Origin of the sequence: Haloarcula mannanilytica, assembly GCF_005406125.1 — an archaeon.
In the GTDB taxonomy this organism is placed as follows: domain Archaea; phylum Halobacteriota; class Halobacteria; order Halobacteriales; family Haloarculaceae; genus Haloarcula; species Haloarcula mannanilytica.
Genome location: NZ_BIXZ01000001.1, coordinates 1,336,284 through 1,393,019, shown reverse-complemented (window position 1 = coordinate 1,393,019; position 56,736 = coordinate 1,336,284). Strand labels below are relative to the sequence as shown.

52 protein-coding genes and 1 other RNA gene (2 of these 53 running past the window's edge) are annotated in these 56,736 nt (G+C 64.9%); 32 read left to right on the top strand and 21 right to left on the bottom strand.

What is annotated here, in order from left to right; genetic code table 11:
• Positions 1-13, bottom strand: the beginning of a protein-coding gene (locus Harman_RS07110) for a DUF7119 family protein (protein ID WP_137683093.1). 665 nt of this gene lie to the left of the window's left edge; the window shows 13 of its 678 coding nt (coding positions 1-13); the start codon lies at positions 11-13; the stop codon falls past the left edge of the window.
• 125 nt (positions 14-138) lie between these two features.
• Positions 139-321: a hypothetical protein gene (locus Harman_RS07105; RefSeq protein ID WP_137683092.1), complete on the bottom strand. Its 183-nt coding sequence runs from the start codon at positions 319-321 to the stop codon at positions 139-141.
• Between the two features lie 236 nt (positions 322-557).
• Here Harman_RS07105 and Harman_RS07100 point away from each other — a divergent pair, with 236 nt between their 5' ends.
• The 17 genes from Harman_RS07100 (at position 558) to Harman_RS07020 (ending at position 16,341) form a co-directional block, all read left to right on the top strand.
• Positions 558-899, top strand: coding sequence for a hypothetical protein (locus Harman_RS07100; protein WP_137683091.1), 342 nt, complete (start codon positions 558-560; stop codon positions 897-899).
• Positions 900-991: 92 nt separating this feature from the next.
• Positions 992-2,755, top strand: coding sequence for a nitrite/sulfite reductase (locus tag Harman_RS07095; protein ID WP_137683090.1), 1,764 nt, complete (start codon positions 992-994; stop codon positions 2,753-2,755).
• Positions 2,756-3,092: 337 nt separating this feature from the next.
• An RNA gene (rnpB, locus tag Harman_RS07090) (RNase P RNA component) lies at positions 3,093-3,542 on the top strand.
• Between the two features lie 61 nt (positions 3,543-3,603).
• Positions 3,604-4,215: a rubrerythrin family protein gene (locus tag Harman_RS07085; protein WP_137683089.1), complete on the top strand. Its 612-nt coding sequence runs from the start codon at positions 3,604-3,606 to the stop codon at positions 4,213-4,215.
• 44 nt (positions 4,216-4,259) lie between these two features.
• Positions 4,260-6,320, top strand: coding sequence for an excinuclease ABC subunit UvrB (gene uvrB, locus Harman_RS07080; RefSeq protein WP_137683088.1), 2,061 nt, complete (start codon positions 4,260-4,262; stop codon positions 6,318-6,320).
• Positions 6,321-6,478: 158 nt separating this feature from the next.
• Positions 6,479-7,075, top strand: coding sequence for a precorrin-6Y C5,15-methyltransferase (decarboxylating) subunit CbiT (gene cbiT / locus Harman_RS07075; protein WP_137683087.1), 597 nt, complete (start codon positions 6,479-6,481; stop codon positions 7,073-7,075).
• Positions 7,072-7,869: a cobalt-factor II C(20)-methyltransferase gene (locus Harman_RS07070; RefSeq protein WP_137683086.1), complete on the top strand. Its 798-nt coding sequence runs from the start codon at positions 7,072-7,074 to the stop codon at positions 7,867-7,869. The genes cbiT and Harman_RS07070 overlap by 4 nt, the downstream gene beginning before the upstream one ends.
• Positions 7,862-8,740: a cobalt-precorrin-4/precorrin-4 C(11)-methyltransferase gene (locus Harman_RS07065; RefSeq protein WP_137683085.1), complete on the top strand. Its 879-nt coding sequence runs from the start codon at positions 7,862-7,864 to the stop codon at positions 8,738-8,740. Before Harman_RS07070 ends, Harman_RS07065 begins: the two co-directional genes overlap by 8 nt.
• Positions 8,740-9,711: a cobalt-precorrin 5A hydrolase gene (cbiG, locus tag Harman_RS07060; protein ID WP_137683084.1), complete on the top strand. Its 972-nt coding sequence runs from the start codon at positions 8,740-8,742 to the stop codon at positions 9,709-9,711. The genes Harman_RS07065 and cbiG overlap by 1 nt, the downstream gene beginning before the upstream one ends.
• On the top strand, positions 9,708-10,631 hold the full coding sequence (locus Harman_RS07055; RefSeq protein WP_137683083.1) for a precorrin-3B C(17)-methyltransferase: 924 nt from the start codon (positions 9,708-9,710) through the stop codon (positions 10,629-10,631). The genes cbiG and Harman_RS07055 overlap by 4 nt, the downstream gene beginning before the upstream one ends.
• Positions 10,632-10,633: 2 nt before the next feature.
• A complete protein-coding gene (gene cobJ / locus Harman_RS07050) occupies positions 10,634-11,701 on the top strand; it encodes a precorrin-3B C(17)-methyltransferase (RefSeq protein ID WP_137683082.1) in 1,068 nt (355 codons plus the stop codon).
• Positions 11,701-11,973 (top strand): ferredoxin, encoded by a 273-nt coding sequence (locus Harman_RS07045; protein ID WP_137683081.1) that lies wholly within the window; start codon positions 11,701-11,703, stop codon positions 11,971-11,973. The genes cobJ and Harman_RS07045 overlap by 1 nt, the downstream gene beginning before the upstream one ends.
• On the top strand, positions 11,970-12,629 hold the full coding sequence (locus tag Harman_RS07040; RefSeq protein ID WP_137683080.1) for a cobalamin biosynthesis protein: 660 nt from the start codon (positions 11,970-11,972) through the stop codon (positions 12,627-12,629). The genes Harman_RS07045 and Harman_RS07040 overlap by 4 nt, the downstream gene beginning before the upstream one ends.
• Positions 12,626-13,849, top strand: coding sequence for a CbiX/SirB N-terminal domain-containing protein (locus Harman_RS07035; protein WP_137683079.1), 1,224 nt, complete (start codon positions 12,626-12,628; stop codon positions 13,847-13,849). The genes Harman_RS07040 and Harman_RS07035 overlap by 4 nt, the downstream gene beginning before the upstream one ends.
• Before the next feature lie 28 nt (positions 13,850-13,877).
• Positions 13,878-14,249 carry a DUF3209 family protein gene (locus Harman_RS07030; protein WP_137683078.1) on the top strand — a complete coding sequence of 124 codons (372 nt, stop codon included), beginning with the start codon at positions 13,878-13,880 and terminating at the stop codon, positions 14,247-14,249.
• Positions 14,242-15,513: an outer membrane protein assembly factor BamB family protein gene (locus Harman_RS07025; RefSeq protein ID WP_137683077.1), complete on the top strand. Its 1,272-nt coding sequence runs from the start codon at positions 14,242-14,244 to the stop codon at positions 15,511-15,513. Before Harman_RS07030 ends, Harman_RS07025 begins: the two co-directional genes overlap by 8 nt.
• 147 nt (positions 15,514-15,660) lie before the next feature.
• Positions 15,661-16,341 (top strand): DUF3552 domain-containing protein, encoded by a 681-nt coding sequence (locus Harman_RS07020; RefSeq protein WP_137683076.1) that lies wholly within the window; start codon positions 15,661-15,663, stop codon positions 16,339-16,341.
• Positions 16,342-16,350: 9 nt separating this feature from the next.
• On the opposite strand, the gene Harman_RS07015 is transcribed toward Harman_RS07020, so the two are convergent.
• The 3 genes from Harman_RS07015 to Harman_RS07005 are packed head-to-tail and all read right to left on the bottom strand — an operon-like array spanning position 16,351 to position 19,477.
• Positions 16,351-17,061 (bottom strand): CbtA family protein, encoded by a 711-nt coding sequence (locus Harman_RS07015; protein WP_137683075.1) that lies wholly within the window; start codon positions 17,059-17,061, stop codon positions 16,351-16,353.
• Positions 17,061-17,267, bottom strand: coding sequence for a CbtB domain-containing protein (locus tag Harman_RS07010; RefSeq protein WP_004594116.1), 207 nt, complete (start codon positions 17,265-17,267; stop codon positions 17,061-17,063). The genes Harman_RS07015 and Harman_RS07010 overlap by 1 nt, the downstream gene beginning before the upstream one ends.
• Before the next feature lie 53 nt (positions 17,268-17,320).
• Positions 17,321-19,477, bottom strand: coding sequence for a VWA domain-containing protein (locus tag Harman_RS07005; RefSeq protein WP_137683074.1), 2,157 nt, complete (start codon positions 19,475-19,477; stop codon positions 17,321-17,323).
• Positions 19,478-19,512: 35 nt separating this feature from the next.
• Between Harman_RS07005 and Harman_RS07000 the strand changes: the two genes are divergently transcribed.
• From Harman_RS07000 to Harman_RS06990, 3 genes are read left to right on the top strand one after another with little or no spacing between them, the layout of a single operon-like run.
• Positions 19,513-23,466 (top strand): cobaltochelatase subunit CobN, encoded by a 3,954-nt coding sequence (locus Harman_RS07000; RefSeq protein WP_137683073.1) that lies wholly within the window; start codon positions 19,513-19,515, stop codon positions 23,464-23,466.
• On the top strand, positions 23,456-24,187 hold the full coding sequence (locus Harman_RS06995; RefSeq protein WP_137683072.1) for a precorrin-8X methylmutase: 732 nt from the start codon (positions 23,456-23,458) through the stop codon (positions 24,185-24,187). The genes Harman_RS07000 and Harman_RS06995 overlap by 11 nt, the downstream gene beginning before the upstream one ends.
• The gene (locus Harman_RS06990; RefSeq protein ID WP_137683071.1) at positions 24,180-24,941 is read left to right on the top strand and encodes a cobalt-precorrin-7 (C(5))-methyltransferase; all 762 of its coding nucleotides are present in this window, start codon (positions 24,180-24,182) and stop codon (positions 24,939-24,941) included. Before Harman_RS06995 ends, Harman_RS06990 begins: the two co-directional genes overlap by 8 nt.
• A 21-nt stretch (positions 24,942-24,962) precedes the next feature.
• Here the strand turns inward: Harman_RS06990 and Harman_RS06985 are convergent, their stop codons facing one another.
• Together Harman_RS06985 and Harman_RS06980 are read right to left on the bottom strand one after the other, a co-directional pair.
• Positions 24,963-25,424: a DUF2062 domain-containing protein gene (locus tag Harman_RS06985; RefSeq protein ID WP_137683070.1), complete on the bottom strand. Its 462-nt coding sequence runs from the start codon at positions 25,422-25,424 to the stop codon at positions 24,963-24,965.
• A gap of 53 nt (positions 25,425-25,477) precedes the next feature.
• Positions 25,478-26,251: a CbiX/SirB N-terminal domain-containing protein gene (locus tag Harman_RS06980; protein ID WP_137683069.1), complete on the bottom strand. Its 774-nt coding sequence runs from the start codon at positions 26,249-26,251 to the stop codon at positions 25,478-25,480.
• 265 nt (positions 26,252-26,516) lie between these two features.
• On the opposite strand from Harman_RS06980, the gene Harman_RS06975 reads away from it, so the two are divergent.
• Positions 26,517-27,005, top strand: coding sequence for a cation:proton antiporter regulatory subunit (locus tag Harman_RS06975; RefSeq protein WP_137683068.1), 489 nt, complete (start codon positions 26,517-26,519; stop codon positions 27,003-27,005).
• A gap of 32 nt (positions 27,006-27,037) precedes the next feature.
• Entirely contained in the window at positions 27,038-28,252 is a 1,215-nt protein-coding gene (locus tag Harman_RS06970) for a cation:proton antiporter (RefSeq protein WP_137683067.1), read from the top strand.
• Positions 28,253-28,268: 16 nt separating this feature from the next.
• On the opposite strand, the gene Harman_RS06965 is transcribed toward Harman_RS06970, so the two are convergent.
• Positions 28,269-29,309 carry a zinc-binding dehydrogenase gene (locus tag Harman_RS06965; protein WP_137683066.1) on the bottom strand — a complete coding sequence of 347 codons (1,041 nt, stop codon included), beginning with the start codon at positions 29,307-29,309 and terminating at the stop codon, positions 28,269-28,271.
• Between the two features lie 476 nt (positions 29,310-29,785).
• Between Harman_RS06965 and Harman_RS06960 the strand changes: the two genes are divergently transcribed.
• Entirely contained in the window at positions 29,786-29,980 is a 195-nt protein-coding gene (locus tag Harman_RS06960) for a XapX domain-containing protein (protein WP_137683065.1), read from the top strand.
• Between the two features lie 70 nt (positions 29,981-30,050).
• Here Harman_RS06960 and Harman_RS06955 read toward each other — a convergent pair whose 3' ends face one another.
• Both Harman_RS06955 and Harman_RS06950 read right to left on the bottom strand, forming a co-directional pair.
• A complete protein-coding gene (locus Harman_RS06955) occupies positions 30,051-30,782 on the bottom strand; it encodes a hypothetical protein (RefSeq protein WP_137683064.1) in 732 nt (243 codons plus the stop codon).
• Positions 30,779-34,237, bottom strand: coding sequence for a CehA/McbA family metallohydrolase (locus tag Harman_RS06950; RefSeq protein WP_137683063.1), 3,459 nt, complete (start codon positions 34,235-34,237; stop codon positions 30,779-30,781). Before Harman_RS06950 ends, Harman_RS06955 begins: the two co-directional genes overlap by 4 nt.
• A gap of 369 nt (positions 34,238-34,606) precedes the next feature.
• Between Harman_RS06950 and Harman_RS06945 the strand changes: the two genes are divergently transcribed.
• On the top strand, positions 34,607-35,533 hold the full coding sequence (locus Harman_RS06945; protein WP_137683062.1) for a nucleoside hydrolase: 927 nt from the start codon (positions 34,607-34,609) through the stop codon (positions 35,531-35,533).
• Positions 35,534-35,574: 41 nt separating this feature from the next.
• On the opposite strand, the gene Harman_RS06940 is transcribed toward Harman_RS06945, so the two are convergent.
• The 4 genes from Harman_RS06940 to xacF form a co-directional block, all read right to left on the bottom strand.
• Positions 35,575-36,750 (bottom strand): mandelate racemase family protein, encoded by a 1,176-nt coding sequence (locus Harman_RS06940; protein ID WP_137683061.1) that lies wholly within the window; start codon positions 36,748-36,750, stop codon positions 35,575-35,577.
• Positions 36,751-36,827: 77 nt separating this feature from the next.
• Positions 36,828-37,694 (bottom strand): MBL fold metallo-hydrolase, encoded by an 867-nt coding sequence (locus Harman_RS06935; protein ID WP_137683060.1) that lies wholly within the window; start codon positions 37,692-37,694, stop codon positions 36,828-36,830.
• A gap of 45 nt (positions 37,695-37,739) precedes the next feature.
• Positions 37,740-38,822: a D-xylose 1-dehydrogenase Gfo6 gene (gfo6, locus tag Harman_RS06930; protein ID WP_137683059.1), complete on the bottom strand. Its 1,083-nt coding sequence runs from the start codon at positions 38,820-38,822 to the stop codon at positions 37,740-37,742.
• Positions 38,823-39,547: 725 nt separating this feature from the next.
• A complete protein-coding gene (gene xacF / locus Harman_RS06925; RefSeq protein WP_137683058.1) occupies positions 39,548-40,999 on the bottom strand; it encodes a 2,5-dioxovalerate dehydrogenase in 1,452 nt (483 codons plus the stop codon).
• Positions 41,000-41,250: 251 nt separating this feature from the next.
• On the opposite strand from xacF, the gene Harman_RS06920 reads away from it, so the two are divergent.
• On the top strand, positions 41,251-42,015 hold the full coding sequence (locus Harman_RS06920; protein WP_137683057.1) for an IclR family transcriptional regulator: 765 nt from the start codon (positions 41,251-41,253) through the stop codon (positions 42,013-42,015).
• Between the two features lie 794 nt (positions 42,016-42,809).
• Here the strand turns inward: Harman_RS06920 and Harman_RS21450 are convergent.
• The 3 genes from Harman_RS21450 to Harman_RS06910 form a co-directional block, all read right to left on the bottom strand.
• Positions 42,810-42,986: a hypothetical protein gene (locus tag Harman_RS21450; RefSeq protein WP_200830839.1), complete on the bottom strand. Its 177-nt coding sequence runs from the start codon at positions 42,984-42,986 to the stop codon at positions 42,810-42,812.
• 94 nt (positions 42,987-43,080) lie between these two features.
• Positions 43,081-43,470 carry an ArsR/SmtB family transcription factor gene (locus Harman_RS06915; protein WP_137683056.1) on the bottom strand — a complete coding sequence of 130 codons (390 nt, stop codon included), beginning with the start codon at positions 43,468-43,470 and terminating at the stop codon, positions 43,081-43,083.
• Positions 43,471-43,698: 228 nt separating this feature from the next.
• Positions 43,699-44,643 carry a M48 family metallopeptidase gene (locus Harman_RS06910; protein WP_137683055.1) on the bottom strand — a complete coding sequence of 315 codons (945 nt, stop codon included), beginning with the start codon at positions 44,641-44,643 and terminating at the stop codon, positions 43,699-43,701.
• Positions 44,644-44,905: 262 nt separating this feature from the next.
• Between Harman_RS06910 and Harman_RS06905 the strand changes: the two genes are divergently transcribed.
• Positions 44,906-45,622 carry a fumarylacetoacetate hydrolase family protein gene (locus Harman_RS06905; protein WP_137683054.1) on the top strand — a complete coding sequence of 239 codons (717 nt, stop codon included), beginning with the start codon at positions 44,906-44,908 and terminating at the stop codon, positions 45,620-45,622.
• Between the two features lie 108 nt (positions 45,623-45,730).
• On the opposite strand, the gene Harman_RS06900 is transcribed toward Harman_RS06905, so the two are convergent.
• The gene (locus tag Harman_RS06900) at positions 45,731-47,476 is read right to left on the bottom strand and encodes an excinuclease ABC subunit C (protein WP_137683053.1); all 1,746 of its coding nucleotides are present in this window, start codon (positions 47,474-47,476) and stop codon (positions 45,731-45,733) included.
• Positions 47,477-47,509: 33 nt separating this feature from the next.
• Entirely contained in the window at positions 47,510-48,139 is a 630-nt protein-coding gene (locus Harman_RS06895) for a hypothetical protein (protein WP_137683052.1), read from the bottom strand.
• A 137-nt stretch (positions 48,140-48,276) separates the two neighbouring features.
• Here Harman_RS06895 and Harman_RS06890 point away from each other — a divergent pair, with 137 nt between their 5' ends.
• From Harman_RS06890 to ligA, 6 genes are all read left to right on the top strand, one after another.
• A complete protein-coding gene (locus tag Harman_RS06890; protein ID WP_137683143.1) occupies positions 48,277-48,756 on the top strand; it encodes a hypothetical protein in 480 nt (159 codons plus the stop codon).
• A gap of 343 nt (positions 48,757-49,099) precedes the next feature.
• Positions 49,100-50,203 carry a pyridoxal-phosphate-dependent aminotransferase family protein gene (locus Harman_RS06885; protein ID WP_137683051.1) on the top strand — a complete coding sequence of 368 codons (1,104 nt, stop codon included), beginning with the start codon at positions 49,100-49,102 and terminating at the stop codon, positions 50,201-50,203.
• A gap of 198 nt (positions 50,204-50,401) precedes the next feature.
• On the top strand, positions 50,402-50,671 hold the full coding sequence (locus Harman_RS06880) for a HalOD1 output domain-containing protein (RefSeq protein ID WP_137683050.1): 270 nt from the start codon (positions 50,402-50,404) through the stop codon (positions 50,669-50,671).
• 185 nt (positions 50,672-50,856) lie between these two features.
• Positions 50,857-52,458, top strand: a complete 1,602-nt coding sequence (locus Harman_RS06875; RefSeq protein ID WP_137683049.1) for a methyl-accepting chemotaxis protein — start codon at positions 50,857-50,859, stop codon at positions 52,456-52,458.
• Entirely contained in the window at positions 52,451-53,167 is a 717-nt protein-coding gene (locus Harman_RS06870) for a bacteriorhodopsin (protein ID WP_137683048.1), read from the top strand. The genes Harman_RS06875 and Harman_RS06870 overlap by 8 nt, the downstream gene beginning before the upstream one ends.
• Before the next feature lie 70 nt (positions 53,168-53,237).
• Positions 53,238-55,322, top strand: a complete 2,085-nt coding sequence (gene ligA, locus Harman_RS06865; protein ID WP_137683047.1) for an NAD-dependent DNA ligase LigA — start codon at positions 53,238-53,240, stop codon at positions 55,320-55,322.
• Here the strand turns inward: ligA and Harman_RS06860 are convergent.
• Positions 55,317-56,294: an ABC transporter permease subunit gene (locus tag Harman_RS06860; RefSeq protein WP_137683046.1), complete on the bottom strand. Its 978-nt coding sequence runs from the start codon at positions 56,292-56,294 to the stop codon at positions 55,317-55,319. The two genes, ligA and Harman_RS06860, sit on opposite strands and share 6 nt — an antisense overlap.
• Positions 56,291-56,736: the 3' portion of an ABC transporter ATP-binding protein gene (locus Harman_RS06855; RefSeq protein ID WP_137683045.1), read on the bottom strand. 487 nt of this gene lie beyond the right edge of the window; only the last 446 of its 933 coding nucleotides appear in the window; its start codon lies beyond the right edge, outside the window — the gene reads right to left on this strand; its stop codon occupies positions 56,291-56,293. The genes Harman_RS06860 and Harman_RS06855 overlap by 4 nt, the downstream gene beginning before the upstream one ends.

The following is a 56,736-nucleotide window of genomic DNA, read 5'->3' as shown; positions in this document are numbered from 1 at the left end:
GCCCCTCAGGCATCGAGATGTGCTTGGGGAGCGCCGCACAAAAGTATCCCGTACGGGGTGCCATACAGACTCTCATCTGTCATTTCTGACTGTCGCCGACCCGGTGTCGGCGGATATCGGGACACCGTTACGATAGTCTCAGTCGTCGGATGCGCTCTCGCGCTCTTCGCTCATGTGTTCCCAGATCTCTGTGCAACCGCAGCCATCCTCGACGTTGTCGAGGTGGTCTGTGGTCGGCTCTTCGCGTTCGGCGTCTTCGTCGTGGGTCTGTTGTGCGTTCGTCATCGTTTCTGTCACAGCGACGACCTGGACGGCCGCCACGTGGTGTCGTACTCCTTCGTAACGGCCCCACTATCTTAAACACGGACTCTCCTGTAAGCTTGGCCCGCACTGCGGCCTACAGGCAACATATGTGTGTATCTTGTACGCGACCCTATAAACTGCGGGTTATGATACCGTAACACACGCACCACACGACAGCAGCGGCTTCAACCAAGCTCCGGTGATACTTGCGACCGCCGACGCCCTCAGGTGTCTCGGGAATCTAATGAGATGTAATGACGACCGACGTTCACCAGCTTGACGACGGGGCCTGGATCTCCGTCAACGACTCGCGGGAAGTGAACGTCTCGGACCTGTGGTTGCTGGCGCGAAGCGACTTCTGTGGGTGTGAGACGACGGATTTCCTCGCCGAGGGGTTCGTGAAAGTGGGTGTGGATTACCCCGATATTCAGGCACGAATCGCCGGGCAGTGCATTTCTTGTGGCGAGAGCGGCGTTACCGACTGGCTGACGGTCGGTCGCGTCGTAGACCCCGATTCTGGCGAATTCCACGGTGTCGTCCACGAGAGCGTTCATTTCCCAGAGAAGCGAACCCGGCTCGCCAGCCCCGAAGAATAGGAAATATTCTCTTGTTTCGGGGAGTGGGGGAGACGGTTGACGGCAAGGCGTGGTGTATAAGTCTGTGTGACGTGTGCTAGGATACATTAGCTATGCCCAGTAAAGTTGAAGGATGGAAAGACGAGGTGTACGGTAACGAGATTCGGGAGCATTTGATGGAGTTCGCCGAAAAGGGCTGGGAGTCCATTCCCGAGGACGAACAGGATGCCTGGTTCGAGCGCTTCAAATGGTGGGGGCTGTACCACCAGCGCTCCGGCCAGGAGTCGTATTTCATGATGCGTATCGGGACGCCAAACGGCGTCATCAAGCCCGGACAGCTTGAAGTCATCGGCGAGGTTGCGAAAGAATACGCCTCCGGCCCCGCGCAGAACCCGGAGTTCGGCGACGCCTACTGTGACTGGACGACTCGCCAGAGCATCCAGCTCCACTGGATCAAGCTCGAGGACATCCCGGAAATCTTCGATAAGCTCGAAGCTGTCGGTCTGGGAACCCAGCAGGCCTGTGGTGACTCCTGGCGCAACATCGTCGGCTGCCCTGTCGCTGGCAAGGACAAGCACGAGCACGTCGACGCCTGGCCCGTTGCCGAGGACCTCCACGAGACGTTCAAGGGCAACGACGACTACGCGAACCTCCCGCGCAAGTGGAAGGTCGCCATCGCCGGCTGTGACGAGGGCTGTGGCCAGGGCGACATCAACGACCTCGCCTTCGAGCCGGCCGAAAAGAACGGCGAACTCGGATTCAACGTCCGCATCGGCGGCGGCCTCTCCCGCAAGGAACCGCGCCTGGCGCGTGACCTCGACGTGTGGGTCCCGCCGGAGCAGGCCGCTGACGTGGCGGGTGGCATGTCCGCGCTCTTCCGCGACCACGGCGACCGTGAGGACCGCTTCAACGCCCGCATCAAGTTCCTCATGGACGAGTGGGGGCCCGAAAAGATGCGCTCGGTCCTGCAGGAGGAGTACGTTGACTTCGAACTGGAGACCGCCGGCGAGGACATGCGCGACCAGTACAGCTACAACACCGGCTCCCAGGACGGGCACAACGACCACGTCGGGATCCACGAGCAGAAAGACGGCAATTACTACGTCGGCCTGAACGTCCTGGTCGGCCGCATGGGTGCCGACGACGTGCTCGAACTCGCGGAACTCGCCGACGAGTACGGCTCCGGTGAGGTTCGCCTGACCCAGCGCCAGAACATCATCGTCACTGACGTGCCCGAGGAGAACCTCGACGAGTTCACCAGCGAACCCCTGCTGGAGAACTACTCCCCGGACCCGTCGCCGTTCATGCGCGGCTCCATCGCCTGCACGGGCACGGAGTACTGCTCGCTCTCTATCGTCGAGACGAAGAACCGTCAAGTGCGGTACGCCCGCTGGCTCAAGGACAACGTCGAACTGCCCGAGGACCACAAGGACTTCCACATCCACCTCTCGGGCTGTACGGCCTCCTGTGCCCAGCCCCAGATCGCCGACGTGTCCCTGCGTGGCATGAAGACCCGCAAGGACGGCGAACCGGTCGAAGCGCTCGACATCGGCCTCGGCGGCGGCCTCGGTGACGACCCGCGCTTCGCCGACTGGGTGGAGATGCGCGTCCCGGCCGACGAAGTCCCCGGTGCCATCAAGAACCTCGTCAATAACTTCAAAGATGCACGCGAGGACGGCGAGACCTTCCGTGACTTCGTCGAGGACCGCGACGAGGAGACGCTGGCCGAGATGGTCGAACCCGAAGAGACGGACTACGACGACCCGTACATGCACAACACGAAGATGACGTGGTACCCCTACGCAGAGGACGACGACATGCAGTCCTCGCCCGCGCCGACCAACGGTGCCGGCGAGCCGCTGACCTCCGACGACTAAGTCGCACCTGCTTACCGCTCTTCTTTGGTTGTTCACCCGTTCTAGACCGATCTTTTTCATCTCAAAATTCACACGCGGCTGTGGCCGGGAGCGCGCTCCGTCGCGCGACCCGGGGGAAAGGCAGGCTTGCCTAAGCAGAATACACAAATTCAGGAGCTGTTGCTGTCGAGCATACCGCGAGCGAAGCGAGCGGTTTCACGCGAATCGCGGCGCGATTCGCGCTTTTTTCATCGACGTTTTTTGGCCGGGGTTGAGCGCTCGCCTACGGCGAGCGCGATGCCCCGGTGAAAAAAGGTCGTTGGTAAGCCTTATTCGCCGCACTGGCGTATCAGTAACTGGCAGCGGGAGGCCGGCTCCCGTGGCGCAAGCCATGAGGAAAGTCCCCCCACCTGTCGGACAGGTGACCGGGCGCAAGTCCGGGGCGGGAGACCGTCGGCGCTGGAACAGCAACGACACGTCGTCGCCGGACCGATGAGGTGTGCGAATCCCGAGCGAGGCGAACCGTGCCCCACCAGACGGTGCGGCACGCCGCCAAAGCGAGGGAGAGTTAACCCACCGAGGGCAGCCGCGACCCGGTGACTCCGGGGCGCGCAGTTGTGGACCACATCCGTGCTCCACACGTGGGCCGCTGATGCGCCCCACGCTTCCGGCGACGGACCGATGGAACGGCGAAACCTCACCGGTGCAAGGCCGCGTCGACAGGTAGTCCGACACTGCGCGCAAGCGCTGGACGTGGCCGCTCAGCCGAATGCTGGCCCGAACAGAAGGGGGCTTACTCCCCGCAGCCACTGTGTATCGTGAGCGACGGGTTCGATGGTTACAAGCCCGCGCCGGCCACAGGCCAGAGTATGACTGCAGCCGACCTTATCGACGCCGTTCGTGACGACCAGCAGACGGAACTCTCCCGACTGGGCTCCTCGAAGACGCTGTACGCCGACACCCGCGGCGAGATGGCACCGGAGGTAGTACTTTCCGCCGCGGCCACCCGCGAGCAGGCAGCCCACGACACGTTCGACGCCTGGAGCGATGACAGCCACGACGACGCGGCGGCGCTGTTTGCTGACGCGGCGGCCGAGACCGCCGAGCGACGCGACAGCCTCGACGCCGAGCCGGGCGACGAAACGCCGGCGATGCACGGCGTGCTCGATGACCTCAATGGAACCGTCGAGCGACTCGGCGGCTTCGTCGGCTGGACCCTCGTCGACAAGAAGGTCAAAGAGCAGTACACCGGTTTCTTCACCGGCCAGGCGGACCCCCAGACGGCGAGTACGTTCCGTAGCGCCGGGAGCGACGTGGAGACTCTGCGCGAGAAAGCCGCGGAACTGCTCGACGCCGTCTGTGAGAGCGACGACGACTGGGACGCCGCGGAGGCGGCCGCCATCGAAGTCATCGCGACGGCCTACGACGAGTACTTCGAGACGCTCGAAGACCTCGGCGTGAACCCGAAGCCGGTCTGCTAACGCGAACCACGCGGCTCAAGTCCGTCCAGCCCGACGTGTGGGTAATGAGCGACACCGGCGGACCACTCTCTATCGACCGTCCAGATGTCGACCGTCCGTTCCGCGTCGACGCCCCGTTCGAGCCCGCGGGCGACCAGCCGGAGGCCATCGAACAGCTCGCGTCGGGCTTTCGCCAGGGGCTGGACCGACAGACCCTGCTCGGCGTGACCGGCTCCGGGAAGACCAACACCGTCTCGTGGGTCGTCGAGGAAATCCAGAAGCCCACGCTCGTCATCGCCCACAACAAGACGCTCGCGGCCCAGCTGTACGAGGAGTTCCGCGAACTGTTCCCGGACAACGCCGTCGAGTACTTTGTCTCATACTACGACTACTACCAGCCCGAAGCCTACGTCGAACAGACGGACACCTTCATCGACAAAGACGCCTCCATCAACGACGAGATCGACCGGCTGCGCCACTCCGCGACGCGCTCGCTGCTCACTCGTGATGACGTAATCGTCGTCGCCTCCGTGTCGGCCATCTACGGGCTCGGTGACCCGCGCAACTACATCGATATGTCCCTCTCGCTTGAGGTGGGCCAGGAGATCGAACGGGACGACCTGCTCGGCCGGCTGGTCGACCTGAACTACGAGCGCAACGACGTGGACTTCACGCAGGGGACCTTCCGCGTGCGCGGGGACACGCTGGAGATATACCCGATGTACGGCCGCTACGCCCTGCGCGTGGAGTTCTGGGGCGACGAGATCGACCGGATGCTGAAGGTCGACCCACTGGAAGGGGAGGTCAAAAGCGAGGAGCCGGCGGCGCTGATTCACCCGGCGGAGCACTACTCGATTCCCGAACAACGGCTCCAGCGGGCCATCGACGAGATCAAAGAGCTACTCGAACAGCGCATCCGCTACTTCGAGCGCCAGGGGAACCACGTCGCGGCCCAGCGCATCGAGGAGCGGACCACCTTCGACATCGAGATGATGCAGGAGACCGGCTACTGCTCGGGCATCGAGAACTACTCGGTCCACCTCTCGGACCGCGAGACGGGCGAGGCCCCCTACACCCTGCTGGATTACTTCCCCGACGACTTCCTCACCGTTGTCGACGAGTCCCACCAGACGCTCCCCCAGATCCGCGGGCAGTTCGAGGGCGACAAGAGCCGCAAGGAGAGCCTCGTCGAGAACGGCTTCCGCCTGCCGACGGCCTTCGACAACCGCCCGCTCACTTTCGAGGAGTTCGAAGAAAAGACTGACCAGACGCTGTACGTGAGCGCGACGCCGGGCGACTACGAGCGCGAGCACAGCGACCAGGTCGTCGAGCAGATCGTCCGGCCGACTCACCTCGTCGACCCGGCCGTCGAAATCGCGTCGGCGACAGGGCAGGTCGAGGACCTGCTGGAGCGCATCGATGAACGGGTCGAGCGCGACGAGCGGGTGCTGGTGACCACGCTCACCAAGCGGATGGCCGAGGACCTCACGGAGTACCTGGAGGAGTCCGGCGTCGACGTGGCCTACATGCACGACGAGACGGACACGCTGGAACGCCACGAACTCATCCGGTCGCTCCGACTGGGCGACATCGACGTGCTGGTCGGTATCAACCTCCTCCGGGAGGGGCTGGACATTCCGGAGGTGTCGCTCGTGGCAATTCTGGACGCCGACCAGGAAGGGTTCCTGCGGTCGGAGACGACGCTGGTCCAGACGATGGGGCGGGCCGCCCGGAACGTCAACGGCGAGGTGGTGCTGTACGCCGATGAGCGCAGTAACGCCATGCAGTCGGCCATTCAGGAGACCCAGCGCCGCCGGCGCATCCAGCAGCAGTACAACGAGGAGCACGGCTTCGAGCCGACGACCATCGAGAAGGAAGTCGGCGAGACGAACCTGCCCGGGAGCAAGACCGACACCGGCGGCATCTCCAGCGACGGCGCGAGCGACGCCGACGAGGCTGCCCGCCAGATCGAGCAACTGGAAGAGCGGATGCAGGAGGCCGCGGACAACCTGGAGTTCGAACTGGCCGCGGACATCCGCGACCGCATCCGCGAACTCCGCGAGGAGTTCGACTTAGACGGCGGCGACGATGACGACGGCGTGCCGGCTCCCGGCCCGGAGTTCTGATCCGGATTCTGTTTTCTGTTCCGTGATATATTCTGTTTGAACCCCTGTCCAGCCGGCCCGCCGACCACCTTCTGTACCCGTCTCAAACGCCGTTGTAATCTCGACTTGCACTAATACAACCAAAATTGTTTTACGCGCTACTGTAGTTGTATAGCGTGATGACCCGCGTCTCGCTCCCACACGACGCGAAGGCCGGTCCCACCAAGCCGGAGGTCCGGGCCGTCCTCGCAAGCAAACTCGCTCTCACCGGGGCCGACCACTTCGCGGAGGTCGGTTCCTGTACCGGTGCCGTCACCATCACGGCGGCGCGCCGGGCCGGGCGGGTCACTGCGCTCGAACGGAAAGCCAGTCGACTCGACGTGACTCGCAAGAACCTCGCCGCCAACGACATCGACGCCGATGTCGAACTGCGCGAGGCCGAGGCTCCGGAGGGGTTGCCCGACGACGCCGACGCCCTCTTTCTCGGCGGGTCGCGCAACTACGAAGCCGTCCTCGACCACGCCGTCGAGACCGGCGTCGACCGCATCGTGATGAACGTCTCGCGCCTGGAAGTCGCCGGCGCGGCGACCGAAGCGTTCCGCGAGCGCGACATCTTGGAGGAAGTCGTCCAGTTCCAGGTGAGCCACGGCTACGAACTCGCCGGCGCGACGAGCTTCAATTCGGAGAATCCGGTGTACATGCTCGTCGGCAGCGCCAGCGAGGACGTTGCCGCCGACGGCGGAACGCCGGTCGAGTCACAGGGGGACGGCCGATGACGCTCTACGGTATCGGCCTTGGTCCCGGACAGCCTGACCTCGTGACGGTGCGGGGCAAGCGTGCCCTCGAATCCGCTGACGTGGTGTACTCGCCGGGCCGGCTCTCGCGGTCCGTTGCGACCGAACACGTTCCCGAGGAGCGTATCGGCGACCTCGATTTCCCGATGACCCGCGACGAGGAGAAACTGCGCGCGGCGTGGAAGGAGGCCGCCGCCGAAATCGCGCCGACTGCCCGCGACGGCGACGCCGCGTTCGTCACGCTGGGGGACCCGAACGTCTACTCGACGTTTGGCCACCTCCGACGGACGCTGGCTGCGTTCCACCCCGAGGTCGACCTCGAAGTGGTGCCCGGCGTCAGCGCTATGTCGGCCTTTGCGACGGCGCTGGGCGTCGAAATTACCGCGGGGTCGAGCCTCGCGCTCCGGGAGGCCGACCGCGGCGCGTCGCCGACCGGTCCCGACCGGATGATTCTGTTCAAGGTGACCGACGCGCCGGCCACCCACGAGGGACTTGTCGAGGCCGGGTACGACGTGGTGTACGGCCGCCGGCTGTTCATGGAACAGGGCGAGACAGTTGTCACGGACGACCCGAGCGAGATCGACGAGCGAGACTACTACACGCTGGCCTACGCCGAGAAGCCCGAGACACGCGTCGAGCAGGCGACTGACGCCTTCCTCGAAGCGGCCGACGAGAGCGGCGTCGTGACTGACGGTGGCGAGCAGTCCATCGGTAACCTCGCCAGACAGGAGCGTTCTGAAGCCGTCCTCTGTGGCGACGAGGTGAACCATGACTGAGGAAACCGGCGAGACGGACCCACAGACCGCCATCGACTCCGTTGCCGGGAACCGAGACGACCGTGTTTACGAGTACAGCGCTGGCGACGAGCAGGAGGGCATCCCCTTCGTCGGGGCCGGTCCGGGCAATCCCCGACTGCTGACCGTCGCCGGCCGCGAACTGCTGGCCGACGCCGACCTCGTGGTCCACGCCGGCTCGCTCGTCAACAGCGAACTGCTGGCGGAATACTGCGAGGACGCCGAGACGGTGTCCTCCATCGGCAAGGACCTAGAGGAGCTGATTCCGCTGATGCGGGACGCCTACGAGGCCGGTGACACTGTTGTCCGACTTCACAGCGGCGACCCCGCCATCTACGGGGCCGCGTTGGAGCAGATGGATGCCCTGGAACACGAGGGCGTGCCGACCTACATCGTCCCCGGCGTCACCTCCGCGTTCGCCGCCAGTGCGACGATGCGAACCCAACTGACGCTGAATGAGGTCGCCAACCACGTCGCCTTCACCCGCCCGCAGGGCAAGACCCTCGACGAAGACGAGGACCACATCTCGGAGTTCGTCGGCATGGGTGACGTGACGACCTGCATCTATCTCGGGACCCACGCCGTGAGCGAGACAATGGATCGCCTGCTCGAAGACGGGCACGACCCTGAAACGCCCGTGGCGGCCATCTACCACGCGTCCTGGCCAGACGAGGACGTTATCGAGGGGACGATTGCGACCATCGGCGAGAAGTTGGCGGACGCCGGCTACCGCGCGTCCGCGATGGTCGTCATCGGGGACGCCGTCGGCGGCGAGGACTACGAGCGCTCCTTCCTCTACGGTGACTGGGCCAACCGCGGGAGCGACGCGGACTCTCAGGAGGCTGACGACTGATGAGCACTGACACAGACAACGAATCCAGTTCGAACAGTTGCAAAGCGCCCGACTCCGACGGCGAGGTGGCCGAGAACATCGCTATCGTCGCCTTCGAGCGGAAGATGGACACCGCCGAAGAAATCGTCGACGGCATCGGCGACCGCTACGAGTCCATCGATATCCTCGAATACCACGGCGACGTGTTCGAGGAGTACTGGGGCGAATACGACTGCTTCATCGGCCTGATGGCCAGCGGTATTGCGATGCGAAAGACCGCCCACTTGCTCGACGACAAGTGGGACGACCCCGCCATCTGTGTCGTCGACGAGGAACTCACGTGGGCCATCCCAATCACCGGCGGCCACCACGGCGCGAACCAGGTCGCTGACGACCTCGCGTCGATGGGCGCGGTGCCGGCGATGACCACCGCCTCGGAGGCCGCGGACAAGCAGGGCGTCGAGAAGCAGGCCAAGGCGCTTGACGCCCACGTCGTCAACGGCGACTCGACGGTCGCGACGAACCTCGCCGTGCTCGACGACGAACTCGGCCCCATCGAGCGCCTCGACGGGCCGAAGGCCGTGCTGGTCGACGACGACGTGACCGTCCTCAAACGCAACAAAGACGACGGTGTCGTACTGGGCTGTGGCAGTGTCGCGGGCGCGGATGTCGAACAGTTCCACGAAGCGTGGCAGCAAGCGCTTGACGAGGCCGACCTCGGCCGCGACGACGTGGAGTTCATCGCGACGGGCACCCGGAAAGCCGACGAGGAGGGACTGCTCGAAGCCGCCCAGCAGTGGGGGCTCGGCGTCGTCGCCTTCGAGAAAGAGACCTTAGAGGAGTTCGAGGGGCCGACCCCCTCGCGGTCGAAGGAACTCATCGGCTGGCCGGGCATCGCCGAGGCGTCAGCCATCGCTGCCGGCAGCGAGCACGACCTGCTGGCCGAGAAGACCCGATACGACGAGGCCGTGACGGTGGCGATCGGCAAATGAGCGGGACCGAGGACGTGGCCGCGTCGGCGACGGCGGCGACCCAGCCGGACGACTACGGCACGCTGTACGTAGTCGGTATCGGGCCGGGGCTGCCCCACGACATGACCCAGCGGGCGAAAGATGTCATTCAGACCGCCGACTGCATCATCGCCTCGAACCTCTATCAGGAGTTCCTCAGGAAAGACGGGACGCTGCCGCCCCAGTCCGCCGAACTCGACGGAGAAACCGACGACGGCGAAATCGCCGACGAGGAGGGGGCGGTGCTGGAACGGCCCGACGGCAGCCAGCAGACCCTCATCCGGTCGTCGATGGGCAAGCAGGTCGAACTCGCACGCGAGGCCTTCGAGCGCGTCCGGGCCGGCGAGGACATCGCCCACGTCTCCGGCGGCGACCCGAACGTCTACGGGAAATCTGACCTGCTGTTTACGATGGCCGACGCCGACGACGCCGACGACGTTCCCATCGAAATCGTCCCCGGCGTGACCGCTGCGCTATCCGGCGCGGCGAATCTCGGCGCGCCGCTGTCGAACGATTTCTGTACGATTTCGCTGTCGGACAAGTGGCGCGGCTGGGAGGAAATCGAGGAGAAACTTCGCGCCGCGGCCATCTCGGGCTTCGTCGTCGTCCTCTACAACTGCTGGCGCGACTACGAGCGGGCGGTCGACGTGCTCCGCGAGGAACGAGCGGACGACGTGCCCGCCGCTATCGTCAACGATTCCGGCCGCGGCGAGGCCGGGCGCAACCTCGACGACGAGACGGAAACCATCACCACCCTCGGTGAACTGACCGACCACGACGACAAAGTCGGCGGCATGGGCTCGTCCATCGTCGTCGGCACCCACGAGACCGAAGTCTGGCAAAACGACTACCAGGAGTTCCTCGTCACCCCGCGCGGCGGGCGTGACGTTGACGATTTCTAACAATGAGCACTGACAACACTACTGACGCAAGTACCGAGACGGAATCGAAGTGCGGGGCGAGCGAGGCGGAAAGCCCCTCGGAGACTGCGAGCGATGCAGCGACCTCCAAATGCGGTGCGAGTTCGGCGAGTTCGTCGGCGGAAACGACGCCGGACGCGGGCGACGACACGACTTCCAAGTGCGGGGCGTCGTCCTCCTCCGATTCGTCGTCGAGCGGTAGCTCCTGTGGCGCGTCCGCCTCCAGCGACTCGGAGGAAGAGGAGGAAGTCGGTGCGACCGTCGACGACTTCGACGCCGAACCGGGCCAGCTCATCGCCGTCGGGCTCGGCCCCGGCCAGCCGGAGGGCATGACCGCCCGCGCCCGCTCCGCACTGCTCGACGCCGAGCACATCGTCGGCTACACAACCTACGTCGAACTCCTGCCCGACGAAGTAACTGAACAGGCCGAGGACATCTACAACACGCCGATGTGCGGCGAGGTCTCCCGAACGGAGGAGGCAATCGACCGCGCGCTGGCGGGCAACGACGTGGCTATCATCGGCAGCGGCGACCCGAACGTGTACGCGCTGGCCGGCCTCGCGCTGGAGATAATCGAATCGAAGGGCGCGACGGCGACGATGCTCGATTTCGACGTGGTGCCCGGCGTCCCGGCGGCCCAGTCCTGTGCGGCCCGGGTCGGCGCGCCGCTGGTCAACGACACCGTCTCCATCTCGCTGTCGGACCACCTCACCGATATGCCGACCATCGAGTCGCGGCTCCACGCCGCCGCCAAGGAGGGATTCACTATCACCATCTACAACCCATGGAGCCGCAAGCGCCGGGACAACTACGAGAAGTGCTGTGAGATTCTGCTGGAACACCGCGACCCGGAGACGCCGGTGGGCGTCGTCCACGCTGCCGGCCGCGAGGACGAACAGGTCGAAATCGTCGAACTCGGGGAACTCCCCGAACTGGGCGAAACTGACCTCGTGGACATGACCACGACGCTGCTCGTAGGCAACGAGGACACCTACGTCTGGGACGACCGGATGGTGACCCCGCGGGGCTACGAGACCAAGTACGACTACTAATGTACCGAATCACCATCGACCGCGACGCCTGCGACGGCGTGTTCGCCTGCCTCGTCCGGGACGACCGCTTCGTCGAGGACGATGAGGGGCTGGCGGCCATCGAGACGGACGACCAGACGGCAATCGCGGCCACCTTCGACGACGACCGCCGGAACGACGCCGAGCAGGCCGCCGCGGCCTGTCCGCTGGATGCGATTCAGGTCGAAACCGTCGAGGAGGACGTGGGAGCCGTCGATGCGCCGGTGACTGACACCGAGGAGGTACAGCCATGAGCGTGGAAACGGGCGCACCGAAAGACATGCTCGCGGCCCACCCGGAGACAGCGTATTTCTGGGGTCGGGTCGCCGGCGACGGCGAGTGCGAGGACGGCTGTGTCACGGTCCGGACCAACGACGAGACGGCAGCCCGGCGGCTCGCGTCAATCGCCGGCGCGGAGCGGGCCGACCGGCGAATCGTCGAGCGGGCCTACGCCCACGACACTTCGATTACACGCAAAGAAGAGGAGTTTACGGTGCAGGTCGTCGGCGGGCTCGCGGACCGGGCCAGCGCGGCGCTTGGCCTGCCGTTCGACGGTGATTCCGGCGGCTACCGCTTCGACGCGCTGGCCGACTACGACCGCCAGCTCCTCCGGGGCCTGCTCGAAGGCTGTGGCACCGTCTGTTTCAAGTCCGACGACAACGCGGTCGGTATCTCTTTCGTCCACAGCGATGAACGCCTGCTCCGGACGGTGCAGACGCTGCTGGACCGCTGTCCGGTCGACGCGCCCTATGACGACCTCTCGGAGACCTCGTCGGGCTACTGGTTCGGTGTCGAGGACGACGCGGCACCTGCTCTCGGCGACTGGCTGTACGAGGGCAGTGAGGGGACGGGGCTGTTCGCGCCGAGCCGGCGGCGCAAGCTCCGCAAAAGCATCGAACGAGCCCGATGAGCGAAGCCATCACCGCCCCCGACACGCTGGACGACGAAGCGGTGTTGCTGGTCGGCCACGGCTCCCGGCGCGAGAAGTCCAACGAGCAGGTCCGCGACCTCGCGGTCGAACTGGAGGGGCGGCTCGGCATCCCGGTCGACGCCGCTTTCCTCGAACTCGCGGAGCCGGCCATCGACGAGGCCATCGCCGGGCTGGCCGGGGCAGTCTCGGAAGTGTCGGTCGTCCACCTCTCGCTGTTTGCCGCCAGCCACGTCAAAAACGACGTGCCACTGGCCGTCGAGCAGGCCCGCGAGGCCCACCCCGAACTGACCATCAACAACGGCGCTCACCTGGGCGTCCACCCGGCGCTGCTCGATCTGCTTGACGACCGCGCGGCCGCTGTCGAGGCCGAACTGGGCGTCGACCGCGAGGAGGACGAGGTGGCTGCCGTCGTCTGTGCCCGCGGGTCCAGCGACCCGGACGCCAACGCTGACGTGCACAAACTCGCCCGGCTGCTGTACGAGGGACGGGAGTTCTCGCGAGTCGAGGCCTCCTTCATCGGCGTCACCGAGCCGCTCCTTTCCGATACACTGCACGACATCGCCAAGACCCGCCCCGACGCGGTCGTCGTCATCCCGTACATGCTCGGCGACGGCGTGCTGACCGGCCGCATCAAGGACGGCGCGCGCGAGTTCGACGAGGAGTACCCCTACGTCGACGCCGCGCCCGGCGAACCGCTCGGGACCGACACCCGCCTGCTCGACGTGCTCGGCGACCGCTGGCAGGAGGCGCGAACGGGGAGCGTCGAGATGTCCTGTGACACCTGCAAGTACAAGGTCGAACTCGACGGCTACGAGGAGGATCAGGGCGGCGCTCGCGCAATGCTTCGGGCGCTGACCCACCAGGCCGAACACGCCGACCGCGAGGACGTGGACGACGACCCCCACGTCCACGACGCCCCCGAGAAGCACGTCGCCGTCTGCACCAACCAGACCTGCGCGCAGGACGGTGCGCCCGCGGTCCTTGAACGACTGCGCCAGGCCGCCCGTGACAGCGACCAGTGCGACGCTCGCATCACGCGCTCGTCGTGTCTCGGTCGCTGTGGCGAGGGGCCGATGGTCGCCGTCTACCCTGACGGCGTCTGGTACGGCGGCGTCGAGGACGAGGACGCCGCCGACATCGTCTCCTCGCACCTGGACCGCGACCGCATCGTGAGCGAACTCGTCGACCAGACCCTTTGAGGTCACCCACCACTATTCAACACATACCATGAGCTGCTACGAAATCGAGGCCCTTCGACTGGGTCTCATGAACGTTCTCGGTACCGAAGACGACCACGCCCGCCAGCACGCCGAACAGGAGCTGGAGGGCCACATGAGCGGCCCGATTGAGGCCCTTGCCGGCGCGGAGACGCTGGCCGCCATCGAGCGCCACCTCGACGCCGCACTCGTCGACCTCGAAGAGGAGATCGCCGCGACCGACGAGGACGACCCCGAGTACGACTACCTCCGTGGCCGACTCGTGGCGGTCCGCGACGCCGAGCGGGCGGTGTCGCGCATCACAACCCAGGGCGAGGACGTACTCGACGGGCTGGGCGAAGCCCACGATGTCCTCCACGAGGCGTTCCCGGTCGATGAGTAGCCAGCGCGCGCCGACCGCGGACCTCGGGGACGTGACCTCGGCTCGCTCGCGTCATCAGGGACGGCGCTCGGCGGTCACGCTGACCGACGGGCTGGCAGTTGTTGGGACCGCTGACGGGGACCTTCGGGCGTTCGACGTATCGACGGACGCCGGCCCGCCACGGCCGCGCTGGCAGTACGACACAGACGGCGAACCGAGCGTCGTCGCCGCAGTTCCGTTCGACGGTGGTGTCGTCGTCGGCGAACGTAGCGCCCGCGGTGAGATTCGGTGTCACGACGCCGACGGGGACCTGCGCTGGCGCTATGAGACCAGGACGGACCTGGGTGAGGCCCAGCAGGACACCAGATTCCTGCTGCCGTTCGTTGCGTCCCTCGCAACCGATGGCGACCGGCTCTACGCCGCCGCCCGGCGGTACGAGCGTCGGACTGCCGACGACGGCTCCGACCAGCGCCACTTCGAGAGTGTCATTTATGCTTTCGGAGCCGATGGGACCGTCGACTGGACCTACCGGACGGACGGCTCGCCGATTTCGCTGTCCGCCCGGGACGGTCGCCTCGCCGTCGCGTACAACCGCTGTCCCGGTGACCACCAGCACGGGTTGGTCGTCCTCGACGCCGACGAGGGAGACCCGCGCTGGATGTGGGACCCCGGCACCGACGGCCAACGCCGCGTCGGTGACGTGACGCTGCTGGAGACCGGCGCTGTCGTCACCAGCCACGGCGACTACTGCGGCTACCGGCTCGACAGCGGCGGGCGGGAGCGCTGGTGCGTCCCGCTGGCGACGCCGACCGACATAGACGGCGACACCGTTTACGCGTACCCGAACCACGTCCACGCGACGGCCGAGGGCGCGGTCTTTGTCACCGGTAACACCTACCCCGAGGAGGGCCGTGAGACCGACGCTCGGCATCCGCACGAACACACCGCTATCGGCGTCTCGCCCGACGGCGACCGCCGCTGGGACGCGCCCGTCGGCGGCTTCGCTAGCGGCCTCGGCACTGACGGCTCTCTGCTGGCTGTTCCCGGTGCACAGAACTTTCGGGACCGCGACGCCGATGACCACGCGCTACGACTGTTCGACATCGCAGACGGTCCAATCGATACGCTGGACACCGACGGCGTTGTGACTGCGGCCGCAGTCGAAAACGGGACCGCTGTTGCTGTCGAGGAGCCCGTCGTCTACCACGACGAAGGCTACGAGCGTGGGGCCTATCGGCTACATCGGGCCGGTATGGAAAGTGAAACCGCCCAGTCGCGTCGGTGACCTGTTCTGCAGTAATTTGTGCCGGTACCGATCCGTGCTGAGAATTCTTCGCCTGGAGTAATACCCTCGGTTTGGCTCCGATTACTGTGTTATGTACTGTCAAACTAACCGTTCGCTACCCGTAGTGCCACGCTACGGGAGCCGATTATGGCCAATGACACAGACGCGGAGCACGAGGATGCACAGCAGGACGCTGACGCTGGGGCTGACGACGCCACTGGCGATGACCACCCGACCGAGCGCGAGCGGGAGTTCGCCCAGATGCAGCGCCGGCTCAACGAGCGGGAGATGGGCCTCGACCAGCGGGGTGCGGAACTCGACCGGCGCGAGGAGAACCTCGATGCCCGCGAGGAGGAACTCGACCGACGAGAGACAGAACTGGACGAGCGGGAGTACCAACTGGACGAACGCGAGGCTGCACTCGACGACCGTGAAACCACCCTCGACGAGCGCGAGGCCGAGCTGACGGAGTACGATGCTCGGCTCTCCGAGCGTGCCACGGAACTCGACGAGCACGAGGAGACGCTGAACACCTACCTCTCCGGACAGATGGAAGACGTTGAGGAGTCAGTTACTGAGACGATGTACGACGCGCTGGATCGGTACGAGACGGACCAGTCGGGCGGTCGGTTCGGCCCGACCGGCACGATGCTCGTCGGGCTGACCGGCGTGGCGCTCGTTGTCGCCGGGATCGGGTTCGGCGCGCTGGCATCGGCCGGGACGGTGTCGGTCGGCGCTGGCGGCACGACGGCGAACCTCGCTATCGCCGCGGTCGTCGCCATCGTCGGTCTGGCGCTGAATCTCGGAACGGTCGCTGGAAAAATCTGAGCCGCGTTGTCAGTCGGCTGTGGTCGGGTAGTCCAAGTCGTCTGTCGCGCGCGCCTCGCTGTCGCCGAGCCACGCGTGCACTCCTGCGATTGTGGTCCACAACAGTAGTTGGCCGAACACGACCGTCCAGCGGTAGGCCGCGACGAGTGCGGCGGGTACGTCGCCATGGACCGGGTTTGCAGGTGCGAGTGCGACCGGAACCGCGAGCAGCACGAGCGGAAGCGCCGTCGCACCGAGTCGGACCGCCGTGTGCCGTCCCTCGGCTCGTCGGTACGCGAGCCCGGCGAGTACGGCGACCAGTGCACCAAGCGCCATCAGCCCGGCGTACCAGGCCATCCGTGTTTCCGTTCCGAGCGCCTGCTCGACGCCCGGCGGCTGGGGCGGCAGGACGAGCCACGGCGCGCCCGAGACGGTGAGGAAGCCGGCTCCCGCGAGCGCGAGCCGTTTCGTCGCCCCGGAGCCGGGGATCGCCGGTTCGAGGAAGAAGTACGCCATCCCGAAGACCGCGACGCCAAACAGCAGCCCCCAGAGGACGCCGCCGCCGACGCTTGCGACAGTCGTCGTGAGTTCGGAGACCACGGGGCCGCCCCCGCCGTGGCTGTGTTCGAACGTCTCCAGCCCGGCGGTGAAGGCGTTGCCGACCGTGGCGACGAACAGCCCGTAGACCAGCCCGCCCGCCACCCCGGCCAGTGCGCCGCGTTCGAGGTAGTCAGTCGCCATCAGTGGCAGGTAATCCCGGCACTGTGCCGGAAGTTGTGCAGCGAGTCATGCAGCATCGGGTCCTGCACGAACAACAGGGTGAAGCCGAGGGCCGCCACCAGCGCAACGGCGATGGCTATCTGTGGGCCGGTCAGCGACGCTCTGGCCCGTTCGATGCGATCGTACACGCTGTCCGTGGCGCGTGCGGTATCAGTGTCGTCCTGCATTGAAATCTCACTTGTCTTAAGAACAAGTAAGATTGTAAAACTTCCGCCTCACACTATCGCTCGTCCGCCACTGCGTCGACGCGTTCGGCGGTCAGCGCGTCCAGCGGGACGACCGACGCGTCCGTTTCGTCTGCAACGAGGTCGAGTAATCCGGCGCGGTTGCCCTCGCCCGCGTCCACGACGACGGTCCGGTCGGCCGCCTCGCCAAGCGTTCGGGCCGCGCGTCTGGTCGACTCGACCGGGCTCCCGTCGGCGGTGTTCGCCCGTCCGTCGGTCACGATGACGACGACGCCGGCGTCCGGATCGGCCCGCCCCAGCACCTCGCGGGCGGCGGTCAGTCCGTCCGGCAGGGGCGTCCGGTCGCCCGTCGGGAGGTCCTTGAGGTGGCGGGCGGCCAGTGAGACGCTGTCGGTCGGCGGCAGGACCACGTCCGCGCCCTCGCCGGCGAAGGTGACGAAGGCGACCTCATCGCGTGCCTGATAGGCGTCTTTCAGCAGCTCCAGCACGGTGCCCTTGGCAGCCTTCATTGCGGGGCGCATCGACGCGCTCGCGTCGACGGCGAACACCACCAGCGTCTCCGCGTCGCCCGCCCGGACGGATTTCCGGAGGTCACGGGACTCGACGCGGCCGCTTCCGCGACTGGCCGCCGCGCGGACCGACGCCGCGGCGTCGACCTCGTCGTCGCGGCCAGCGCGTTCGGTTCGGACCGTCGCACCACGCTTCGTCCCCGTCGCGCTCGCGCGCCCGCTCGCTGTGCCGCCGTCCGTGTCGACCGCAGGTGTTTCCACGTCGGGCGCGCCGCTGTCGCCGACCGCCGCGCGGGACTGGCCCGGCAACAGCGGGGTGGCGTTCTCCGGGTCGTCGGACTGGTCGGGTTCGCCCTCCGTATCGTCGCCGCTGTCCTCTCCCTCACCGTCGCTGGCCTCGGCCTCCTGTCGCTCCCCGCCACTGTCGGCTGAGGCGGGCGTCGGCTGTTCGCCGCGCTCACCCGACTCGTCGTCGCTGTCCTCGTTGGACTGCTCCCCGTCGCCCGGCCGCTGTTCTTGCTGTTCGCTCCCGTCTCCACCGTCGTCAGAATCGGCTCCCTCGTCGGCCGACTCGCCGCCTGCCTCGTCCTCACTGTCCGCGTCACTTTCTTCGCCATCACTCACTCCGTCCTCTGTGGCTTCCTCCTCGGCGTCCCCTTCATCGTCCTCGAAGTGGTCGTCGAGCACGTCATCCACGTCCGGCGCGTCCTCGAACGGCCGGGAGGTGAGTCGATGGGGGAGCGCGAACTCGGCGGCCCGCTCGATGTCCGATTCGAGCACTGTCGTCCGTCCGTCGAGCGCAGCGAAGGTCCGGGCAGCCCGCGCCGTGGCGATGTCGCCGCGGTGGCCGTCAAGGCCGGCATCTCGACAGAGTTCGGCGATCTGCTCGCGGAACTCGCGGGCGAGGTCGACCTCCGGGAGCAGTTCGCGGGCGGTCCGCAGTCGTTCGCCCGGGTTGCTGTTGCCCGCGTCGTCCGCCGCCGTCTCGTCGCCGTCCTCCCCGAGCGCCTGGTCGATGATGGCGACCCTGTCGTTGAGATCCTCGCAGGCTGACACCTCAGTCTGGAGCGCGAAGCGGTCCCGGAGCTGGGGCCGCAGGTCGCCCTCCTCGGGGTTCATCGTCCCGACGAGCGTGAACTCGGCGGGGTGGGTGACGGTGACGCCGTCGCGCTCGACCCTATTCTGGCCGCTGGCGGCGGCGTCGAGCAACACGTCCACGAGGTGGTCATCGAGCAGGTTCACCTCGTCCACGTAGAGAATGCCGCGGTTCGCGCGGGCGAGCAGCCCGGGGTCGAACTCGTGGTCGCCGTCGAGGGCGTCAGCGACAGACAGCGTGCCGACGACGCGGTCCCGGGTTGCGCCGAGGGGGAGCGTGACGAGCGGAACGGACCGGGTTTCGACCGGCGGGTCCGAGCGCGTCCGGCAGTCCTCGCACTGCTCGTCAGGGCGGTTGGGCGGACAGCCATACGGGCAGTCCGCGACCGCCCGCTGCTCCGGCAGCAGGTCGGCGAGTGCGCGCACGGCCGTCGATTTCGCCGTTCCCTTCTCGCCGCGGACCAGCAGGCCGTCCAGGTCGTCGTCCGTCGCGACCGCGAGCAGGCCGTCCTTGAGGTCCCGCTGGCCCACCACGGCCGCGAACGAGGCCCCCTGCGAAGCTTTTTTGCCCGCGCCGAATACAACCATACTTGTATTAGTGCAAACGGAGATTTAATAACGTTATGCCACAGCTAGGACTCTACACCGCGACGGAGAACGAACTCGGGGCCGTCCAGCGGGCCGCGGGCGAGGTCGATGCCGACCTCGTCGTGCGCTCGGAGAGCGACCTCGACGACGAGCCAGCGGTCGAGGCGTTCGTCGACGAACTGACCGACGCCGACGCCGTCGTCCTCTGGCTCCACGGGGCCGAGGACAGCATGCCCGGCTACGAGATGGCCGTCGAGCGCCTGCGCGAGGCGGGCGTCCCGCTCGTGGTGAAAGCGACGGGCGACGCCTTCGCCTTCGAGGACACGTCGGTCCCCGACGAGCACCGCGAGACCGTCTACGAGTACTTGGAGAAAGGCGGCGCGAAAAACGTCGCCAACTGCGCCCGCTACCTCGTCGCGCAGTACGGCGACGCCAACCCCTCGTACGACGACCCGGTGACGCTCCCGACGGAGGGGGTGTACCATCCCGACCACCCGGGCGCGAACATTGAGGACCTCCGGGCGACGTTCGACCCCGCGAAGCCGACCGTCGCCGTGTGGTTCTACGAGTCCCACTGGACCCACGAGAACACCCGCTACGTCGACGCGCAGGTCCGGGCCATCGAGGCCCAGGGCGCGAACGCGCTCCCGATATTCTGTGAGCCGGCGACCGACGCCGACGGCCAGTGGAACGCCGAGCAGGTCACCGAGGAGTGGCTGCTGGACGACGCAGGGAATCCGTTGGTCGACGCCGTCTGCTCGTCGTTCATGTTCTCGCTGTCGATGGACGAGCGCGGCCGCAGCGCCGACGACGAGGGACAGAGCGCCGAGGACGTGTTCTTGGACAAACTCGGCGTCCCCGTCATCCAGACGGTGACGACGATGCGCTCGCGCTCCCGGTACGACGCCAGCGACACGGGCGTGATGGGCTTTGAACTCGCGCTCTCGGTCGCGCTCCCGGAGTTCGACGGCAACGTCATCACCCACCCCATCTCGGGCAAGGAGCGAACCGAGGACGCCGCCGACATCGGGAGCGCGCCGAAACAGCACTTCCCCATCGAGGACCGCGTCGACCACGTTGCGCGCCTGGCAGTCAACTGGGCCGAACTGCGCCACACGCCCAACGACGAGAAGAACGTGGCCGTCGTCCTGCACAATTATCCGCCCAGCGACGACGGTATCGGGACCGCTTTCGGGCTGGACTCGCCTGAGAGCACGGTGAATCTGCTGGAGGAACTGGACGCCCGCGGCTATGACCTCGGAAACACGATGCCCGACAGCGGCCAGTCGCTGGTCGAGCGACTCACTGCCCAGCTAACCCTCGATGACCGCTGGGTCGCGCCGGAGGACGTGCGCGAGATGAGTGTCGACACCGTCTCGCCGGACCAGTACGGCGAATGGTTCGAGGCGCTCGACGCCGACTTCCGCGAGAACGTCGTCGAGGAGTGGGGCGACCCGCCCGAGCGTCCGTTCGCGATCCCCGGCGTGGAGTTCGGGAACGTCCTCGTGACGGTCCAGCCCCCGCGTGGCTTCGGCATGGACCCCTCGAAGGTGTACCACGACTCGGACCTCCAGCCGCCACACGACTACGTCGCGTTCTATCGCTGGCTCCGCAACAGCTACGAAACCGACGCCGTTGTCCACCTCGGGACCCACGGCAGTCTGGAGTGGCTGCCGGGCAAAACGGTCGGACTCGACAGCGAAAGCGCGCCCGACCAGCTCATCGACGACATCCCGAACGTCTACCCCTACATCGTCAACAACCCCGGCGAAGGAACGCAGGCGAAACGGCGCTCCTACGCCGCCATCGTCGACTACCTGACGCCGGTGATGGCAAACGCGGGGACCTACGACGACCTCGCCGACCTGGAGGAACTGGCCGACCGCTACCGCGAGGCCGGCATGGAGGACGCCCGGGCCGACGACGGCGAGCACCTCGCAGAGCAGATTCGAGAAGTCGTCGACGAACTCGACCTCGCGGTGGAACTCGGCATCGCCGGCGACATCTCCGAGAAAGCCGACGTGCGCGGTCCCGACGAAGTCGGGTCGACGCTCGCCGAGGGCGAGGTGGAGGGGGACCGCGAGGCGCGTAGCGCCTCGGAAAGCACGAGCGGGGAGCAAAGCGACCCGCGAGCGGAACTCGACATCGACGAACTCGTCGAGCGCGTCCACGAGTACCTGACCGACGTGAAGACGACCCAGATTCGCAAGGGCCTGCACACGATGGGCGAACCGCCGGCCGACGACCGACTGGTCGACTACCTGGTCGCGCTCACGCGGCTGGAGAACCCCGGCGCGCCGTCGTTGCGCGAGAGCGTCGCGGGCGTGCTGGGCGTCGACTACGACAAGCTTCGTAACGCCCCCGGCGAGTACGACGAGGCCCTGGGGATGACCTACGCCGAGGCCGCCGACCGCGTCCATGAGACCAGCAAAGACCTCGTGCGGACGCTGGCCGAACACGACTTCGACGTGCCCGAGAGCGAACTCGAAGACAACACCTCGGAGGTGAACATGAACCTCCTCGTTGTCGACATCGACCCGCTCGGAGACGCCCGCGTGCGGTCGGGCGCGCATGACGACCTCCGCGAGGCGTTGGCCTACATCTGCGAGGAAGCGGCCCCGCGGGTGGCCGGCGCGGCCGACGAGATACCGCGGACTGCCGACGCGCTGGCGGGCGAGTACGTCCCGCCCGGCGGCTCCGGCGCGCCGACCCGCGGCGGCGTCGACCTGCTCCCCACGGCCCGGAACTTCTACACGCTGGACCCGCGGAAGGTCCCGGCCAAGACGGCCTGGGACGTGGGCAGCGAGGTCGCCGCCGGCGTGGTCGACCGCCACGAGAGCGACGAGGGCGAGTACCCCGAGGAGATCGGTGTCGTCGTCTGGGGCACCCCGACGGTTCGGACCCGCGGCGAGACCATCGCGCAGGTGCTCGCGCTGATGGGCGTCGAACCGGTCTGGTCCGACGCCGGCCGCGTCGAGGACGTGGAACCGATTCCCCTGGCGGAACTCGGCCGCCCGCGCATCGACGTGACGACGCGCGTCTCCGGGCTGTTCCGTGACGCCTTCCCCGCGGCCGCGGGCGTCGTCCACGACGCCGTCGACGCGGTCGTCGACCTCGACGAACCCCACGAGATGAACTACGTGAAGAAACACGTCGAGGAGGAGACCGACGACCTCGTGGCTGATGGCATGGACGAGGGCGACGCCGAGAGCGCCGCAAAACACCGCGTGTTCACGACCCGCCCCGGCGGCTACGGGGCTGGCACGAACAAGGCCGTCGACGAGGGCAACTGGGACGACCGCTCGGACCTCGCCGACGTGTACGTCCAGTGGGGCGGCTACGCGATGGGGTCCCGTGGCCGCGTCAACGAGGCCCACGAGTCCTTCGAGCGCCGCCTCTCCTCCGTCGATGCCACCGTCAAAATCGAGGACACCGCCGAGCAAGACGAGTTCGACTCCTCGGACTGGTACGCCTTCCACGGCGGCTTCATCTCCGCCGTGACGGAGATCGCCGGCGAGGAACCGAACTCCTACGTCGGGGACTCCTCGGACCCCGATAACGTCGATGTCTACACCAACGAGGAGAAGGTCCGGAAGGCGATGCGTGCCCGCGTCCTGAACCCCTCGTGGCTCGATTCCATGGAGGAACACGGCTATAAGGGCGCGGGCGACCTCTCGACGACGGTCGATGTGGTGCTGGGCTGGGACGCCACCACCGACGTGGTCAGCGACACGCTCTGGGAGGACGTGGCCGAGCGCTACGCCTTCGACGCGGACCGACAGGACTGGCTCCGGGACGTGAACCCCTGGGCGCTCGACTCCATTACCGACACGCTGCTGGAAGCCATCGACCGCGGGCTCTGGGACGCTGACGACGAGACGCGAGACAAGCTTAGAGACCTGAACCTGGAAGTCGACGGGGACCTAGAGGCCCGCGCCAGCGCTGGCTCTGGCGGCGATTCCACAGAGGTGACCTCAGATGACGACTAACACAAATGACGCGACAGACGGTGACGCGAACGGCGAGGACGACTTCGAGGAGTACGCCGACCTCGGCGCGACCACATCGAACGCGATGGACATTGCCGAAACGTCGATGGACCGCGTGCGCGAACTCGTGCCTGACGAGACGTTGGCCGACCGGATTCGCCAGAAGTCCGTTCACGCGACCGGCGACCCCGAGTTCCAGTACCTGATGCGGTTTACCGGGGCGGACGAGGACGAGCCGGTCCGCGCGGGAGCCCGCGCCGTCCTCGATGAGCAGCCAATCGTCACCGACATCACGATGGTCAAATCGGGCATCACCGGCCGCGGCCACGACTGCCCCGTCCAGAAGGCAATCGGCAACGGTGCCGAACTGGCCGCCGAGACGGGGATGACTCGCACGGCCGCGTCGGTTCTGGAACTCGACAAGCAGGGCGTCTACGACGGGGCGATTGCGGTGGTCGGGAACGCGCCGACGGCGGCGCTCGCGCTGGCTGACTGCATCGAGGACGGGACGCGCCCGTCGGTCGTCGTCGCCACGCCGGTCGGTTTCGTCAAGGCCGCCGAGAGCCGACAGCGGCTCCGGGAGGTCGCTGCCGAATACGGCGTGCCGGCGATTACAAACGTCGGCCGCCGCGGCGGGAGCGGGCTGGCTGCTGGACTGACGAATGAACTGGTGCACGTTGCGTCGGACGTGCGCGAGGGGACAGTCTCACTCGATGAGTAGCGACGACTACGACCTCGATTCGGGGCCGGACCCGGCAGCTATCGCGGCGAGCGCGCCCGAAGACCCCGACGCCGACCGACCGGTCCACGCCGTCGGCATCGGTCCGGGGAACCTCGATTTCTTGACGCCGCGGGGCGAGCAGGCAATCCGCGAGGCCGACGTAGTCGTTGGCTTTGAGACGGTTGTCGGGTTCGTCGCCGACCGGACCGACGCGGACCTGCTGACCTGTGGCTACCGGGACGAACTCGACACGCTGGAGACCTTCGCCGAGCGCGTGGCGGATGGCGAGTGCGGGACCGCTGTCCTGATGGGCGACCCGAACCACTCGGGCTATCAGTTCGTCGGGAAGGTCCAGCGCGCCGTCGACCGCCCGGTCCGCGTCGTCCCGGGCATCTCGTCGCTGCAGATTGCCGCCAGCCGCGCCCGGACGCCGATGGAGGACACGACGTTCGTGACGCTGCACAAGAGCGGCGATCTCTCGGCCGATCTCGACCGGCTCCGGAGCGACGTGGGTGAGCGGCACCTGCTTGTGTTGCCGCGGCCGTTCGATCTGATGCCCGAAGACATCGCGGCCGAACTGGTGGATGCCGGCGGCGACCCCGACCTCCCGGCGCTGGTGTACGAGCGGCTCACCCACGACGACGAGGAACGGACGGCGACGACGCTCGGCGACCTTGCACAAGATGCCGGCGGTGACGGTCGTGATGACACGCGGTTTTCGGACCTGTCGGTGTTCGTCGTACGGCGGGAGTAGCGCTGACCGCCACAGCTTCGGTTAGCTGACCGCGACCGTCTGCCGGCGTCTGTACTCGCTGATGAGCCGGAACGCCAGGACGTAGCCGACGGCGGCGAACACTACCGCCAGGATGATGTTCCCGACCCAGAGCCGGACCAGTAGCCCGGTGCCCATTGAGGCCGACACTCCGTCGAAGGTCATGCCGGGCACCGGCCCCAGGATTCGGTTGCCGAGCCAGAAGCTCGACGCGTACACACCCCACTTGACCGGCGGATTGAGTATCAGCACCGACGCGAACAGCGCGACTTTGCTGAGCTGTTTGAACAGGTACGCGAGGACGAGGAAGGCGAGGAAGCCGGTGCCAAGCGTCGGCAATGCGGTGAGGAACACGCCGACGCTGAAGCTGACTGCGACCTGTTGTGGCGTGTGGTCCTCGACAAGCGCGGCCACTAGCTTCGCCTTGACCTGCTCCCGCGTCCGAGTCACCCGGCCTCGAAGCATCTACCCATGGCAAGGGTACTCCCGGTATAAAGCGCTTCCTGCTGTAGCGGCGATTAGTCGCCTTCTCCGTCGGTCGCCATGGGCCGGTTCGTCTCGGCCAGTGTCGCCTCGAACGTCTGTGGCGTATTCGCGTCGGCCATCGTCCGCGCCGTCTCGACGGCGGTTGCGACGGCCTCGGTGACCAGCGGGTGGTCCGCCAGCGGGTCAGTGTAGGCGAGTCCGCCCCGGTCGAGGTCGAGTTTGGCTGGAATCTGCGCTGCCGTGGCGTCACTGGGCGCGAGAAAGAGCGGCACGGCGACGGCGTGGTCACGGGTGAGGTTGTACCTGACACATTCAACGGCGGGATTCTGAAGCAGATAGCACGGTTCGACTTCACCGAAGGCCGTGCGCTCGCGCAGGCGCTCGGCGTGGTACTCTGTCACTTGGCGCTGGTACGGCTTCCCGCTGGAGCCGAAGGCGACGAGCGCAATGGAAGAATCCCCGGTCTCCGGCACAGCACCGGCGGCACGGTCCCGGAGCGCTTCGGTCAGCAGCGGACTGCGCCCGACCGGTTCGCAGTAGTGGGTCTCGGCGTCGATATAGTCGAGTGCGGCCGGCACGTCCGTGACTGTCGCGTGGTCGTGGGCGACGGTCATCGGCAGCGCGAACACGCGGTCGGCGTCGATGGCTACCAGCTCGTCGCGTAACTCCCGACGGGGTTCGTGGTCGTAGGTCAGCACCGTCACGTCGGTTGCTACCCCGCGCTCGCGCAGACGGCGAGCGTGTGTCTCGTACGGCGTAGCCCGTGACGTGTCCCGACCGATGAGCAGGAGTGTGTCGTGTGGCATTGGTAGCTCCCGGCGCTAAAACAATCTGAGTTGTTTTAGCGAAAGTTGGGTTGCCTGAAAGTTGGCAGGAACCCACTAATACCTTTTGGTCACCCCTATCCACAGGTCGTTGCGATTCGGAATCCGACTGGCTCAGACGGCCGAATACCCGCCGCTCGGAACGGTGGTTCGGGCTAGGCACGCTCTCCACCGCGGCGCTCCGGGCGGACTGCTGTCCACCCGTACTACCTGAATCTTATACCTTAGCCACGACAAGTCCGCAGATATGGATGTCAAAGAGAGCGACCTACCCGGTGTCGGAAAGAAACACGAGGTGGACATCGGGAACGGTGAGCAACTGGTCATCGTCACCCACAACACCGGGAACCGAGAACTGTACCTGAAAGAGAGCGACGACGCTGACTCCGAGAAGCTCGTCGAACTCTCCGACCGGATGGCTCGGATGGTCGGGACAATTCTCGAAGGGGCGTACTTCCAGCCGGTCTCGTCTGATCACGTGGAGACGATGCTGACGGAGGGAACGCTGCTGGAGTGGTACGCGGTCGAGGAGGACTCACCGCTGGTCGGCGAGACGCTCGTGAGTGCGAACGTCGGCCAGCGGACGGGTGTGACTGTCATTGCGATCCAGCGTGACGGCGAGGTGATTTCCGGCCCGGCACCCACGACGACGATAGCGGCCGGGGATACGCTCGTTGTCGTCGGCGAGCGCGAGAGCTGTGAGGCCTTCGAGGACCTTCTGACCGGTGACCTGTAGATGGGCGGTCGTCGCACTGGAGGCCGATAGCCGTGGCTGACCTACTCGCTGTCGGCATCCTGTTTGCCGCTGTCGCGCTCGCCGGCGTCGCGGCCACCGCCTCGAACAAGTCGGTCATCCCGTTTTACATCGTCGTAGGGATGGTGCTGTCACCGTCCGTGGCCGGCGAGTTCACCGTTGGAGGCTACGGACTGCCGGTCATCGAATCGTCCGAGTTCATCGATATCGGGGCCGAGCTGGGGATCGTCTTTCTGCTGTTTTTCCTCGGCCTGGAGTTCAATCTCGACCGACTCTTGGCGAGCAAGGAGCGCATCGGTGCGGTCGGTGCTATCGATCTAGTCATTAACTTCGGTGCCGGCCTCCTGCTCGGATTCGCGCTGTTCCGGGACCCGCTCGCGGCCTTTCTGGTCGCCGGTATCGTCTACATCTCCTCGTCGGCCATCATCACGAAGTCGCTCATCGACCTCGGCTGGATCGCCAACGACGAGGCCGACCCGATGCTCGGGACGCTCGTCTTCGAGGACCTGTTCATCGCCGTCTACCTCACGGTCGCGGCTGCGCTGGTCACCGGCGGCTCAGATGTCACCGCCGCCGTAACGTCGGTCGGCATTGCGCTCGCGTTCATCGTTGGCCTCCTCGCGCTCGCCCACTACGGCACGCCGTGGTTCGAGCGCGCCCTCCAGACAACATCGAACGAGTACACGGTGTTGCGGGCAATCGGAATCACAGTCCTCATCTCCGGTGTCGCTCTCGCCATCGGCGTCAGCGAAGCCGTCGCCGCGTTCTTCGTCGGAATGGCGTTCGCGCCGACATCACACACACACGACCTGGAGAACCTCCTGGAACCCGTCCGGGACACGTTCGCGGCTGTCTTCTTCTTCTGGATCGGTCTCGAAACGGACCCGCGGCTGTTCGCCGGCGTCGCCGGACTCGTCGCTGTGGCTGCCGTCGTGACGACCCCGACGAAACTCATCTCTGGCTACCTCGGCGGCCGTGCGTACGACCTTAACCCCCGGCGCTCTATCCGCGTCGGCCTCGGGATGGTGACCCGCGGCGAGTTCTCGCTCATCATCGCGGCGGTGGCAGTGACCGGAGCCGGCACGTCGCTGTCGGCCGAGATGGCAAACACGATTTACGCCTTCACCGTCGCGTACGTGCTCGTGATGAGTATTCTCGGAACGGTGCTGATGCAGTACTCCGCACCGTTCGAACGGTTTGCGGTCGAACGGTTCGGGGACAGCGCCTAACCCCCACCGACCGCCGCTACAGTTCGCTGTCGGGCACGACGACGACCTTCCCGAACCCTTCGCGGTCCTCGATGATCTCGTGGGCGCGGGTGATCTCGCTCATCGGCAGTGTCTCGCGGATGCGCGGCTCCATTTCGCCCTCCCAGACAAGATCAAGCACTTCGTCGGCCTGGCCGGGTGTGGCCATCGTCGAGCCGATGACCTGCAGTTGGTTCCAGAAGATGCGGTTGATGTCCGTCTCGGGATTGCCGCCCGTCGTCGCGCCGCAGGTGACGACCCGGCCGCCCTTGACGAGGCTCTTGAGCGAGTCCTGCCAGGTCTGTGCACCGATGTGGTCGACGACCATGTCGACGCCGCGGCCGTCGGTCAGGTCCCGAATCTCGCTCGCGAAGTCCGTCTCCTCGTAGTTGATGGTGTGGTCGGCCCCCAGTTCCTCGGCGTACTCCAGCTTCTCTTTGCTGCTGGCGGTGGCGAACACCTCAGCGCCGGCGTAGTCGGCGATCTGGACCGCCGCGTGGCCCACGCCGCCGGACGCGCCAAGCACCAGCACCGACTCGCCGGCTTTCAGGTCGCCGCGGTCCCGCAGCATCCGCCAGGCGGTCTGGAACACCAGCGGGGATGCGGCGGCCGTCTCCCAGTCGACGCCCTCGGGAACTGGCGTGAGGTTCTCGGCCGGCACGGCGGCGTACTCGCTGTGGACGCCCCGGACGTGTTCGCCGATGATGTGGAAGTCAGGCGCCAGTGTTGGGTCGCCTTTCCGCGTGAACTCGTCGCCACCGCCGCTCTTGCCGGCGAGGACGGCGACACGGTCGCCCGGTTCGAACCGCGAGACGCCGTCGCCGACCTCGTCGACGACGCCGGCAGCGTCGCTCCCGGGGATGTGTGGCATATCGAGATCGACCCCGGGGAGGCCGCGCCGGGTCCAGATGTCGAGGTGGTTCAGCGCGGCCGCCTTCACGTCGATGACCACCTCGTCGCGGCCCGGTTCGGGGTCGGGAAACTCGCCATACTCGAGTACGTCACGGTCGCCGTGACTGTCGAACTGAACGGCTTGCATCGTCCTCATTTATCGTGACAGTCTTATAAACGCAAGCCTCCCGGAGACTCTCCGTCCCGCGGCGGGGACCAGCCATCTGCCCACTCGCTCGATTCGGACACGCTATCGCTCCACCAATCGTATCTACGGGATATATGTCTCCATCCTCTCGGCTATATAGTGGACAACTGGATACAAGAGTTCGTATTTCAGCTTCAATACCAACTCGCCCACAGTATGGAAACATAATCGGAAAATATGAAAGCAGATTCGGAGAAATACGTATAGATGACCGCACCTATTGCTATATACCTCTACCAGTGGCCGTCGTATGCTACGCCACACCACTGCCGGCCCGAGGAGGAGCATACTTACCGCTCGAACCCCTTCTATACTCCACCAATGACACACACTGCAAACACACTCGCCGGCCGCGCTCGGGGCGTTCCGACACGCGACGGCACGGGTCCTCGCCCTGGGGCCGTGGTGAGCTACCGATGAATCTCTCGCTCGTTATCCTCGCAACGATGACCGGCGTCGCCACCGGCATCGTGTTCGGACTGCTGGATGTCCCCATTCCGGCACCCCCGAACCTCGCCGGCGTCATGGGTATCCTCGGGATTCTCGTCGGCTATCGCCTCATCGAGTACTTCGATGTCGGCGTCAGTCTGCTGTCGCTGTTGAACGTCTGAACTGTCCCTTTTGCTGAGCGAATCGAACCGTCCCGTTCTTCCTGTCCGAATGCTGAAACCGGCAGTCCCGTCAGTGGGCCGTCTGCTCGGTTCCGTTGTGGTGCTGGTGACCGCTCTCGGTCCCGTTATGGTCGGTTCCGCTCTCCCCGTGGTCGTGGTCCCGGGTGAGCCGCCCGTGGTACGTGTCGAGCGTCCGTTCCAGGAGCGCGGTCCGGGTCTCGTGGCCCTCGACGACCGGTTCGACCCATCGTGACTCGGTTCGCCAGTAGCCCATCACGTCGCCGGAGGGTTCGATGACTGTTGCGTCGAGGCCTTCGACCCCCCAGTCCTCTGCGTACGCCTGGATGAACGAGACGACGACCGTCTCGATACCGGCGGCGAGTTCGTGGCCGCGCGTGCTCTTCGTGACGTAGGTCAGCCTGACACGGCCGTCTTCGACGGCGAGCGAGTCGATGTCAACGAACCACTTCCGGAGGTTTGACTCGAACGCCGCCAGTTCGGTCCCGGCCGCGGCCTCGGTTTCGTCGTGGCTGTCCGCATGCCCGCCGTGGTGGGTATGGTCCTCGCCGTGTTCGTGTTCGTCGTCGGCGTGGTCGTGCGCGTCGTCGTGGTGCTTCGTCTCGTCTGTCTGCGTGGGCGTCGCACTCGTGTCGGGCGTCGCCGTCGACCCGCTGGCCTCAACGCGAACCGACTGGCTATCGCCTGTCCCGCCGAGACTGCTACAGCCAGCGCTGGTCACCGCCGCCAGCCCGAGGGTTCCAAGGAACCCACGCCGGGTCCGTCGCTGGCCGGTGTCTGTCATGGCTTCCGTCCCCGTCGCGCCGCGAGCAGTGCTGCGCCGACGAGTGCGAGCAGCGCGACGACGGCGGTGAATCCGGGGCCGGACATGGCTGTCGTCTCCGGCGGCGCGGTCGCGGTGTCGTCCACCGGCGTCGCCGTCGACCCGCTCTCGGTCTCCGGCGTCGCGGTCGTCGTGGCACCGCCGGACTCGCCGCCGCCATCGGTTCCGGATTCGGCCTGCTGGCTGGCCGAAACCCAGACCGGACTGGTCAGCGCTCGGTCGCCGTCCTCGTCGACGACGCGGAGGGCGACCCAGGCGTTCCCGTCCACGTCTACGTCGGTGCTCACGGTGTCGTTCGTGCCCGCAAGCGTGACGTTCGAGACGGTCGTGCCGTTCCGGATGACCTCGGCGTAGGCGAGTTCATCGAGGTTGCGGACCGTCGCCTCGGCGGTGACGCTCGACCCGGCTGAGGCGTTCACGGTCTCGCCGGGCATCCGGTCGTCGACGGTGAACTCGACGGCCGGGCCGTACGTCGCGTACGTGTGCCCGTCTTTCACGGACTGTGCCCACTTCTCGGGCGTGACGGTCCCTTCGACGTATGCCCGGGTGCGGGCGCTGCCGTACTTCGCCGGGAAGCACTGCGAACAGTGGTCGTCGCTGACGCCCGTTGCAGTGATTTCGTACCCCTCGTTCCAGAGGGTGAACAGACCCCGGACGCTGGCGGCGTCGGACTCGCCGTACGGGCCGTTGTAGGCCTCGATGGCGTCGACCATCGGGAGGTACTCCTCGTGCTGGCCGGGCGCACTGTCGAGGTCGACAAAGCGGTCACCCGGATGGTTGATCTGGAACACCGTCGCGTTGTGTCGGCTGCGGGACTCCTCGATGAACTCTACGATGGTCCCCTCGGAGTCGACCATCTCCTCGCCGTGCATCGGATAGGGGTTGAAGTGCCCGAGGTCGCCGGTCGTGATCTCCTCGCTCCGGATGAACATGATGTCGCGCTCCTCGGCCTGTGACTCCATCGACCCCCAGCCGCCGATGGCGTTGTGGTCGGAGATGAACACCGCGTCGACACCCGCCGATTTCTGGATAGCGACGAAGTTGTCGATGGGCGTCTTGCCATCGAAACTGACGCTGCTGTGGGCGTGGGGGTCGATGCCGACCCAGTTGCGCTCGCTGGGGTCGAGTTCCTCGGTGAACGTCGCGTTGACGCTGACCGACTCGCCGGGTGTCACCGAGACGTTCTTCTCGACCGGTTCGGCGATGTAGTCGGTCCCGTGGTTGAACACCAGCGTGTAGTTGCCGGGCGGCAACTGGAACGAGGCCGTGCCGGCCGGCGTCGTCTGCGTGTAGACGGTCTGGACCGCGGTGCCGTCGTCGAGCACCGTAATCCGGGCATCGGCGGGGCTGACCTCGCCCTCGTCGTCTATCGTCGCGGTGACGTTGACTGGGGCCGGCCCCTCAAGCGAATCGAAGTTGACGGTAGACGTGTCGCCCTCGCTGACGGTGACGGACTTGGGCTCTGACGCCGCGAAGCCGCTGGCGTCGGCCGTCAGCGTGTACTCGCCGGCGGGCAGTTCGAGTTCGTACGTTCCCGTTTCCGACCCGACGGTGTAGGTGTACGTGCGGTTGCTCCTCGCGGCGGTGACCGTGGCCTGTGAGACGGACGCGTTGTCCGTGCTCTCGACGGTACCGGTTACAGTTCCTGTCGCGGTCCCTCGCTGTTCGTTGTAGTACTCGCTGGTCGCGCTGCTCGCCCCGTCTTCGCCGACGAAGAAGGCGAACTCCGCCGACTGCGTTTCACCGGGGTCGAGGCGGTGTTCCAGCCACGGGTCGACCCAGGTCGCAGCGCCCGTGTACGCGGTAAAGGAGCCGTTGCCGCCCCAGACGCCGTAGCTCACGCGGTCGCCGGTGAGTGCGGCCCAGGGCTGGTCGAGTGTGTCGGCACTCGTCGGCGTGTACCGGTCCGCTTCGAGCGGTCCTTCGCCCGGGAGCCACGTCGACAGGCTCTCGGAGCTCAGCGCCGCCCCGCTCTGGAGCTGTTCGGACTCGTTGACCGGTAACTGTTCGTCACCCCCGTTCGCCATCGTCGTGTTGATCCAGATGTGCTTCGAGTCGGCCGGTAGCGTGTACGTCGTCGTGATTTCCACGTCCTCCCGGTCCTGCAAGTGACCTTCCGCGACGACCACTGCGGAGCCGTTCGGTCCGGAGGCGTTTCGGTGTTCGAAGGATTCGTACACCGGCCACGTGCCGAAGTCGTCGAAGGCGAACTCGGCGACGGCGATCTCGTCCGTCGTGAGCCCGTAGGCGTTGGCGTCGTAGATACCGCCCGGCAGCGCACCGAAGGGGCCGTTGGTCTCGGTGCCGATGGCGGCGGCGATCTCGCTGTTTTTGAGCACTATCGTCTCGTTTGCCGGTGTCTCGCCGCCCTTGATCCGCTCGCCGGTGACGGCGACTGGTCTATCAGGCCGCTCGACGTGGCCCGACGCCGCGAGCCACTTCACCGTTCGGAACAGGAACGGCCGCGTGTCGGTCTGCTGGTGGTCGGCCTGCCACTCGTCGGTGAGATACGTCGTGAGCGATTTCTGGCTGCCGAAGGCGACCACGCGGCCGTTGTCACCGATGTCCCACGTCGCGGCCGCGCCAACGATGCGCTCGCCGCGGGGGAACTCCTCTTCGGTGGTGGAGTAGGTGTACTCGTAGGTGTCGTTATCACCGTACAGCAGCGGGGCCTGAGTTCCGTTTTCCGTGTCGGTCACGTTGAGGCTGACCCCGTCGTACTCCACGGTATCGACGGCGTTCGTGATCGGGTGCTGGCCCGTGTTGTGGAGGATGACCCGCCACTCGTACTCCTCGACGGTCTTGTTGGTCGGGTCCTGGATGTTCCGGAGCCACCGGTCGCTCTCGCCGTTGAAGTGGAGCCCGTACGGGTCGGTAATGTCGTTGAGTTTGCCGGCATGGCCCTGCAGCGGCGAGGTCCAGTCACCGACGACGAACAGGCTCCCGCCGTTTCTGACGTATTCGTCGATAGCCGCCTGTTCGGCCTCGCTGTAGGCCGTCTGCGGAACGGGGATGATGACCACGTCGTAGTCCGACAGCCCGTCTGCGGACGAACTGTTCCAGGAAGTCAAGCCGCCGGATGTCGACCGCTTCGTGTCCACGTCGTACCCGCGCTCGCTGAGTCGGTTCGCGAACGCCGTGAACGTCGACCCCTGATGGCTCCCGTCGATCAGCACGTCGACGCCGGCACCGCTGTTGTTGAGATCGACTGAATCATCAGGGACTGGACAGCTACTGTTCAAGTGACAGGTGACGCTTTCTCCCGAAGCTGTTTGTGCCAGCTGTCCGTTGCTCGCTGTCGATACTTCGCGTTGCTCGCTCGTCACAGCGGCGGCGCTTCCGAGGAAGCCAGTGCTGATAACCGAGAAAACGAGCAGTATGCTGAGTGCTACTGAACGTATGTGATTCCTGTCCATCACTTTCCGTACGGTATTGAGACTGTATAGTTAAAGTTTGTGCTGACGGACTGTTTCCGTATTATGACCGTATTTTGAAATTCGTTACCCCGCCCTACGCAGTCCATAACTATACGGGTCCGGACACGTGTATCCAGAAGCAGTCACGTTCTATCCTGTTCCTTGGTAGCACACCATCTGAGCAGTACAAGACGGTTTCGGCTGGCACACGGGCATTTGGCGGTCACACATCCCGACACATCGCTATGTGGTGGCGATAGCGGTCCGACAGATGGCCCACAGAGCACGCTGCTCTGTCTACCTGCCCACAGCCGTGGCACAGACAGCCCGGACCAGCTTTTAATACACGCTGGGCGGAAGGTAAGGGGTATGTCACGCAAAGTGTTCTTCGATACGGACCCCGGCTGTGACGACGCGGTCATGTTGGCGATGGCGCTCGGCCATGACGCGGTTGATGTCGTCGGCCTCTCGACCGTCTGCGGGAACACGACTATCGAGAACACGACGCAAAACACCCACGCGATACTGGCCCTCGGCGGGTACGACGTGCCGGTGGCTCGGGGCTGTGGCCGTCCGCTCGTGGACGACCTCGACACCGCCGAGTGGATCCACGGCGAGAACGGCCTCCACGGCGATATACCCGATGTCGACGGCGAGACGCGGGATATCCACGGGGCCGACGCAATCGTCGAAGCCGCCCACGAGTACGGGGACGAACTGACGATTGCAGCCGTCGGCCCGCTCCCGAATCTGGCGATTGCCCTGGCAAAGGAACCCCGCTTGCCCGACCTCGTCGGCGACATCTATCTCATGGGCGGGGCGGCCATGACGACCGGGAACGTGACGCCGATGGCCGAGGCGAACTTCCACAACGACCCCGCGGCGGCCAGTCGCGTCCTGCAGGACGCCGACACGCGGATGGTCGGGCTCGACGTGACCAACCGCGCCACCGTCTCTCCCGAGTTTATTGAGGAGTACCGCGAGGCCGGCGGCGTCCGCGGGACCATCGCCCAGTGGCTCGACTACCGCCCCGACTCCGGGACCTACCCGCTGGCTGACGCGCCGGCCATCCACGACGCTGCCGTCGTCGCGGATATCATCGACGAATCGGTGCTCGACTTCGAGGAGTACTATCTAGAGGTAGACACGACTGGCGGCCCCTGCCACGGGGCGGTCATCTGTGACGAACACGGGACGACCGACAACGACCCCAACAACCGCGTCGCTGTCGACATCGACGTAGCCCGTTACCGCGAGATTCTCGAAACCGGTATCCGGGCGTACGCGGCGGAGTAGCTCTAGCCCGGGCGGAAACGCCCCTCTGAAAGCCAGCGGCGCTATTCGTAGGTGTGGACGCTTCCGGTGGTGTTGTCCTCGATGTAGCCCCAGTCGTACTCCACCCCTAGACCGGGGCCGTCGGGGACGCTAACTGTCCCGTCGGAGTCGACGGCGTCCATCAGGTCGGAGTAGCCGCCCTCGTACACCGGCGGCTGGGTGTTCTGGCAGTCCGGGTGGACCAGTGCCATCTCGTAGTAGTTCGAGTTCCGACAGGCGGCGATGCAGTGCCGTTGGGCGGGGCCGGGCGCGTGGAACTCCACGTCGAGGCCGAACGCCTCGGCCATGCGGGCCACCTTGATCGCGCCGGTGATGCCCGCGTCGTACTCGGGGTCGGCCCGAAGGAAGTCGGTCGCCTCGTTGGCGGCGAAATCGGACTTGATCTCCAGTCCGCGGATGTGTTCCGTCTGGAGAATCGGCGTATCGAGCTTCTGTGCCAGTTTCTTGTGGGCGTGCTGTGAGATGCCGCCGTCGCGGAAGGGGTCCTCGTACCAGAAGAAGCCCTGCTCGTCGAGTGCCCGGCCCAGTTCCAGCGCGTCGGCAAAGGTCTCCAGTTCGCAGGCCGGGTCGTGCATGAGGTCCATCTCGTCGCCGACGGCCTCGCCGACGGCGTGGACGGCCTCGATCTCGCGGTCGAGACTCCGGGCGTCGTCCCCGCCGCCCCAGCCGTGGATCTTGAAGCCGCCAAAGCCCTCGTCGCGGCACTCCTCGGCGAAGTCGGCGAAGGCCTCGGGCGAGTCCAGCCCGCCGGCGTCATCGCCGTGGTACGTCGACGCGTAGGCGGGAATGCGCTCGCGGTAGGTCCCCAGCAGCTCGTGGATCGGGGCGTCGTAGTACTTGCCGGCAAAGTCCCACAGCGCGATGTCGATAGGGCCGATGCCCATCCGGTCGTACTTCCGGAGCGCGCGCTTGCACTCCGACCAGTGTTTCTCTCGTTTCAGTGGGTCTTTGCCGATGAGGTACTGTGCGACGATGTTGTACTGGGCGGCCGCCGGGGAGTTGCCGCCGACGTACTCGCCCGTAATTCCTTCGTCGGTGTGAATCCGAACGCCGAACAGTTTCCGGGTCGTCGTCTCCCCCGGCGCGTACACCAGATTGAAGCCGTGCTTGTCGGTCCCCACGTCTTCGAGGGGGTACTCGAATTCCCGGCTTTCGATCTTTGTTATCGTTGGTGACATTTGTAGAACCTTCTGGGGTTGGGCTATTAAAGCTACCCCGCCACGCGGATTGTCGACACGGGGCCCCGTCGCTCCCTTCAGTTCCCATCCAGCGCGCCGACACGCTGAATCCCGGGCTCGTCTAGCCGCACCGAACAGCCGATGTACAGCGGTTCGATGACTCGCGGATACTCGAAGGACGCCGCGTGTTCGTGTAGCACCTTCGGGTCGCCGGCCTCGCCCTGCCACATGTCGTGATGGGCGGGGAGCAAGCGGGTGAGTTGAAGTTGGTTCGCGGCCTCGATGATTTCGTTTTCGTCCATGTACCACTTCGTTCGGACGCCACAGTCCGGCTCGGGCTCGTAGATGGAGCCGACAGTCCCGAAAGCCAGCGCGCCCGCGTCGATGTCGAACCGATTGCCCACGTCGGCAAACGCCTCTGCGGGGCGGCTGTCCCCGGCGTGGAAGAACGTCCCGGCGTCGTGTTCGATGACGTAGCTCACCGGTTCGATTGAGTCGGGGTCGTTTGCGCCGGTGACGTGGACGGTGAAATCGCCCACAGCGAACTCGTCGCCGACGGCAATCTCGTGGCGTTGGGCGTCTGGAGCCCGCAAATCGCCGTCGTACTCCGGCGATTCGTACGACCCCGACGGAGCGTACAGGTCTGCCTCGCAGTCCTCAACCAGCGGGCCGTACGACGGCGGGTGCATGTGGTCGATGTGTTCGTGTGTGACCAGCGTCGCGTCACACTGCGTGGCGTCGGCGGGGTCTATTGGGACCGGAATCATGCGGATGAGGTTGGGCGGGTCGCCGGTCCCAAAGTAGGGGTCGATGTACAGCGTCGTCGACTGTGAGCGGAGTACGAAGCCGTTACAGCCGAGATACCAGACCGTGACGCCGTCGCCGGGGTCCGTTGCTTCGATTTCCTCGCGGACAAACCAATCGTCCCACGTTGACTGAACCATGCTCCGAACTACGACTGGCGGGGGCAAAAAGTCCCGTGGCGACGCTCAATCGAGTGTGACCGTCGACTCTGTCTCGGCGGCCTCGTAGACGGCCTTGATGGTCTTGATGTCCACGAGGCCGTGCTCGCCGTCGGGGTAGGGTTCTGTGTTGGTCAGCAGACAGTGGGCGAAGTACTCGAATTCCTCTTCCATCTGGTCGATCTGCTCGAAGTCGATATCGACCGTCGTTCCCTCGTGGGAAAGCTGGAGCGCACGGTCGTCCCAGGGGTAGAAGGCCGGTTCGACGCGGACCTTCCCTTCGGTGCCCAGCACGGAGATGTGGCTGTCGAGATGGGCGTTCTGGCTGGCAGTACACACCGCGTACACGTGTCCGGGGAAATCAAGCTGGAACGCGCCGTGTTCGTCGGGCACGTCGGCAAACTCCTCTTGCACCGAGGCGACCGTCCCCCGGACGGCGACGGGGTCGGCATCCAGCAGAAACCGGCTCGTGTTCAGGGGATAGAGGCCGATGTCCATGACGGCACACCCGCCCGAAAGCTCCCAGTCCAGCCGCCACTGGTCGGGGTCGGGCACGAGGTCGAGGATTGGCTCGGTCATGTTGCCGTGGATGAACAGCGGCTCGCCGATGTACCCCTCGTCGATGAGGTCTTTCGCTCGCCGGACGGCCGGCTCGGTGTGCATCCGGTAGGCGATCATCAGCGTCGCGTCGTGGTCGTCACACACTTCGACCATCCGTTCGGCGCGCTCGATGGTGGCCTCCATCGGCTTCTCGCAGAGTATCGCCTTATCCAGTTCCGCCGCCGTCTCGACGAATGGGAGGTGGCGGGCGTTCGGGGTGACGATGTAGACGGCGTCGTAGGCGTCGCTCGCGGCTCCGTCGTGGAACTCCTCGTAGGTAATGGCGTGCTCGACCGTCTCCGAATCCGCCGCAACGTCGGCTGCTTTCTCGCGGTCGCCGCTGACCAGGACGGTCGTCTCACAGAGGTCTCCCGCCTCGACTGCGGGCATCGCTTGCTCGGTAGTCCACCAGCCAACGCCGATCATCGCAAACCGAACCGGACTGTCGGTTTCGGTCCGTTCCTGCCAGTCTCGACGGTCGAACCCGGCCGTGAGCGCGTCGACGTTCATGACGCTGGCATCGGTTGGCTGGATATTATGTCTTGCGTTGGCACACCCGGGCTGGTCCGTACTGTTCCGAACTGGCGAATGATAGTTCATGCATTAAGCAAACAAATCCCGACAGGTGACATAATTGTTTGTTATAGTGGGACAGACGAATAGCCACCGTTGCTGAATTACTACAACGACGGATCGATACCTTTGTGCGAAAAATGCCGTTTTGCCGGTCGTCTCTCGGCGATATACGCCTGCATTTCGAGATTCCGGTATTGAGAATAACGGCAGTACACCCGTTACGGAAACCGTTCCACGATACTGAACAGACGTACTGAACTGCGAACCACCCCTTATCTGCGAGTGCCCACTTCGAAATGCCACACCGCTGTGTTCGATACGGTGGGACGGGACGTGTGCACTGACTGCCGATGACGAAACGGTGCTGTGCCCAACCGGTCAGTCACCGTTTCTCGCTGCACTGCGACTGGTCTGACTGTGGTATTTACTGGCAGCGAAACGCGCAGACGCTGGGGCAATAACGAGAGTGGAACGTCTGTACGGGACAGACAGTGCCGATGCTGGGACCGTTCCACCATCGTCGGTCGGTTGGGCTACGACCATGACTTTGCACGCTCGCTCTTGCGGTGGACAAGAGCAATAGCACGTAGTGATTAATAGTATATAAATATTTTGTTATGAAACTATCATGTCGCCGTCAGAGACGGTGGCCGCCTGGATTAGCTGTTGCGGTACACCGTCTTGATGTAGCTGAAGAACTCCAGGCCGGCGTCGCCCTGCTCGCGGTAGGTGTTCGTCGAGGAGCGTTTGAGGCCGCCGAATGGCACGTGCAGCTCCAGCCCGGTGGTCTTCTCGTTGACCTTGACCACGCCGGACTCGGAGCGTTCGATGAACTCGTTTTCTTCCTCGATCTTCTCGGTCACGACGCTGGCCGAGAGTCCGTAGTCGATGTCGTTGGCGACCTCGACGCCCTCGTCGAAGTCGGAGACGGGGATCACGGCGAGCACCGGGCCGAACACCTCTTCCTGTGCGATGCGCATGTCGGGCTCGACATCGGAGAAGACGGCCGGCGAGATGAAGTTCCCGGCGTCGTATTCGCCACCGGTGAGCTCCTCGCCGCCGGTTTCGAGGGTCGCACCCTCGTCCTGTGCGATGTCGATGTACTCCAGGCTCCCCGCGAGTTCGTCTTCGCTGACGTGTGGCCCCATGCCTGCACGTTCGAGGCCGTTCCCTATCTCTAGGGACTCGGCGTAGTCGACGACGGCGTCGAGGAACTCGTCGTACACGTCCTCGTGGACGATGGCCCGAGAGGTCGCGGTACAGGCCTGGCCCGTGCCGCCGAAGGCCCCGGCACCGACGATGTCGGCTGCCTTGTCTACGTCTGCGCTTGGCATGACGACGGTCGGGTTCTTCCCGCCCATCTCCGCCTGCGCTCGCTTGCCGTTGTTCGTTGCCTGATCGTAGACGTGCTCGCCGACCGAGGCGCTGCCGGTGAACGACACTACGTCGACATCGTCGTGGGTGGTCAACCGTTCGCCGACCTCGCTACCGGGACCACAGACCAGGTTGATAGCGCCGTCCGGAATGCCGGCCTCGTCCAGTGCCTCGATGATCTTCGCACCGACGGTCGGCGCTTGCATCGCAGGCTTGATGACGACGGTGTTACCGACCGCAAGCGCCGGCGCGATCTTCCAGGCCGGAATCGCGATTGGGTAGTTCCACGGCGTGATGAGCGCTGCGACACCCATCGGCTCTTTCTTCGTCTGCAGGCCGGCGCGGCCACCACTGGGCTGTTTGACGGTGCCGCCGAAGTCGCGAGCCTTTTCGGCGTAGTAGTAGAAGATGTCAATCGCCCGCTGTACCTCGCCTTCGGCTTCGCCGAGGGGCTTCCCCTCTTCACGAGTCAGCGTTTCCGCCAGTTCGTCTTTCTGCGATTTCAGAATCTCCCCGGTCTCGCGGAGGATCGCACCGCGTTCCGGCCCGGGCATTCCGGCCCACTCGTCCGTCGCGTCTACCGCAGCGGCGACCGCCTCGTCGGTTTCCGCTGTCGAGGACACCGGAACCGTGCTGACGATATCGCTCTCGTCTGCCGGGTTCGTCACGTCCTGTGTCTCCCCGGATTCGCTTCCGGTCCACTCGCCACCGATATAGTTCTCGTACGTCTGCGTCATACGTTCGATGCATCGCGTCCCCGATACTTACACGTTTCCCATCCCCGTTTTGTTTCTATCGGAACCGGAGGTTGCCGCGCCAGTCCCGCTCGTGGGCTCTCGTTGCGTGTGAGCGATGGGTTTAAATGAGAGAGTGTCGACAATCCCTGTATAACGAACATGCAGTATTGGCTGCGCCCCGAACCGCGGATGTAGACGCCCGGGCCGTCCCCCGAGCGGCGCAGTCTCGCTTCGACGCTGATAACTCAAACATGGCACGAACGGCACAAAATCCGGTCAAATCTGTCGAGACGACGTTCCAGATACTCAACGGCCTCAAAGAGCTCGGCGGTGCTGGCGTCACCGAACTCTCCAGACACCTCGACCTTCCGAAGAGCACGATCCACAACTACCTCAGCACACTCGAACAGGAGGAGTACATCGTCAACGACGGTGGCCAGTACAGGGTCGGGCTCCGGTTTCTGGAACTGGGTGCGTATTCCAGGCACCAACAGAAACTGTTTCGCATTGCCAAACCCGAAGTCGACCGCCTCGCCTCGGAGACGGGCGAGCTGGCGAACGTCCTCGTCGAGGAGCACGGTCGCGGTACCTATCTGTACCGCGCCCGCGGCGAACAGGCCGTCCAGGTGAAAGCCCACGTCGGCACTCGCGTGCCGCTCCACTCGACAGCCCTGGGAAAAGCCATCCTCGCTCATCTGCCCTCGGAGCGCGTCGAAACAATCAGCGAGCGACACGGACTCGGCTCCGAAACCGACGAGGCAGCCAGTACGCTGGAAGAACTGGAAGCGGATCTGGAAACTGTTCGGGAGACTGGCGTCGCGTTCGATGATGAGGAACGCCTGGACGGACTCCGGTGTGTCGCAGCACCTGTCCTGAACAACAACGGTACCGTTCTCGGTGCAATTAGCGTCTCCGGTCCGACCAATCGGTTCCGCGACGAGCGGTTTACTGATGAACTTCCACAGAAGGTTCTCGAAGTCGCTAACGTCATCGAACTCAACGTCACCTACTCCTAGCCTGCAACGGGAGTCGTCCGGGACGCTACGATCTTCGGTCGGTAATTGGTGTTCCGCCTGGGGTCCCATTGTGTTCCAGCTTCGTGAACGACTGTCTCCATCTATTCCGACATGAAGTCTCTTGCTGGATAAGAGACCTTTCCGTTACCCGTGGCTCTGTGAAATTTACAGTTGCTGCACCAGAGCAGTGTTCCCTGATTTGGAAACAACTCACCGCTCCAGTCTCCTGTTCGCGGTGTTCCGTGTGACCGTCTCGCCGTGACTGGCCTGGTCTGTCGGACGACGCTCATAATATAAAATCCTGTCCCTCTCTCTAACACGTGTATGGCTGTTATTAGTGTCATCACGGTTCGACCGGGATTACTTTGTTGCCCTCCTCAATTTGATATAGCGCTATCTAATTTATTTTAATAGACCTTCAGGGTATTTCACTATGGCTACGAAACCGAGAAGCGAGCTGAAACCCCTGAAATTCGGGAAATAGATCCAGATATTCGCCAGCTTTCCAGTGTCTGCGGCTCAGACACGCGTGAGCGATCTCGGGCTCTGGGGCGTCAATTCGGACTACAAGTCATCTCCGTACTGTCGACAATAGGAGTCACCAATACAGAGTGACGATGATTGGTTCATGTAATGCAATCTCAGCACAAAAGAGCGACAGATCTGCAGCTTATATATCTATAATCCGAATATACGTCTATACCTGTGCTGTTATGAAAATACGTCGCGTAATCTCTTGGCGCCAAACAATTACGGCGGTGAACAACAGGGCGTGCTCCTGCCAGACAACCGGATTACTGGTCGCAGTCAGTCCGTTCGAGGAGAGCATCAGCAAGTGCGCTCTTTCGGTGTGAGACCAGCAGATGACAGTAAATATCGTCCTTACTGTCCGCACCGCAGTTACACAGCGGGCACCCGTATGTGTGGCCGGCTGCTGCCTCAGTTGCTCGCCGTGGGATGCTGGCTTGCATACGCGGTTGTATATCGCCACAGAACATAGCGGTTTCTAGGATCACTATGTCGCTCTCTATGGGGATATAGAGACAGTCACTACTGCTCTGGCACTTAATTTCGTGTTCGATCCAGCGCCGCGATAAGCTCCGTCGCCCGGTCCGTCGGCTCGTAGTACCGCCACTGACCGTCCTTCTCGCGATTGACGAGGCCAGCGTCGTGGAGGTCCGACAGTGCGTGGCTGATCGCGCTGTCACTCACCTCGATGAGATGAGTGAGTTCACAGACACAGAGCGGGTCGTCAGCGGTCACCAGCAGCTGAACAATGTTGTATCTCGTCTCGTTCCCGAGCGTCTGTACCGCATCGAGGTCCATCTCTGTCGGGGAGGGTGTTGCCGCATCGTACTCTTCCAGCGTTTCGAGTCGCGTTTCGACGTCGGCGGCACAGCAGTCACCGATCTCGTCAGCGATGAGTCGTTCGAGCCGATCCGTCTGTTGGGTCATACCCTGCAGTTGGCCCTGTTCATATAATTATCCTCCGTGCCACAGATGCTGTTGTCAGTCGCGGCCGTCTCCCGACTTGCTACCCATAGTATCCGTTAGATATGGATACTATGAATTTTGACCACATATTAGGAGAATATAGATCCATATTCGAGAACTCTATGTGTGAACCTGGCCACCCCTTCTATTGGTGTTCTATCCCGGAATACCACTGTTTTCCAGTTCCTATCAGCTTGTTTCTCGCCGTGGAATTGTCTTGGTATGTCGTGCTCGCTCCTTTAACCGCTGGATTCGTTCGTCCATCGGTGGATGCGTCGACAAGAGGCGCGACAGTTCGGTGTCCGTCTCACCATGAACGTACAGTTGTCTCAGAGGGTCGAAATGCGGTTTCGAAGCCCGCTCGATCGTTTTAAGCGCTCGGGCAAGCGCGATGGGGTTCCCCGTCACTTCGACTGCGCGGTCATCGGCCGCCACTTCACGGCGTCTGGAGTAGCCGAGTATCAGGAGTGTCACGGCCACTCCAAGGACAGCAACGATCTGTAGGGCGTACCGCTGGGTCCGACCGAACCACGATCGTGACCACGACGACGGGTCGCCACGGAGTAACGCAAGCGATCGGGCGATACCACCGCTCAACACCACTACAGGAAACAGAACGAGGCCGACGAGCCCGACAAGCGTTTGGACGAGGCTGTACGCGACAGTCTGGACGAGCGCATCGTGGGTTTCCAGATGTGCGAGTTCGTGTGCCAGCAGCGCCTCGAACTCAGGGGCCGAGAGCAGTCGGAACAGCCGCCGGTCTACGACAATCGCGCCAGCGCCCCCGCCGATAGCGAACGCATTTGGGACCGGTAGCTCTGCCAGTAGCAACCTCGGCGTCTGGATATCCATCTGCTCGACGAGCGCGTCGAGCTGTTGATATACGTCGGGCGCACGCGCCCGCCGGAGTTCGACCGCATCGAGTGATCGCTTGAGTTGTGCTGTCGCGCCCCAGTAGCTCACAACGCCGAAAACGATTGCCGTCCCGATGACGACTACCCCGGCCATCGCCGGTGACGGGCGACTGTCCCACACCGGCAACAGAAGCACGTACCCCACATACGCTGCCCCGAGATAGATCAACAGCGATGACAGTCCGACGACGGCCATCAGGAGCCGTCGGGTCACAGCCATGTTCATCGGTACGCCGTTGCGCGAAAAAACCGCTTCGGTGGTGCAACTGCCGTCCGGTGCTTGGACTGCTTCGACGCCGAGTTCACATCTATTACGATATTTGATATCGCGGTATTTGATTTACTGAAGTCACAGCTGCAAGATCGTTATGCCAGCAAAACGGCGGTAGAACACTTATTCTGGTTGTATTCTGGAGGATCGGGGTCGCGCTACCCACATTGTAGCCGACACGCCTTTTTCACCGCCACACAGACCACTCAGTATGCGAATCGCGCGACTCCTGACGGATGACGGACCGGTCTCGGGTGAATACGTTGACGGTGTCGTCCATACCGACGACGGCCAGTACGCAGTCGGGCGCGATGGACGATTGCTACCGCCATGTGAACCGACCGCGCTGTACTGCGTCGGCCGGAACTACGCCGCTACCAACGACCAGATGGACTACGACCGGCCCGAGGAACCGGATTTCTTCATCAAGCCCCCGACGGCACTGCTCGCCCACGAACAAGACATTCCGTACCCGCCGTTCAGCGACGAACTCACCTACGCCGGGGAGTTAGCTGCGGTCATCGGCAAACGGTGCCACGACCTCGACCCCGCTGCGGTCCCGGACGCTGTCCGAGGGTACACGATACTGAATGATGTCGACGCGCTGGACCAGCAGGGCCGAACCGCACGGAAAGCCTTCGACGGCTCCGCGCCCCTCGGTCCCTGGATCGAGACGGACGTGGACCCCACGGGTATCGACATGCACACCGACATCGGTGACGAGCGCCGCCAGTCCGCCAACACCAGCGAGATGCTGTTTGGGCCACACGAGGTGGTCGCGTACCTCTCGGAACGGTTCACCTTCCGGCCCGGCGATGTCGTCGCGTTCGGGAGCCCCGCCAATCCGGGGACGGTCGCACCCGGTGACACGATCGAGATCACCTACGACGGTGTCGGGACGCTCCGGAACACGGTCGTCGAGCCGTAACGGCGTCTGTCCTCTGGAATCGTAGCTTAGCGGCTTTCTTCGGCTCGTTTCGACAGAATAGTGTCTCTGATCGCTCGCCAGGAATAAACTACTATCTGCTATACGAAATCACTGGAGCTGCGACCGAATCGTCTCCGCGGTCTGCTCGCCGATGCCGTCGATAGCTGTCAGTTCTTCGTCGGAGGCCGTCCTGACGTTGTCGACGCTGCCGAAGCGCCGGAGCAGTCGCTTCCGCGTTTCGGGGCCGATACCGGGCACGTCGTCGAGCGTCGTCGACACTTCGTCCCGTAGCGTCTGATGGTACTGGACGGCAAAGCGGTGGGCCTCGTCGCGAATCCGCTGGAGGAGATGCAGGTGTGGTGCGTCGTCGTCCCAGTCGTACACGCGGTCGGGCGTGATGACTAGCTCCTCGTCTTTCGCCAGCGCGATGGCGGGCACGTCCCAGCCGGTCTCGGCGAGGGCGTCGCGGGCCGCCCCAAGCTGGCCGTCGCCGCCGTCGATGAGCAGCAGGTCCGGGTCCGGCCGGTCGTCACGGTCCTCGACGGCGCGTGTGGCCCGCCAGCGGACGAGTTCGCGCATGTTCGCGTAGTCGTCGTTTTGCTCGGTGAGCTTCTTCCGGCGGTAGTCGCTTTTTTCAGGCGTCTCGTCGACGAAGGTGACGTTCGAGCCGACGGCTGACCGGCCCTGAGCGTGGCTCACGTCGAACCCCTCGATGCGGCTCGGGCGGTCGATTCCCAGCGCGTCGGCCAGTCCGCCGGTCTCGTCGTCAGTCCCGCCACGTTGGCGGGCGTTTTTCAGCGCAAGGTCGACCAGCGTCGCCTCCCGTCCAGCCCCGGGCACGCCGAGAGTGACGCCCTCGCTCTTCAGCCACGTCTCGATATCCGGGTCGGCGGGGGCTTCGGCACAGAGAATCCGGTCGGGCAACTCCCGTTCGGCGTAGTACTGCGGAATGAACGCCCGGTACACGCCGGCGGTCCCCTCGCCGTCCGGGGCCTCCAGCGTGTGCCGGTCCCGTTCGATGAGCTTGCCGCCCTCGGCGTGGAGTCGGGCGACGATGGCGCGCTCGCCCTCGATGGCGGCCCCGAGCACGTCCGTCGTCTGGTACCCACCGGAGTCGCTGACGGCGGTGTCGCCTTCGCCGTGGAGCGCCTCGACGGCCCCGAGCTTGTCCCGGAGGTTCGCGGCGCGCTCGAACTCTTGGGACTGGGCGGCGGCTTCCATCTCGCGGCGCAGCGGGTCCGCGAGCACGCCGGTCTCGCCCTCGAAGTACCGCGTAACGGCCTCGACATCTTCGGCGTAGTCGCTTTCGCTGATTTCGCCGGTGCAGGGCGCGGTGCAGATACCCATCTCGTAGTCCAGACAGGGGCGGTCCCGGTTGCTGTACTTGTGGTCGGAACAGCCCCGCAGGCCGTAGGTCTCCCGCAGGGCCTTCACCACCGTTTCGACCCGACCCTTGTCGGTGAACGGCCCGTAGACGGTCGCGCCGTCCTCGGGGTCGCGGGTCACCTTGATTCGAGGGACGGCATGGTCGGTCAGCTGGACCAGCGGGTAGGACTTGTCGTCTTTCAGTCGGACGTTGTAGGGCGGCCGGTGGCGCTTGATCAGGTTCGCTTCGAGCAACAGCGCTTGCGTCTCGGTGTCGGTGACCGCGAAGTCGATGGTTTCGGCTCGTTCGACCATCTTGGCGATGCGCTCGCTGCGCGGATCGGCGTAGGAGCGCACGCGGTCCCGCAGGTCGACGGCTTTCCCGACGTAGAGAACGCGGCGCTGGCCGTCGCGCTCCTGTTCGAACAGGTACACGCCGGGCTCCGATGGCAACGACCCCGCGCGCTCTCGAACCTCCTCGGCGTCCATTAGCTCAGGCTTGGCGCTCGGTGGGGTTGAACGTCACGGGAGCGGGTCCTCGGACTGTGGCTGCTGGTCCGGATTTGCGGCGTCGGCGGGTGCCGCGCCCGGAACGATGGCGGCCTCGATTCGGTCGACGACGCTCTCGTCGTCCGGTGCGGTCAGTTCGATGTCGTCGTCGCCGGCGACGCGCACGACGAGTAGCCGGTCGCGGCTCCAGAGATACACCCCGAGGACGACGGCGGCAAAGGCCAGCGCGAGGCCGCCAAACAGGCGCAGCAGGTCGTCCAGTTGTGCCATCAGCGTCAGCATCGTCTGGAGCATCCCCAGCATCCCGCCGATACCGACGGCACTGGTGGCACCGCCGCTGTCAAGCGAGACGTTGCTGACGAGGCTATCGAGGCTCACCGTCATCCCGGCGGCTACCAGCACGACACCGACGACCAGCGCCTTCACGCCGAGTTCGAGGAACGACCAGTCACCGCTCGTGGTGACATCAACGCCTTCGACGTTGGGGCGGTCGACCTGCCTGTAGTTCGACCCCTCGCGGTCCGGCGTGAACACGAGGACGCGATGGCTTGTCACGACGACCCCGCCGCGGTCCAGGCGAACGTCCGCTTCGATCACCTCGCCGTCGTACAGGAGGCTCTCGGCCCGTGCGACCCAATCCATACACCCCCTTTCCCGTGGACACGTGTATATTCTCCCCCCGTAACCGCTAACTGTGCGCCCTCGAACATGACAGTATGACCGCCGATCCCCGCTGCCCCCACTGCTCGGAGAAAGTCAGTGCGACCGCGACGTGGTGTATGCACTGCGGCCGGGACTTCGACAGCCCGGTCGACGCCGGGACCGGGACAACGGTCCTCGACGCTGGCGGCGGCAGTCAAACCACGTCGGACCTCGAAGCGGCGCTGAACGCCGGCGACCTCGACGGGATCCAGCACGCGCTCGCTGGGAGCGACAACGGACCACGGGTCGTCGGCTTCGCCCTCGGGACGATTGCGCTGTTTACGCTCCCGATCGTCTCACCGCCGGGTGTCACGCTGTCGTATATCCTCGTTGTCGCCGGCGTTGCAGCGATCGGTGCCTCCCGGTCGACAGTCGACGACGCGGTCAGAACCGGCGGGAAGGCGCTCGCGCTCGCGCCCTTCCTGTTAGTCTTTATCGACGTTCTCCTCGGATACCTGTACAACGGCGTGATAGCGACAATGCCGACGGTCCTGCTCGGGCCGGCGATCTACGCCGGATTTGTCATGTACGGCGTCCGTCTGTACCGTCGCCGCTGACCGGCGTACGTTGGACCGGTCGCGAGTCATCGTGCATCTCGGCGAGCGTGGCAGCGACCTGCTCGACTGCCCGGTGGGCGACGGCCGTTCGCTGATCGTCCGTGAGCGGGGCGTGGCGACCCATATGTGAGGACGTGTGTGTGTTTACCATCCCCATTGACAAATACTTCCTGTAGAGTACAGTCGCTGTCTGAGTTATCCCCGTCGGCGCGGACGCTCTGCGGGGACGGCGACACCGTCCCGCTGGCCCCGGTCGCTGCTGGGGGTGAGACGGTGGCCCTCGCCCGGTATCAAAACTACCATGCCCCCTGGATTCGAGCACTCACCTACTACAGGTGGTTCTGTGACCGAAAAACGCGAATACAAAGACGACTACCAGGACAAAACGCTGTATCTCCCGGGGCCGACAGAGGTGCGCGAGGACGTTATCGAGGCGATGGCCGAACCGATGTTCGGCCACCGGATGGACCGGATGACGGACCTCTACACCACCATCGTCGAGGACACGAAGGAGTTCCTCGGCACTGACAACGATGTCATCGTGCTCACGGCGTCGGGCACGGAGTTCTGGGAAGCGACGACGCTCAACCTCGTCGAGGACAGCATGCTCGTGCCGACCTCCGGCGCGTTCAGCGAGCGCCAGGCCAACGTCGCACAGCGACTCGGCAAAGATGTCGACCGCATCGAGTACGACTGGGGCAGAGCAGTCAAACCAGACGACATCCGCGACGCGCTCGAATCCGGCGACTACGACGCCGTCGGGGCCGTGATGAACGAGACCTCGACCGGCGTCCGGAACCCGATCGAGGAAATCGGCGACGTGGTCGCGGAGTACCCGGACACCTACTTCGTCGTCGACGCCATCTCCTGTCTCGGCGGCGACCAGATCGACATCGAGGCCCACGGCATCGACGCCATCTTCACGTCCACGCAGAAGGCCTTCGCCATGCCGCCCGGCCTCGCGGTCTGTGCCGTCAGCGACGCCGCCTACGAGCGGGAACTGGAGAAGGACTCGGCGTCGTGGTACGGCGGCTTCCAGCGCACGCTCGACTACTACGACCGGAAGGGCCAGACCCACTCCACGCCGGCGATTCCGCTGATGCTCGCCTACCGCAAGCAGATGAAACACATGCTCGATGAGACCCACGACGCCCGCGACCAGCGCCACCAGGAGATGGCCGAGTACACGCGCGAGTGGGCCCGCGAGCACTTCGACCTCTACCCCGAGGAGGGCTACGAGTCCCAGACGGTGACCTGTATCGAGAACACGCAGGGGATCAACGTCGCCGAGACGGTCGAGGCCGTCTCCGAGGAGTACGACATGGTGTTCTCCAGTGGCTACGGCGACATCAGCGAGGAGAGTTTCCGAATCGGACACATGGGCGAACATACCGTCGAGAGTATCAAGAAGCTAACCGACGCAATCGAAGACGCAGCCGACCTGTAACCCGGGCGAGAACCGACGAAAACCGACGAAAATCGACGATACTGCTTGATTTCGCCCGCCCTGATCGCGGTGCCCCGTCTTTTCACAGTCTGATAATGCTGGGAAGACTATATTACTGCGTACTACTTTGATGCAGATAGACAAACCACCATGAGTAAAAGTAACGGACGAAGCGGGGACGAGAATTCTTCGATACCGATGAACGTGACACGCAAGCAGTTTGACTGGACCGAGACCCAACCGAGCGCAGCGGTGACGGAATACATCTCCGCCATGACTGGCCGGGAACAGACTGATTTCGCCCCGCTGTACGAGACTATCGACCCCGAAGCACTGGACTCGCTCGTTGACTCGTCGGACCGCTCGACACCCGTCAGTATCTCCTTTGAATACGCCGGTCACTCCGTCACTGTTCGAAGCGATGGGGAACTCGTCATCAAGGCACCCGGTGCCAAGATCGGCCGATAACTGTCGAACTGGGGCGTTTTTGCGAGGTATTTCACTTTTGGCTGCATAACGACGGTGGTGGGAGTGCTGATTCGACTGCCAAATACGAATGTCCATGAAAGACTGTTTTAGACTCTATTGAGCTAGTTATCAGTATCTGAACTCGGAAAGATAGGAATAAGTCGGGTGGTCGGAGAGTCGAACGTATGACTGAGACGACCGTCCGAACGAGGGTTGTGGCCCACTACAGCCGGCGGATCGGGCTCGCAATCGGTGTGACGCTCCTGGTCACGCTCGGGTTCGGGGCTGTGTTTGCCGCACACGCGGCAAATCAGGGGGCTGGGCTCGCGGCTCTTTCGGGGACGTTGTTCGTCGTAACGCTCAATCTTGGATTGCTCGCTATCGTGCTGGCCGGGAACGCAGCGGTCGAACTCCGGCGACTGACCGACGCTGCGACGGCAATCGAGGACGGGAACCTCGACACCAGTCCGGATGTCGACCGTGCTGACGAGTTCGGGCGTCTCGCATCCGCGTTCGACAGCATGCGCCACTCCCTTAGCGACGCGTTCGACGAGTCAGAGACCGCCCGCGAGGAGGCTGAACAGGCCAAGCAAGACGCACAGGCGGCCCGACAGGACGCAGAGGAGTTTAACGAAACCCTCCTCGAGCACGCCACCGACATCGGTGACGCGATGACGGCCGCGGCCGACGGCGATTTCACTCAACGCCTCGACGCTGACACTGATGTCGATGCCGTCGAACGGATCTCGGTGGCCTACGAGGAGATGGCCGACGGTCTCTCCGAGACTGTCGACGATATCCGGCAGTTCGCGACTGACGTTGAGAAAGCCAGTACAGCCGTCGCCACAGACGCGACGGAGATCGAGGAACTCAACCAGTCCCTTGCCGATGATATTCGAGAACTGGCCGGCGATATCGAGGCGCAGGCGACCCAACTCGAAACGGCCATCGAGGAAACGAACGACCTGTCCGCGACCGTCGAGGAAGTCGCCTCAACGACAGACGAGGTCGCTCGACAGGCCGGCGAAGCCGCCGACGTTGGCGCGACCGGGGCGGACCGGACCGAGGCGGCCATCGAGGCCATCGAAGGGATCGAAACCGCCGTGACCCACCTCGACGCGCTCGTGACTGACCTGGACGACCGTATGGACGACGTGGCAGCCACGACTGAACTGATCGACGACATCGCCGAACAGACGAACATGCTCGCACTGAACGCGAACATCGAGGCCTCACACGCCGGCGACGGCGGTGACGGGTTCGCTGTCGTCGCAGAGGAAGTCAAGACCCTCGCGGAGGAAACCCAGGCAGCCATCGACGAGATCGAGGGAATCGTCGAGGGCGCTCGCGGGGAAGTCGACGAGGTCGCCGACGAGATGGACCACACCAGCGAGCGCATCAGTGCGGGCGTGACCACCGTCAACCAGGTCGGCGATGCCGTCGAGCGACTGACTGACACTGTCGACGATGTCGACGACGCGATGGCCGAAATCTCGCGGGCGACCGACGACGGTGCCAGTGCAACCGAAGAACTGGCCGCAACTATCGACACCGTCGGCGAGGCCGCCAGTGATGTCGCCAGGCAGTCCCACGACCTGGCCGATACGGCCCAGGAAACCGCCGAAACGATGAGCGCCGTCCGGCAGCGGGCCGACGACCTCTCTGCGCGGACCCGGGAACTCATCGACCGGCTCTCGACGTTCGAGACGCGGGCGAGCGCCACGGACGCTGGAGGAACTCCGAACCAGACGAGCGTGCGGCCAGCTTCGGGGGGAGCCGATGAGTAGTACCGAGATGGTGCTGACGGTTTCGGCGCTCGTCTACACCGCGTCGCTGGTCGTCCTCCTGGCCTGGCTCCGTCGGCTTCCGGCCGCCAAGCGACGTTACTGCTACCCGGTCGTTGGCGTCGTCGGATTCGCCACGGTGATGACCGCTCTCTCGGCGCTGGGTATCGGATTCGTCGATATCGCGGGCAGTGAGACGGATCTGCCGAAGATACTCGATGACTTCGTCACCTACTCGACGCTGTACGTCGTTACGGTCCTGCTCGCCAACGAATCCCACCGAACGCTCGCCATCGTCGCCGGGATTCCGCTGGTTCAGGTGCTCGCGTTCAACGTGGCCGCTATCGCTGGCGGTCCCATCGCCCTCGCTGGGATCCTGGTGGCTGTCGTCGGCCACGGAGTGCTGGCGTATCTGTTTGCCGGCCCTATCTGGCGGCGCGCGGACGCCCTCCCGGACGACCAGCGCCTGCTCCACTGGAAGTCCCGGAACCTCCTGTTGTTCCTCACCGGCATGCTCATCGCCTATGCGATCATCGCCATCGGGAACGTGTTCGACCCGTTCGTGATAACGGTCCTCTCCGAGTACATCGGCCTGCTGATCCGTGTCGGCTTCGCCGGCTTCCTGTTCGCCAACGTCGACGCGATTACCGTTGACAAGATCGATCTGACCGAAGTGGTCTCGGAGACGTTCGCCGGGCAGAGTGCCGACTGAGGGATAGGTCACAACTGCTTCGCATGCCCCAACGTAGTAGCTTAGTGGCCGGCACGCAGAAGGCACAGTAATGCCAGCCGTCTCTGACGCCGATCTCGAGGCTAATCCCTACGTTGAGGACCCACCGACCGATTTTGCCCCCGTCGAGGACATCGACGAAGCGACGGCCCGGGAGCAAGCCGACCAGCTGCGCGAAGCGGTCCGCTACCACGACCACCGGTACTACGTCGAGAACGATCCGGTCATCGGCGACCGGGCCTACGACGCGTTGTTTTCCCGGCTTCAGACGCTCGAAGCGGCGTTCGATCTCGACACGGAGGGGAGTCCCACGCAACGCGTCGGCGGCGAACCGCTGGACGAACTCCCCGAGGTCGAACACGTCGCCCGGATGGGCTCTATCGACCAGGGTGGCGACGAAGCGGCCGTGCGGGAGTTCGACGAGCGGGTCCGCGATTCCCTCGGTACTGACGAGGTCCAGTACTTCTGCGAGCCGAAGTTCGACGGCCTCTCCGTCGAAATCGTCTACGAGGACGGTGTCTACCAGCGCGCCGCGACCCGCGGCGACGGCGAGGTCGGCGAGGACGTGACCGAGAACGTCCGCACCATCGCCAGCGTCCCCCAGCGTTTGCGCGGTGACTACCCCGACTATCTGGCCGTCCGCGGGGAAGTGTACATTCCCCGAGAGGCCTTCACGGCGTTCAACCGCGAGCGCGTCGAGCGCGGCGAGGACCCCTTTGCGAACCCGCGCAACGCCGCTGCCGGGACGCTCCGCCAGCTCGACCCGTCGGTGACCGCACAGCGTCCCCTTTCGGTCTTCTTCTTCGGGGTTCTCGACGCCTCCGTTGACTTTTCGAGCCACAGCGCGATGCACAAGCAATTCCCCGAGTGGGGACTGCGGGTGTGTGACCGGACCGCCGTCGTCGACGACATCGACGCCGCCATCGACTACCGGAACGAGCAGCTCGACGCTCGCGACGGGCTCGACTACGAAATCGACGGCGTCGTCATCAAGGTCAACGACATGGCCGCCTGCGAGGAACTCGGGTCGACCTCGCGCGCCCCACGGTGGGCCTTCGCCTACAAGTTCCCGGCTCGCAAGGAGGAGACCACCGTTCGGGACATCGTCGTCCAGGTCGGCCGGACCGGCCGGCTCACCCCCGTCGCGCTGATGGACCCCGTCGAAGTCGGCGGCGTCACCGTCTCGCGGGCCTCGCTGCACAACCCCTCGCTCGTCGCCGACCTCGGCGTCGACATCGGCGACCGAGTCCGCATCAAGCGGGCCGGCGATGTCATCCCGGATGTCGTCGAAGTGCTGGACGACGACGGCGACGGCCACTTCGAGTTCCCGGCGACCTGCCCGGCCTGTGACAGCCCCGTCGAACGCGACGGCCCGATGGCCTTCTGTACCGGCGGGCTGACCTGCCCCGCCCAGCGCGAGCGCAGCGTCGAACACTACGCCAGCCGCGACGCGCTGGACATCGAGGGCCTCGGCGAGAAGGCCGTCCAGCAACTGCTGGACGCCGGCCTCGTCTCGGACCCCGCGGACCTGTACGAACTCACTGCCGAGGAACTGGCCGACCTGGAGGGCTGGGGCGAGACCAGCGCCCGGAACCTCGTCGGGGAAATGGACGACGCCCGCGAGCCGCCGCTTGCGGATTTCCTCGTTGCCCTAGGCATCCCCGAAGTGGGGACCGTCACCGCGCGCAATCTCGCACAGGAGTTCGGAACGTTCGAGGCGATACTGGACGCTGCCGACGACGGCGACACCGAAGCGTTCGAGGCTGTGCCCGATGTGGGTCCGACTGTCGCCCGCTCCATTGTCGACTTCTTCGAGGGCGAGGGCAACCGCGCCGTTCTCGACCGTCTGCTCGATCACGTTGAGCCACAGGCCGCGGAGGAGACCGGCGGCGATGCACTCGACGGACTGACGTTTGTGTTCACCGGGTCGCTTGCGGGCTACACCCGCAGTGACGCGCAGGAACTGGTCGAGCGAAACGGCGGGTCAGCGACGAGCAGCGTCTCCGGCAACACGGACTATCTTGTGCTGGGCGACAACCCCGGCCAGCGAAAACAGGACGATGCGGACGACCACGGCGTCGAGACGTTAAATGAGAACGAGTTCGAGGCGCTGTTAGAACGGCACGGCGTGCTATAGGTCGGCCTCGTTGAATATCCGGTAGCCGAGGAACAGCGGGAACGCACACCAGAACAGGAGCACGACGACCGGGACTGGGTCCGTGAGGTACCACGGGACGGAGTCCTGAAGCACCTGCGCCGCCAGTTGCTCTTTCTGTGTCGGCAGCAACCCACCCAGCCCTCTGAACATCGCTATCCGGGCCTCCCTGGTGGACATGCTGCCCGACAGCGAGTTCAGCAGCGTGTTGTAGGAGGCGATTGGACTCACCAACTTCACGAACAGTTCGACTTTCAGCGCCGTCGCCTGTTCGACGCTCGCGTGTTCCTGTAGCAGCGTGAAGATGCCCCCCGCTGCTCGGTCCCAGATGAGATACAGGTAGACCCAGACCCCGGCGGCGACCATCAGCGACCGCCTCGTCGTCGAGGTCGCCGCAGACGCGCCCAGCGACAAGCCGACGAACGACAGCGCCAGCAACAGGCTGACGACCGTCAGGGCGGCGAGATTACTGAGATCCAGGTCCGATCCGAGTTCCGGGAGAATGACCAGCGTCTGCAACACGATGACCGCGGCAAGCGGCGTCGCGATGGCGACGAACCGACCGAACAGCTTCCCCATGACGACATCCCTGCGTGTGTATGGCAGCGACAGCAGTAGCTTCAGGGACCCGTTCTGGCGTTCGCCGGACAGTGCGGCGTATGCGAGCGCGATAGCAGTGAGGGGAACGAGGACGGAGAGGATCTGTGGCGTTAGGGTTATCAGAATAGCTGACGCGCCCTGTGCTGACCCCCCGAGGTCCGTATAGAGGATGACAATCGGCGGAAAGACCATCACGCCGACGTACAGCAGCGACAGCAGGAGCAGCGCCCGCGTCCGGATCGAGTCAGCGAACTCCTTTTTGACGATGGGATACCAGTCAGCGAACTCGGACTTCTTGATGCTCGTATCCACGTCGGCGATGAAGCGCTTGACGGGGTTTTGCTCGGTGCTCATGCGTCGACCTCCTGTTGTTCTTGTGACTCGGTGTAGGCCGCGAACACTTCATCGAGCGAGGCCTCTTCGGTGTCGAAGTTGGCGACTTCGCGGCCGTTCTCCTCGACGGCGTTGAGGACGGCCATCTTCGCGTCGCCGTCGCAGGTGACCGAGAGCGTGTTTCCGTCCACGGTCACCCCCGACACCGCGTCGATGCCCTTGATAGCTGTAATCACGTCGTCGGTGCCGTCGCCGTCGGCAAGCGTCACGCGGAGGACGGTGTCCCCCGCGGCAGCCTCCCGCAGGCCAGCGACGCTGTCTTTCGCGATGAGGCGACCGTCCTGCAGGATGCCGACCGTGTCACAGACGGCCTCGACCTGCCCGAGGATGTGACTGGAGAAGAAGACGGTCGCGCCGCGCTCGTTCTCCTCACGGATGAGTTCCCGCATCAGCCGTGCGCCGT

What these genes read in the sequence shown, in the direction of transcription:
- Harman_RS06955 (WP_137683064.1), bottom strand. Translation starts at nt 30,782, where the DNA reads ATGACAGACACCGGCCAGCGACGGACCCGGCGTGGGTTCCTTGGAACC.
- Harman_RS07025 (WP_137683077.1), top strand. Translation starts at nt 14,242, where the DNA reads ATGAGTAGCCAGCGCGCGCCGACCGCGGACCTCGGGGACGTGACCTCG.
- Harman_RS07030 (WP_137683078.1), top strand. Translation starts at nt 13,878, where the DNA reads ATGAGCTGCTACGAAATCGAGGCCCTTCGACTGGGTCTCATGAACGTT.
- Harman_RS06940 (WP_137683061.1), bottom strand. Translation starts at nt 36,750, where the DNA reads ATGTCACCAACGATAACAAAGATCGAAAGCCGGGAATTCGAGTACCCC.
- Harman_RS06875 (WP_137683049.1), top strand. Translation starts at nt 50,857, where the DNA reads ATGACTGAGACGACCGTCCGAACGAGGGTTGTGGCCCACTACAGCCGG.
- cobJ (WP_137683082.1), top strand. Translation starts at nt 10,634, where the DNA reads ATGAGCACTGACAACACTACTGACGCAAGTACCGAGACGGAATCGAAG.
- Harman_RS06860 (WP_137683046.1), bottom strand. Translation starts at nt 56,294, where the DNA reads ATGAGCACCGAGCAAAACCCCGTCAAGCGCTTCATCGCCGACGTGGAT.
- Harman_RS21450 (WP_200830839.1), bottom strand. Translation starts at nt 42,986, where the DNA reads ATGCAAGCCAGCATCCCACGGCGAGCAACTGAGGCAGCAGCCGGCCAC.
- Harman_RS07095 (WP_137683090.1), top strand. Translation starts at nt 992, where the DNA reads ATGCCCAGTAAAGTTGAAGGATGGAAAGACGAGGTGTACGGTAACGAG.
- Harman_RS06960 (WP_137683065.1), top strand. Translation starts at nt 29,786, where the DNA reads ATGAATCTCTCGCTCGTTATCCTCGCAACGATGACCGGCGTCGCCACC.
- Harman_RS07070 (WP_137683086.1), top strand. Translation starts at nt 7,072, where the DNA reads ATGACGCTCTACGGTATCGGCCTTGGTCCCGGACAGCCTGACCTCGTG.
- Harman_RS06870 (WP_137683048.1), top strand. Translation starts at nt 52,451, where the DNA reads ATGAGTAGTACCGAGATGGTGCTGACGGTTTCGGCGCTCGTCTACACC.
- Harman_RS06980 (WP_137683069.1), bottom strand. Translation starts at nt 26,251, where the DNA reads ATGCCACACGACACACTCCTGCTCATCGGTCGGGACACGTCACGGGCT.
- Harman_RS07045 (WP_137683081.1), top strand. Translation starts at nt 11,701, where the DNA reads ATGTACCGAATCACCATCGACCGCGACGCCTGCGACGGCGTGTTCGCC.
- Harman_RS07020 (WP_137683076.1), top strand. Translation starts at nt 15,661, where the DNA reads ATGGCCAATGACACAGACGCGGAGCACGAGGATGCACAGCAGGACGCT.
- Harman_RS06895 (WP_137683052.1), bottom strand. Translation starts at nt 48,139, where the DNA reads ATGGATTGGGTCGCACGGGCCGAGAGCCTCCTGTACGACGGCGAGGTG.
- Harman_RS06950 (WP_137683063.1), bottom strand. Translation starts at nt 34,237, where the DNA reads ATGGACAGGAATCACATACGTTCAGTAGCACTCAGCATACTGCTCGTT.
- Harman_RS06920 (WP_137683057.1), top strand. Translation starts at nt 41,251, where the DNA reads ATGGCACGAACGGCACAAAATCCGGTCAAATCTGTCGAGACGACGTTC.
- Harman_RS07015 (WP_137683075.1), bottom strand. Translation starts at nt 17,061, where the DNA reads ATGGCGACTGACTACCTCGAACGCGGCGCACTGGCCGGGGTGGCGGGC.
- Harman_RS07040 (WP_137683080.1), top strand. Translation starts at nt 11,970, where the DNA reads ATGAGCGTGGAAACGGGCGCACCGAAAGACATGCTCGCGGCCCACCCG.
- Harman_RS07010 (WP_004594116.1), bottom strand. Translation starts at nt 17,267, where the DNA reads ATGCAGGACGACACTGATACCGCACGCGCCACGGACAGCGTGTACGAT.
- cbiG (WP_137683084.1), top strand. Translation starts at nt 8,740, where the DNA reads ATGAGCACTGACACAGACAACGAATCCAGTTCGAACAGTTGCAAAGCG.
- Harman_RS07000 (WP_137683073.1), top strand. Translation starts at nt 19,513, where the DNA reads ATGCCACAGCTAGGACTCTACACCGCGACGGAGAACGAACTCGGGGCC.
- Harman_RS06900 (WP_137683053.1), bottom strand. Translation starts at nt 47,476, where the DNA reads ATGGACGCCGAGGAGGTTCGAGAGCGCGCGGGGTCGTTGCCATCGGAG.
- ligA (WP_137683047.1), top strand. Translation starts at nt 53,238, where the DNA reads ATGCCAGCCGTCTCTGACGCCGATCTCGAGGCTAATCCCTACGTTGAG.
- Harman_RS07085 (WP_137683089.1), top strand. Translation starts at nt 3,604, where the DNA reads ATGACTGCAGCCGACCTTATCGACGCCGTTCGTGACGACCAGCAGACG.
- Harman_RS06945 (WP_137683062.1), top strand. Translation starts at nt 34,607, where the DNA reads ATGTCACGCAAAGTGTTCTTCGATACGGACCCCGGCTGTGACGACGCG.
- uvrB (WP_137683088.1), top strand. Translation starts at nt 4,260, where the DNA reads ATGAGCGACACCGGCGGACCACTCTCTATCGACCGTCCAGATGTCGAC.
- Harman_RS06880 (WP_137683050.1), top strand. Translation starts at nt 50,402, where the DNA reads ATGAACGTGACACGCAAGCAGTTTGACTGGACCGAGACCCAACCGAGC.
- Harman_RS06905 (WP_137683054.1), top strand. Translation starts at nt 44,906, where the DNA reads ATGCGAATCGCGCGACTCCTGACGGATGACGGACCGGTCTCGGGTGAA.
- cbiT (WP_137683087.1), top strand. Translation starts at nt 6,479, where the DNA reads ATGACCCGCGTCTCGCTCCCACACGACGCGAAGGCCGGTCCCACCAAG.
- gfo6 (WP_137683059.1), bottom strand. Translation starts at nt 38,822, where the DNA reads ATGAACGTCGACGCGCTCACGGCCGGGTTCGACCGTCGAGACTGGCAG.
- Harman_RS07065 (WP_137683085.1), top strand. Translation starts at nt 7,862, where the DNA reads ATGACTGAGGAAACCGGCGAGACGGACCCACAGACCGCCATCGACTCC.
- Harman_RS06995 (WP_137683072.1), top strand. Translation starts at nt 23,456, where the DNA reads ATGACGACTAACACAAATGACGCGACAGACGGTGACGCGAACGGCGAG.
- Harman_RS07055 (WP_137683083.1), top strand. Translation starts at nt 9,708, where the DNA reads ATGAGCGGGACCGAGGACGTGGCCGCGTCGGCGACGGCGGCGACCCAG.
- Harman_RS06975 (WP_137683068.1), top strand. Translation starts at nt 26,517, where the DNA reads ATGGATGTCAAAGAGAGCGACCTACCCGGTGTCGGAAAGAAACACGAG.
- xacF (WP_137683058.1), bottom strand. Translation starts at nt 40,999, where the DNA reads ATGACGCAGACGTACGAGAACTATATCGGTGGCGAGTGGACCGGAAGC.
- Harman_RS06990 (WP_137683071.1), top strand. Translation starts at nt 24,180, where the DNA reads ATGAGTAGCGACGACTACGACCTCGATTCGGGGCCGGACCCGGCAGCT.
- Harman_RS06935 (WP_137683060.1), bottom strand. Translation starts at nt 37,694, where the DNA reads ATGGTTCAGTCAACGTGGGACGATTGGTTTGTCCGCGAGGAAATCGAA.
- Harman_RS07005 (WP_137683074.1), bottom strand. Translation starts at nt 19,477, where the DNA reads ATGGTTGTATTCGGCGCGGGCAAAAAAGCTTCGCAGGGGGCCTCGTTC.
- Harman_RS06910 (WP_137683055.1), bottom strand. Translation starts at nt 44,643, where the DNA reads ATGGCTGTGACCCGACGGCTCCTGATGGCCGTCGTCGGACTGTCATCG.
- Harman_RS06915 (WP_137683056.1), bottom strand. Translation starts at nt 43,470, where the DNA reads ATGACCCAACAGACGGATCGGCTCGAACGACTCATCGCTGACGAGATC.
- Harman_RS07100 (WP_137683091.1), top strand. Translation starts at nt 558, where the DNA reads ATGACGACCGACGTTCACCAGCTTGACGACGGGGCCTGGATCTCCGTC.
- Harman_RS06965 (WP_137683066.1), bottom strand. Translation starts at nt 29,309, where the DNA reads ATGCAAGCCGTTCAGTTCGACAGTCACGGCGACCGTGACGTACTCGAG.
- Harman_RS06985 (WP_137683070.1), bottom strand. Translation starts at nt 25,424, where the DNA reads ATGCTTCGAGGCCGGGTGACTCGGACGCGGGAGCAGGTCAAGGCGAAG.
- Harman_RS06890 (WP_137683143.1), top strand. Translation starts at nt 48,277, where the DNA reads ATGCACTGCGGCCGGGACTTCGACAGCCCGGTCGACGCCGGGACCGGG.
- Harman_RS07035 (WP_137683079.1), top strand. Translation starts at nt 12,626, where the DNA reads ATGAGCGAAGCCATCACCGCCCCCGACACGCTGGACGACGAAGCGGTG.